Annotated in this window: 51 protein-coding genes (2 of these 51 running past the window's edge); 40 read left to right on the top strand and 11 right to left on the bottom strand. The window is 71.4% G+C overall.

Annotation, left to right across the window (positions count from 1 at the left end; all coding sequences use genetic code 11):
- Positions 1–1,006 carry the 5' portion of a CitMHS family transporter gene (locus tag ACIOSR_RS12605; RefSeq protein ID WP_123571320.1) on the bottom strand. The gene continues 524 nt to the left of window position 1, outside the view, so the window shows 1,006 of its 1,530 coding nt (coding positions 1–1,006); its start codon is at positions 1,004–1,006; the stop codon falls past the left edge of the window.
- 294 nt (positions 1,007–1,300) lie between these two features.
- Here ACIOSR_RS12605 and ACIOSR_RS12600 point away from each other — a divergent pair, with 294 nt between their 5' ends.
- Entirely contained in the window at positions 1,301–3,301 is a 2,001-nt protein-coding gene (locus ACIOSR_RS12600; RefSeq protein ID WP_402752787.1) for an ATP-binding protein, read from the top strand.
- Positions 3,298–4,011 carry a response regulator gene (locus ACIOSR_RS12595; protein WP_402752786.1) on the top strand — a complete coding sequence of 238 codons (714 nt, stop codon included), beginning with the start codon at positions 3,298–3,300 and terminating at the stop codon, positions 4,009–4,011. The genes ACIOSR_RS12600 and ACIOSR_RS12595 overlap by 4 nt, the downstream gene beginning before the upstream one ends.
- Positions 4,012–4,188: 177 nt before the next feature.
- Here the strand turns inward: ACIOSR_RS12595 and ACIOSR_RS12590 are convergent, their stop codons facing one another.
- The 5 genes from ACIOSR_RS12590 to ACIOSR_RS12570 all read right to left on the bottom strand — a co-directional run bounded on the left by ACIOSR_RS12590 (position 4,189) and on the right by ACIOSR_RS12570 (position 7,925).
- Complete coding sequence (locus tag ACIOSR_RS12590) at positions 4,189–4,722, bottom strand: hypothetical protein (RefSeq protein ID WP_402752785.1); 534 nt, start codon at positions 4,720–4,722, stop codon at positions 4,189–4,191.
- 9 nt (positions 4,723–4,731) lie between these two features.
- A complete protein-coding gene (locus ACIOSR_RS12585; RefSeq protein WP_402752784.1) occupies positions 4,732–5,163 on the bottom strand; it encodes a hypothetical protein in 432 nt (143 codons plus the stop codon).
- A 122-nt stretch (positions 5,164–5,285) separates the two neighbouring features.
- Positions 5,286–7,181 carry a WXG100 family type VII secretion target gene (locus ACIOSR_RS12580; RefSeq protein ID WP_402752783.1) on the bottom strand — a complete coding sequence of 632 codons (1,896 nt, stop codon included), beginning with the start codon at positions 7,179–7,181 and terminating at the stop codon, positions 5,286–5,288.
- On the bottom strand, positions 7,178–7,552 hold the full coding sequence (locus tag ACIOSR_RS12575) for a DUF6507 family protein (protein WP_173153529.1): 375 nt from the start codon (positions 7,550–7,552) through the stop codon (positions 7,178–7,180). Before ACIOSR_RS12575 ends, ACIOSR_RS12580 begins: the two co-directional genes overlap by 4 nt.
- Positions 7,553–7,643: 91 nt before the next feature.
- The gene (locus tag ACIOSR_RS12570; protein ID WP_402752782.1) at positions 7,644–7,925 is read right to left on the bottom strand and encodes a hypothetical protein; all 282 of its coding nucleotides are present in this window, start codon (positions 7,923–7,925) and stop codon (positions 7,644–7,646) included.
- A gap of 192 nt (positions 7,926–8,117) precedes the next feature.
- On the opposite strand from ACIOSR_RS12570, the gene ACIOSR_RS12565 reads away from it, so the two are divergent.
- The 12 genes from ACIOSR_RS12565 (at position 8,118) to ACIOSR_RS12510 (ending at position 19,039) form a co-directional block, all read left to right on the top strand.
- The gene (locus ACIOSR_RS12565) at positions 8,118–8,465 is read left to right on the top strand and encodes a flagellar basal body protein (protein ID WP_055975153.1); all 348 of its coding nucleotides are present in this window, start codon (positions 8,118–8,120) and stop codon (positions 8,463–8,465) included.
- Positions 8,462–8,857 carry a flagellar basal body rod protein FlgC gene (locus ACIOSR_RS12560; protein WP_043596823.1) on the top strand — a complete coding sequence of 132 codons (396 nt, stop codon included), beginning with the start codon at positions 8,462–8,464 and terminating at the stop codon, positions 8,855–8,857. The genes ACIOSR_RS12565 and ACIOSR_RS12560 overlap by 4 nt, the downstream gene beginning before the upstream one ends.
- A complete protein-coding gene (fliE, locus tag ACIOSR_RS12555) occupies positions 8,857–9,213 on the top strand; it encodes a flagellar hook-basal body complex protein FliE (protein ID WP_123571316.1) in 357 nt (118 codons plus the stop codon). The genes ACIOSR_RS12560 and fliE overlap by 1 nt, the downstream gene beginning before the upstream one ends.
- Positions 9,213–10,904 (top strand): flagellar basal-body MS-ring/collar protein FliF, encoded by a 1,692-nt coding sequence (gene fliF, locus ACIOSR_RS12550; protein WP_123571315.1) that lies wholly within the window; start codon positions 9,213–9,215, stop codon positions 10,902–10,904. Before fliE ends, fliF begins: the two co-directional genes overlap by 1 nt.
- Entirely contained in the window at positions 10,901–11,956 is a 1,056-nt protein-coding gene (fliG, locus tag ACIOSR_RS12545; protein WP_173153523.1) for a flagellar motor switch protein FliG, read from the top strand. The genes fliF and fliG overlap by 4 nt, the downstream gene beginning before the upstream one ends.
- Before the next feature lie 128 nt (positions 11,957–12,084).
- A complete protein-coding gene (locus tag ACIOSR_RS12540) occupies positions 12,085–12,834 on the top strand; it encodes a hypothetical protein (protein WP_402752781.1) in 750 nt (249 codons plus the stop codon).
- A 62-nt stretch (positions 12,835–12,896) separates the two neighbouring features.
- Positions 12,897–14,255, top strand: a complete 1,359-nt coding sequence (locus ACIOSR_RS12535; protein ID WP_402752801.1) for a FliI/YscN family ATPase — start codon at positions 12,897–12,899, stop codon at positions 14,253–14,255.
- The gene (locus ACIOSR_RS12530; RefSeq protein ID WP_402752780.1) at positions 14,255–14,713 is read left to right on the top strand and encodes a hypothetical protein; all 459 of its coding nucleotides are present in this window, start codon (positions 14,255–14,257) and stop codon (positions 14,711–14,713) included. The genes ACIOSR_RS12535 and ACIOSR_RS12530 overlap by 1 nt, the downstream gene beginning before the upstream one ends.
- Positions 14,710–15,471: a C40 family peptidase gene (locus ACIOSR_RS12525; protein WP_402752779.1), complete on the top strand. Its 762-nt coding sequence runs from the start codon at positions 14,710–14,712 to the stop codon at positions 15,469–15,471. The genes ACIOSR_RS12530 and ACIOSR_RS12525 overlap by 4 nt, the downstream gene beginning before the upstream one ends.
- Positions 15,468–17,243, top strand: a complete 1,776-nt coding sequence (locus tag ACIOSR_RS12520; RefSeq protein WP_402752778.1) for a flagellar hook-length control protein FliK — start codon at positions 15,468–15,470, stop codon at positions 17,241–17,243. Before ACIOSR_RS12525 ends, ACIOSR_RS12520 begins: the two co-directional genes overlap by 4 nt.
- 12 nt (positions 17,244–17,255) lie before the next feature.
- Positions 17,256–17,702, top strand: coding sequence for a flagellar hook assembly protein FlgD (locus ACIOSR_RS12515; RefSeq protein WP_052505459.1), 447 nt, complete (start codon positions 17,256–17,258; stop codon positions 17,700–17,702).
- 167 nt (positions 17,703–17,869) lie between these two features.
- The gene (locus tag ACIOSR_RS12510) at positions 17,870–19,039 is read left to right on the top strand and encodes a flagellar hook protein FlgE (protein ID WP_056043669.1); all 1,170 of its coding nucleotides are present in this window, start codon (positions 17,870–17,872) and stop codon (positions 19,037–19,039) included.
- Between the two features lie 182 nt (positions 19,040–19,221).
- Here the strand turns inward: ACIOSR_RS12510 and ACIOSR_RS12505 are convergent, their stop codons facing one another.
- From ACIOSR_RS12505 to ACIOSR_RS12490, 4 genes are all read right to left on the bottom strand, one after another.
- Complete coding sequence (locus ACIOSR_RS12505) at positions 19,222–20,592, bottom strand: reverse transcriptase family protein (RefSeq protein WP_402752777.1); 1,371 nt, start codon at positions 20,590–20,592, stop codon at positions 19,222–19,224.
- A 485-nt stretch (positions 20,593–21,077) separates the two neighbouring features.
- A complete protein-coding gene (locus ACIOSR_RS12500) occupies positions 21,078–21,350 on the bottom strand; it encodes a DUF4190 domain-containing protein (protein WP_402752776.1) in 273 nt (90 codons plus the stop codon).
- Between the two features lie 113 nt (positions 21,351–21,463).
- On the bottom strand, positions 21,464–22,228 hold the full coding sequence (locus ACIOSR_RS12495) for a YitT family protein (protein WP_402752800.1): 765 nt from the start codon (positions 22,226–22,228) through the stop codon (positions 21,464–21,466).
- A gap of 238 nt (positions 22,229–22,466) precedes the next feature.
- A complete protein-coding gene (locus tag ACIOSR_RS12490; RefSeq protein WP_402752775.1) occupies positions 22,467–23,057 on the bottom strand; it encodes a hypothetical protein in 591 nt (196 codons plus the stop codon).
- Positions 23,058–23,312: 255 nt separating this feature from the next.
- On the opposite strand from ACIOSR_RS12490, the gene ACIOSR_RS12485 reads away from it, so the two are divergent.
- From ACIOSR_RS12485 to csrA, 13 genes are all read left to right on the top strand, one after another.
- Positions 23,313–23,720, top strand: coding sequence for a flagellar FlbD family protein (locus tag ACIOSR_RS12485; protein ID WP_402752774.1), 408 nt, complete (start codon positions 23,313–23,315; stop codon positions 23,718–23,720).
- 2 nt (positions 23,721–23,722) lie between these two features.
- Positions 23,723–24,568: a motility protein A gene (locus tag ACIOSR_RS12480; RefSeq protein ID WP_056043640.1), complete on the top strand. Its 846-nt coding sequence runs from the start codon at positions 23,723–23,725 to the stop codon at positions 24,566–24,568.
- On the top strand, positions 24,565–25,611 hold the full coding sequence (locus ACIOSR_RS12475; protein WP_402752773.1) for a flagellar motor protein MotB: 1,047 nt from the start codon (positions 24,565–24,567) through the stop codon (positions 25,609–25,611). Before ACIOSR_RS12480 ends, ACIOSR_RS12475 begins: the two co-directional genes overlap by 4 nt.
- A 126-nt stretch (positions 25,612–25,737) precedes the next feature.
- Entirely contained in the window at positions 25,738–26,685 is a 948-nt protein-coding gene (locus ACIOSR_RS12470) for a flagellar motor switch protein FliM (RefSeq protein WP_056043639.1), read from the top strand.
- Positions 26,682–27,407, top strand: a complete 726-nt coding sequence (gene fliN, locus ACIOSR_RS12465; RefSeq protein ID WP_173153491.1) for a flagellar motor switch protein FliN — start codon at positions 26,682–26,684, stop codon at positions 27,405–27,407. The genes ACIOSR_RS12470 and fliN overlap by 4 nt, the downstream gene beginning before the upstream one ends.
- Positions 27,408–27,409: 2 nt before the next feature.
- A complete protein-coding gene (locus ACIOSR_RS12460; protein ID WP_402752772.1) occupies positions 27,410–28,021 on the top strand; it encodes a flagellar biosynthetic protein FliO in 612 nt (203 codons plus the stop codon).
- On the top strand, positions 28,018–29,055 hold the full coding sequence (gene fliP, locus ACIOSR_RS12455; protein ID WP_402752771.1) for a flagellar type III secretion system pore protein FliP: 1,038 nt from the start codon (positions 28,018–28,020) through the stop codon (positions 29,053–29,055). The genes ACIOSR_RS12460 and fliP overlap by 4 nt, the downstream gene beginning before the upstream one ends.
- Positions 29,055–29,330 (top strand): flagellar biosynthesis protein FliQ, encoded by a 276-nt coding sequence (fliQ, locus tag ACIOSR_RS12450; protein WP_043596053.1) that lies wholly within the window; start codon positions 29,055–29,057, stop codon positions 29,328–29,330. The genes fliP and fliQ overlap by 1 nt, the downstream gene beginning before the upstream one ends.
- Positions 29,331–29,339: 9 nt before the next feature.
- Positions 29,340–30,092: a flagellar biosynthetic protein FliR gene (locus ACIOSR_RS12445; protein ID WP_255350769.1), complete on the top strand. Its 753-nt coding sequence runs from the start codon at positions 29,340–29,342 to the stop codon at positions 30,090–30,092.
- Between the two features lies 1 nt (position 30,093).
- Positions 30,094–31,368, top strand: a complete 1,275-nt coding sequence (locus ACIOSR_RS12440) for a flagellar biosynthesis protein FlhB (protein ID WP_402752770.1) — start codon at positions 30,094–30,096, stop codon at positions 31,366–31,368.
- Entirely contained in the window at positions 31,365–33,416 is a 2,052-nt protein-coding gene (locus ACIOSR_RS12435) for a flagellar biosynthesis protein FlhA (protein ID WP_056043626.1), read from the top strand. The genes ACIOSR_RS12440 and ACIOSR_RS12435 overlap by 4 nt, the downstream gene beginning before the upstream one ends.
- A 1-nt stretch (position 33,417) precedes the next feature.
- Positions 33,418–34,626 carry a hypothetical protein gene (locus tag ACIOSR_RS12430; RefSeq protein ID WP_402752769.1) on the top strand — a complete coding sequence of 403 codons (1,209 nt, stop codon included), beginning with the start codon at positions 33,418–33,420 and terminating at the stop codon, positions 34,624–34,626.
- Positions 34,627–34,754: 128 nt separating this feature from the next.
- The gene (gene csrA / locus ACIOSR_RS12425; RefSeq protein WP_056043620.1) at positions 34,755–35,003 is read left to right on the top strand and encodes a carbon storage regulator CsrA; all 249 of its coding nucleotides are present in this window, start codon (positions 34,755–34,757) and stop codon (positions 35,001–35,003) included.
- Positions 35,004–35,296: 293 nt separating this feature from the next.
- On the opposite strand, the gene ACIOSR_RS12420 is transcribed toward csrA, so the two are convergent.
- The gene (locus ACIOSR_RS12420) at positions 35,297–36,154 is read right to left on the bottom strand and encodes a spermidine synthase (protein ID WP_123571300.1); all 858 of its coding nucleotides are present in this window, start codon (positions 36,152–36,154) and stop codon (positions 35,297–35,299) included.
- A 320-nt stretch (positions 36,155–36,474) separates the two neighbouring features.
- Between ACIOSR_RS12420 and rpoB the strand changes: the two genes are divergently transcribed.
- From rpoB to ACIOSR_RS12355, 13 genes are all read left to right on the top strand, one after another.
- A complete protein-coding gene (gene rpoB, locus ACIOSR_RS12415) occupies positions 36,475–39,966 on the top strand; it encodes a DNA-directed RNA polymerase subunit beta (protein WP_056043614.1) in 3,492 nt (1,163 codons plus the stop codon).
- A gap of 49 nt (positions 39,967–40,015) precedes the next feature.
- On the top strand, positions 40,016–43,897 hold the full coding sequence (locus tag ACIOSR_RS12410; RefSeq protein ID WP_056043611.1) for a DNA-directed RNA polymerase subunit beta': 3,882 nt from the start codon (positions 40,016–40,018) through the stop codon (positions 43,895–43,897).
- Between the two features lie 195 nt (positions 43,898–44,092).
- On the top strand, positions 44,093–45,295 hold the full coding sequence (locus ACIOSR_RS12405; protein ID WP_402752768.1) for a GNAT family N-acetyltransferase: 1,203 nt from the start codon (positions 44,093–44,095) through the stop codon (positions 45,293–45,295).
- A gap of 165 nt (positions 45,296–45,460) precedes the next feature.
- The gene (locus ACIOSR_RS12400) at positions 45,461–47,122 is read left to right on the top strand and encodes a GspE/PulE family protein (protein ID WP_056043605.1); all 1,662 of its coding nucleotides are present in this window, start codon (positions 45,461–45,463) and stop codon (positions 47,120–47,122) included.
- A 46-nt stretch (positions 47,123–47,168) separates the two neighbouring features.
- Positions 47,169–49,187, top strand: a complete 2,019-nt coding sequence (locus tag ACIOSR_RS12395) for a type IV pilus twitching motility protein PilT (protein WP_402752767.1) — start codon at positions 47,169–47,171, stop codon at positions 49,185–49,187.
- Positions 49,187–50,419, top strand: coding sequence for a type II secretion system F family protein (locus tag ACIOSR_RS12390; RefSeq protein WP_056043602.1), 1,233 nt, complete (start codon positions 49,187–49,189; stop codon positions 50,417–50,419). Before ACIOSR_RS12395 ends, ACIOSR_RS12390 begins: the two co-directional genes overlap by 1 nt.
- A 295-nt stretch (positions 50,420–50,714) precedes the next feature.
- Positions 50,715–51,179 (top strand): type II secretion system protein, encoded by a 465-nt coding sequence (locus ACIOSR_RS12385; protein WP_402752766.1) that lies wholly within the window; start codon positions 50,715–50,717, stop codon positions 51,177–51,179.
- 96 nt (positions 51,180–51,275) lie between these two features.
- On the top strand, positions 51,276–52,661 hold the full coding sequence (locus tag ACIOSR_RS12380) for a prepilin-type N-terminal cleavage/methylation domain-containing protein (RefSeq protein WP_402752765.1): 1,386 nt from the start codon (positions 51,276–51,278) through the stop codon (positions 52,659–52,661).
- On the top strand, positions 52,661–53,341 hold the full coding sequence (locus tag ACIOSR_RS12375; RefSeq protein ID WP_056043596.1) for a type II secretion system protein J: 681 nt from the start codon (positions 52,661–52,663) through the stop codon (positions 53,339–53,341). The genes ACIOSR_RS12380 and ACIOSR_RS12375 overlap by 1 nt, the downstream gene beginning before the upstream one ends.
- Positions 53,342–53,349: 8 nt before the next feature.
- A complete protein-coding gene (locus tag ACIOSR_RS12370) occupies positions 53,350–55,200 on the top strand; it encodes a hypothetical protein (protein WP_402752764.1) in 1,851 nt (616 codons plus the stop codon).
- A complete protein-coding gene (locus ACIOSR_RS12365) occupies positions 55,197–56,030 on the top strand; it encodes a prepilin peptidase (protein ID WP_402752763.1) in 834 nt (277 codons plus the stop codon). Before ACIOSR_RS12370 ends, ACIOSR_RS12365 begins: the two co-directional genes overlap by 4 nt.
- Before the next feature lie 28 nt (positions 56,031–56,058).
- Positions 56,059–57,108: a type IV pilus assembly protein PilM gene (gene pilM / locus ACIOSR_RS12360; protein WP_159827822.1), complete on the top strand. Its 1,050-nt coding sequence runs from the start codon at positions 56,059–56,061 to the stop codon at positions 57,106–57,108.
- A protein-coding gene (locus ACIOSR_RS12355; RefSeq protein ID WP_123571292.1) for a hypothetical protein crosses the window boundary here: on the top strand, positions 57,105–57,671 show its 5' portion. The gene runs 96 nt beyond the window's last position; only the first 567 of its 663 coding nucleotides appear in the window; the start codon lies at positions 57,105–57,107; the stop codon falls past the right edge of the window. The genes pilM and ACIOSR_RS12355 overlap by 4 nt, the downstream gene beginning before the upstream one ends.

The raw sequence follows: 57,671 nt of genomic DNA, 5'->3' as shown, positions 1-57,671 counted from the left end.
CCATGAACACGTAGGCCAGGGGGAAGAGGTCGAGCACGAGCAGCACCATCACCACGACGGTCAGCGCGAAGTTGAACCAGATCAGCCCGGGGCGCAGGGTCTCGCGGGTGGGGTCGAGCATCGTGTCGGCCATCGTGCCGGTCAGGGGCGTGCCGTTCTCGCTGGCGCCGCTGCCGCCGGGGTTGTCGACCGCGCGCTCGCCGGGGGCGTCCGCGCGGCTGCCGTCGGCGCGACCGCCGCGCAGGCCCAGGGCGACCGTGGGGCTGGTGAACATCGAGACCCCGACGCCGGCCTTGCCCGGTCCGCCCCCACGGGCGGCCGTGGCCAGCTCGCGCGACAGGGGGGACATCTTCTCGGCCGCGGCGGCGAGCACCGAGCCGCCGAGCTCGACGGTGCCGAGGCGGCGGCGCTCGCGCAGGCCCATCAGCCAGGCGAAGGCGAACACGATGACCAGGCCGACGATGAGCGACGGCACGAGGGGCACGAAGATGTCGGACGGTGCGACGTTGAGTGCGGCGGCGGCCCGCACCGTCGGCCCGCCCCACGGGACGATGTTGAGCGTGCCGTTGGCGAGGCCGGCCACGCAGGTCAGCACGACCGGGCTCATGCCGAGCTTCAGGTAGATCGGCAGCATGGCGGCGGTCGTCACGATGAAGGTCGTCGACCCGTCGCCGTCGAGCGAGACGGCCCCGGCCAGCAGGGCCGTGCCGAGCACGATCTTCGCGGGGTCGTTGCCGGTGACGCGGAGGATGAACCGTACGAGCGGGTCGAACAGCCCGACGTCGATCATCAGCCCGAAGTACATGATCGCGAACATCAGCAGCGCCGCGGTCGGGGCCAGGTCGCCGATCGCCTCGATCACCATGTCGCCGATGCCGAGGCCGGCCCCTGCGAACAGGCCGAAGATGGTCGGCACCATGATCAGGGCGAGCATCGGCGAGAGCCGCTTGGTCATGATCAGCACCATGAAGGTGGCGATCATCAGATAACCGAGGATGACGAGCATCTGGACTCCTTCGTCCGGTTCGTGTGTCCGGGCACGCTAGCCGCGCCTCCCGAGCCGCGTCGCGCTTGTGCGCATTGGCCGACTATCGCGCGTTGGCACCGTTCTGCGCGTTCTGCTCACGCCCGGCCTGCCCCCCGACCCCGACCCCACCCCGGCTTGGCACCGCGTTTCGTGCACCACACCGTGCCTAGACGAGGTGCGATGCACGGGACGCGGTGCGGCGCGTGCGCGAGGGCTGGGCGGGGCCGCGAGGAGGCGCGGGTCGCGTCGGCCGCGCCGGGTACCCTGGCGGGCGTGACCGACGACAGCTCACCACGGGGACGCCGCACGCCGGCGAGCCGTCGGGCGGGTGCGCGAGGCGGGTCGGTGCAGGGGGCGGCGCCGCGCCTCCGGAAGCGACGTTTCGCGACCGAGGTGCTGTTGCTCCAGCTCGCCGTCGTCACCGCCATCGTGCTGTTGACCAGTGCCGTCTTCGCGACGATCGCCGTCCAGCGCCTGGCGCGGGAGGCCGAGTCGACCGCGCTCGCCGTGGCGCAGAGCGTCGCGAGCGACACCGACGTCCGGGAGCAGGTCGCCCTGCTGAGCGTCGACGGCACCGAGATCGACCAGGAGGCGCTGGCCCGGGGAGCCCTGCAGCGCACCGCGGTCGCGGCCCAGCAGCGCACCGGGGCGCTCTTCGTCGTCGTGACCGACGATCGCGGGGTGCGGCTGGCCCACCCGGACCCCTCCCGCATCGGCGAGCGCGTCAGCACCAGCCCCGACGCCGCCCTGCGAGGGGAGGAGGTCGTCGCCTGGGAGCGCGGCACGCTCGGCGACTCGGCCCGCGCGAAGGTGCCGATCTACGCTCCGGACGTCGCGGTCGGCGCGGCGTCGGTGGCCTCCGGGTCGGCGGCGGACGTCGTCGGCGAGGTCAGCGTCGGGTACGCGCCGACCCGGGTCTACGACACCCTCGTGCAGGACGCCCTGCCCGTCGTCGGGGTGGCCGTGCTCGCCCTCGCGCTCGGCGTCGTCGCGTCGGTGCTGATCCGTCGGCGGCTCGACCGCGCCACCCTCGGGCTGCAGCCCGAGGAGCTGTCGAGCCTCGTGCAGAACCAGCAGGCCGTGCTCGGCGGGGTCGGCGAGGGGGTGCTCGCGGTGTCCGGCGACGGCGTCGTGACGGTGTGCAACGACCAGGCCGCGCGACTGCTGGCGGTCGACGCATCGACCGCCGTGGGGATGCCGCTCGCCGGGCTCGGCCTGCCCGAGGGGCTCGTCGCGCTGCTCGGTCCGAGCGGGCCGCGCGGGCCGCGCGGGCCGCGCGACGCCGTCGACGAGGCGTCGGCCGGCACCTCGGCGGGCACCCCGGCCGACACCACGCTCGTGGTCGGCCACCACGTGCTGCTCGTCGACGTGCGTCCGGTGTCGCGCGACGGGGTCGACCTGGGCCGGGTCGCGGTGGTGCGCGACCGCACGGCCGTCGAGGCCCTGACCCGCCGGCTCGACGCCGTCGGCGCGATGACCACGGCCCTCCGCGCGCAGCGACACGAGTTCGCCAACCGGCTGCACGCCCTGTCGGGGATGCTCGAGCTCGGTCGTGCCGAGCAGGCCCGCGCCTACCTCGCCGACGTCCTCGACCACGGGCCGTTGCGCTACCCGGTGGCCCACGCCGACCGGTTGACCGAGCCGTACCTGCAGGCGTTCCTCGGGGCGAAGGGCGTCGAGGCGGCCGAGCGGGGCGTCCTGCTGAAGCTCGGGCCCGAGACGCTCGTGACGGGGTCGGTCGTCGAGCCCGGCGACGTGACGACCGTCCTCGGCAACCTGGTCGACAACGCGGTCCGGGCGGCCGTCGCCGGACGGGTCACGCCCGCCTGGATCGAGGTCGAGGTGCTCGACGACGACACCGACCTGCACCTGTCGGTGATGGACTCGGGCGACGGCGTCGCCGACGTGGACCAGCTGTTCGACCGTGGGCCGCACGGTGCCGACGACGAGCCCGACCCCGCACGCGTGCACGGCCTGGGGTTCGGGCTGCCGCTCTCCCGGGACATCGCCCGACGCCGCGGCGGCGACGTCTGGCTCGGCTCGCCGGGCGGTGACGGGCACGGCGCCGTGTTCTGCGCGAGGCTCGTGGGCGCGGTCTCGCGCGAGGCGGTGGTGGCGGGCGCGGCGGTGGTGACGGGCGCGTCCGGGCCGACCCGCGCCTCCTCGTCCCATGGCGGCGACGACCCGCGACCGCCCGGCGTCGGCACGTCCGCCGGCAGCACCCCCGCCCCCGGACCGCCCGCCCCCGACACCCCCGAGAGGACCACCCCGTGACGACCGAACTCACCGTGCTCGTGGTCGACGACGACTTCTACGTCGCCGACCTGCACCGCCGTCAGGTCGAGCAGCTGCCCGGCCTGCGGGCGCTGCCGGCCGTCGGCACGGTCGCCGAGGTGCGCCGCGTCCTCGCCGAACGGCACGTCGACCTGCTTCTGCTCGACGTCCACCTGCCCGACGGCAGCGGGCTCGACCTGCTGCGCGAGGTCGACGTCGACGCGTTCGTGCTCAGCGCCGCCTCGGACGCCACGACCGTGCGGCGGGCCCTGCGGCGCGGGGCGCTGGGCTACCTGATCAAACCGTTCGCGTCGGGCACGCTGGTCGACCGGCTGCGCTCCTACCAGCGGTACCGCAACGTGCTCGACGAGCGGACGGCCGTCGACCAGGAGGCGCTCGAACGGGCCCTGCGCATCCTCCATTCCGGCGACGCGGCGAAGGCGGCCTCGCCGTCGCGGTCGGCCACCGAGCAGGCGGTGCTCGAGCAGTTCGGCGCCGAGGCGGATGCAGTCGCCGCGGACCCCGACGCGGACGCCGGTGCCGGGGTCGGGCCGCTCGAACTGTCGGCGGCCGACGTCGCCGCCCGGGTCGGGGTCTCGCGGGCCACGGCGCAGCGGTACCTCGCGGCGCTCGCCGCCGACGGTCTCGTCACGATGAAGCTCAGCTACGGCACCACCGGCCGCCCCGAGCACCGCTACTCGCGCCCCTGACCCGACCCGCGCCTCCCGCTCGTCGCCCGCTCGCTCGTCGGCCTGCACTCCCGCTCGTCGCCGTTACGCACCGCCCACTGAACATCGCACCGCCCACGTCGGCGGTGCGACGTCCAGTCGGCGGTGCGATGCGCCACCCGCTCGTCGGTGTGGGCCGCCGAGGAGGCGCGGGCCGGTTCAGTCGGAGGGACCGGTCTCGACGGTCGGTCCGACCACGCCGAGGAGGACGTAGTTCTGCCCGGGGGACGCACCGTTGTCACCGGCCTGCACGGTCAGCTCGAAGCCGTCGTAGCGGTCCTCGTCCGAAGTCAACGTGACCCAGCGACCTCCCGCGTTCGACGTCTCCCGGTCGAGACCCACCGTCCAGCCGTCCGTGACGCGGGCATCGATCACCGACTCGGCGACGTCGAGCTGGGGTGCGTCCGGCACGAGGTTCACGTACCGCAGCACCCGCCACTCCTGGATGCTGCCGTCGGCGTCGTCCGCGGAGCCGCCGATCGACGCCGCGCCGTCCTCCTGGGCCTCGACGCCCGCCACGAGCGTCGGGTCGACCTGGGCCTGGAGGCCGTCGATCAGTTCCGTGGCGATCGCGCCGGTCTCCTCGAGGGTCCTTCCGTCGTCCACATCGCGAGGGCCCGTCGTGCCGGTGCTGCACGCGGTGAGGAGGGCGATGCCCAGCGCAGCGAGGCAGAGCGCTCGTCGATCACCCATGGGGGCGCCTCACTCTGGGGCGCCGCCGTCGGTCTCGACGACCGGACCGTTCACCTGCACGTCGATGAGGCGGCTGAGGGAACTGTCGGGTCCGCCCTGGAGGGTCACGGTGTAGGGCTCGTCCGCACCCTCACCGGGTCCGGTCACGATCCGCCGTGAGCCGCTCGGCGTGGTGTCGTCCTCGAAGACGGTGAAGCCGTCGGCGACGAGGGCGTCGACCAGCGCTGCCGTCGTCGCGTCCCGTGAGGCACCCGGGACGAGCACGACGGAATGCGCGACGGTCCACTGTCGGATGCTGCTGTCCGGGTCGTTCGGCGTGCCGGCCACACCGGCGTCGCCGTCCTCGAACACCTCGACGCTCTCGACGACGGCCGGGTCGACGAGCGCGACCACCCGGTCGACGAGGTCGTTGGCACGTCGGCCGGTCTCTTCGATGGACATGGTCGGTCCTTCCGTGGGTGTCTCGAGGGCATCGTCGGGTGGTGTCGTGCCGCACGCGGTCAGGGCGAGGACGAGTCCCGTGACCGCCAGGGCTCGCCAGGGCGCAGCCATTCGCCGCCGACTCATCGTTCCTCGAGTTCGTCGACGTGTCGGGGCGGCGACATCTCGCCGCGTTCCACCAAGGGGAGCTCGTCCTCCGGCGTGAAGATGTACCGGTCGCGGACGTCGAGGTCGGCGGGATAGGGCACCACGTCACCACCCGACATCACTCCGAAGACCTGGTCGTAGACCGTCGACGCTCCGTGCTCGCCTCGCGCCCAGACGGAGTGACCGGTGAGGGGGCCGCTGCTGGCGCCCTCCTCGGCGCTCAGCCACCCCGTCTCGAGGCGCGTGACCCCGTCGGCCCCGATCGGGCTCGCTCCGTGGCCCATCGGCACGTCGAAAGGGTCGGCGTTCTGACCCTGGATCAGGCCCACGATCTTGTCGCGCGGTGCCAGAAGGGCGTAGTGGGGTGAATCCTTCGTCTCGGGGAACTCGTCGATGCCCGTGACGTCGTGGCCCAGTCCTGCTCCCGAGACGTAGACGACCCGATCGGACGACATGCCCGCTTTCTCGGCCAGCCCCACGACGGCGCTGCCGTAGCTGTACCCGATGGTGGTGCGGGTGGTGGTCGGCGCGACGGGCAGAGAGTCCACGGCTCTCGCGAGCCGCGGAGCGAGGTCCACGCTGGCGGCCGGGAAAGCGGCCTGGGCGTCTTGGGGGAAATGGCCTCCCTGCCAGGCGAGCACGCCCACGTGCTCACGATCGCGCGAGACGAGTTCCTCGGCCACGTTCGTCGTGTCGGAGAAGGCCGACATCTTGCTGTTCGTCCCCGGCACGTACGTCGCGACGCTCGTGGTCTCGGGAGGTATCGATCCGTCCTCGGCGAGGAACCCCACGTATTCGGCGATCGCCTCCCGGGAGGGGTCGAAGACGATCACCTGGTGGCCTGTCCGCGTCACGACGCCACCCGTCGTCGGGTCGTAGCTCTTCACCGTCTCGGTCAGAAGATCGTCGTAGAGGTCGAGCTCTCGCTTCCAGAGGTCGTACCGTGTCCGTTCCTCGTCGTCGACCTCGGCAGGCTTCGCGGCGATGAGCCGTCGCAGGCGCTCGCTCTCGGACCGCAGGCCGTTGTGGTTCGCCTCGATGCGGCGGTTCCACGGCACCCCGTCGAGGTTGCCGACCAGGAGGGAGGCGCTCGACACCATCAGCGCCTGCGTGGCGGGGTCGACGCCGTTCCACCAGGCCTCGGTGGCCTCGGCCGACGGCGGTGCGTCGATGAGCTGGTGCATGCGCTCCTCGTTGTCGGCGACCCAGGCGTCGAGCTCGTCGCGGTCCATGGCCGCGAGCCGCTCGAGCGTCGTCATCGCCGCGGCGTCGACCTTCGCGTCGAACGTGGTCACCACCGTCTGCCAGGCGCCCGGGCGAGCGATCGCTGCCGCCTGGGCGTCGTCCACCGCGCCCAGCCCGCTGCCCGTGCCTCCGGACACGGCCCCGATCGCGCCGGCGCAGTCGCGTTCGGCGTCGAGGATGGCCGACGTGATGCCGGACGCCGCCCGGCGCAGGGACTGGTCGCGGGCCACGAACTCGGGGTTCGACGTCCACGACTCGGACCCGTTGCCGTCCTCGCCGTGCCAGGTCGCGACCTCGATGCCGAACTCTCCGACGTCGGTGTACAGCCGGTCGCGCAGGACCTCGAGCGGGGCGAGCGCCTCGGCGTAGGCGGTGAGGGCGTCGGCGATCTGCTCGATGGACGTCGCCAGGTCGTCGCCCGCGACGCGCACCGGAGCGACCGCCCCGAACAGCACGCCCTGTTCGGGCGCCTCGTAGACGCCACCGAGACCCTGCCAGTGCGCCTCGACGTCCGCGCCCGCCGACCGCAGCGGCTCGGCGGTCGCCCGCAGGGACGTCGCCGCCGATTCGACGGCGGCGGGGTCGTCGGCCATCGGTTCGACGTCGGCCGTCGTGATGTAGCTCATCGGACCCTCCAGACACCGTGATCGACGCCTGCAGGAGGCGCGCTCCGGTTCCACGCGTCGACGGAGGAGGCGCGGGTGGTCGCGTTCGCCGCCATCTCCTCGTCGCCGTCGAGGTAGGCGGTCGTGGCGTCGCTCGCCCCACCGATCGCCCGGCGGACGGTCGCGGCCATGCGGTCGGCGACGTCCTCGCGCTCGTCCACGGCGGATCGCAGCGCCGCCGAGACGGTCGGTGCGGACACGGTGGCCACGGCCGACGCCGAGGCGACGTCGAACGCCGACCCCGCCGCGGTCAGGGCTTCCCCGTCGGTCGCGACCGAGGCGAGAACCGCCCGTACCCCGTCGACCGAGATGCTCCACGACGTCATCGTCATCCCCCCTGGATGCTCTGTTGTCCGCCCACTGCCCCGAGCGCTGCTCGTTCATCGTGCCACAGAGCCCCGGCGGACGACACCGAGGGGAGCGTCAGTCCACGAACCACCAGAGCGACGCGATCTCGGCGGGCTGCCGCTGGAGGCCGATCCACAGACCGACCGGCCACAGGAGCAGGGGCAGCACGACCCCGACCGCGACCACCGCGACCACGAGGCCGAGGAACACGAGTCCGACCGCGGCACCGACCGACCGGCGACCCAGAGCGGCCTCCGCGGCCGCCTCGTCGTCGTCGTCGTCCACGACGATCTCCTCGTCCGGGTCGGCAGAGTGCTCGTCCCCGAGGCCCAGCAGTCGTCGACCGTCCTCGTCCATGCGCGCGCCTCCGTCCCCCCGGTCCTGGGCGCGACGCTAGCAGCAGGGGCCGCCCGCCCCCAGTACGGGGCAGCCGCCTGCGCACCGCTTACGTCGCCCCGCGCCCCGCCGATAGAGCGCCGTGAGCACGGATCGCTCGCACACCGGCCACGGATCGGCCCCTCGCACTCCATCGACCCCACCGGGACAGGCATGCCACTCGAATCCGTGACGCAAGCGGCGCTGCAGAGCGCCCTCGACGGTCTCTCGCTGCGTCAGAAGACGATCGCCGCGAACATCGCGAACGTCAACACCCCGAACTACACCGCAAAGCGGGTGCAGTTCGAGGAGGCGCTGGGCCGGTCGGTCGCGTCCGGCAGCGGAGCGGTCCAGGCGTCCACGTCGCGCAGCCTCGAGCCGACGCGTCTCGACGGCAACAACGTGAACCTCGACACCGAGACCCTGTCGAACGTCGACACCGTGCTGCGGTACCAGTTCGCCACGCAGGCCATGAACTCCGAGCTGACGGCCGTGCGCGCCGCGTTCCGGACGAACTCGTGACCGCCTTCGACGCGATCGGCATCGCGAGCACCGGCCTGACCGTGCACCGCAAGTGGCTCGACGCCGTGTCGGACAACATCGCCAACGTCAACACCGTCAAGTCGATGGACGACACCGCCTTCCAGGCCCGCTACGTCGAGGTGCAGGAGGGCGCCGGCACGTCCGGCGTCTTCGTCAAGGCCGACCGCTACGGCAGCGAGGCCGGCCGCGTCACGTACCTCCCCGACCACCCGCTGGCCGACGCCGAGGGGTACGTGCGCATGCCCGACATCGACCTCGGCGCCCAGATGGGCGACCTGATCATGGCGCAGCGTGGCTACCAGGCCAACGCCGCCGTGGTCGACCGTGCCAAGACGGCCTACGAGGCCGCACTCCAGATCGGACGTGGCTGATGCCCATCGCAGGAATCCAGGCCCTCGGGGCCGTGCAACAGACCGGCTTCGCCGACGTGGGCTCGCTCATGGGGGCCGGCGGTGCGTCCGACGTGACGGGCGTGGCCGGCGCGACCGGCGCCTCCTCGGCCTCGGGCGCGACCTTCGGCGCGACCATGACCGGAGCCGTCGAGGGGCTGCAGCAGCTGCAGTCCGAGGCGAAGACCCTCGCGGTGAAGGCCGTCACCGGTGACCTGACCGACATCCACGACGCGACCATCGCGGCGACGCGTGCCCAGGTCACGCTCGAGCTGGTCAGCGCCGTCCGCAACAAGGGCGTCGACGCCTTCAACGAGATCATGAGGATGCAGGCCTGATGCCGAACGCCGTCAAGGGCCAGCTCGCCAAGCTCGGTGCCGCCCTCCAGAGCTTCACGGTCGCGCAGCGCACGATCGCCGTCATCCTGGTCGCCGCCCTCGTGCTCGGCGTCGTCGCGCTCGTCAGCTGGCTGGGCAAGCCCACCTACACGCCTCTGTTCAGCGGCATCGACCCGACCGACGCGAGCGCCATCGTCGAACTGCTGCAGACCGACGGCGTGCCGTACGAGCTGACCGCGGGCGGCGGCACGATCCTCGTGCCCGAGAACGTCGTCTACGACGAGCGCCTCAAGGCCGCGGCCGCGGGGCTGCCCGCCGCGAGCTCGGGCGGCGGCTACTCGCTACTCGACACCATGGGCGTCACCTCGTCCGAGTTCCAGCAGAACGTCACCTACAAGCGTGCGATCGAGGGCGAGCTCGCCAACACGATCAAGGCGATGGACGGCGTCAAGAACGCCAGCGTGCAGCTCGCGATCCCCGAGGAGTCGGTGTTCGTCGCCGAGCAGCGCGACCCGACCGCCTCGGTGTTCGTCGAGACCCAGGCCGGTGCGACGCTGGACTCCAAGCAGGTGCAGGCCATCGTCAACCTGACCAGCGCCTCCGTCGACGGCATGAAGGCGACCGACGTCGCCGTCACCGACGCCTCGGGCACGGTGCTCTCGGCCGTCGGCAGCGGAGCGGTCGGAGGCGCGGACGGCGACGCGAGCGACTACGAGTCCAAGGTCCAGGCCTCGGTCCAGGCCATGCTCGACAAGATGGTCGGCCCCGGCAACTCGTCCGTCGTGGTGGCCGCCGACCTCGACCAGAGCTCGGGCACCAAGGTGACCGAGTCGTTCTCGCAGCCGACCTCGGGGCCGATCGCCCTGAACGAGTCGGGCACCACCGAGCAGTACGGCTCCGGGGCGAACGGGGCGAACGGCACCGGTGCGACCGGCGTGCTCGGCCCCGACAACATCGCGGTGCCCAACGGCACGGCGGCCGACGGCACGACCACCGCGGGCACCGGCGCCGACGGGGGCTACACCAACGAGTCGACCACCAAGAACAACGCCGTCGACAAGGTCACCGAGAGCCTCAACGTCCCCGCCGGCGAGGTCAGCCGCCAGACGGTGTCGGTCGCGCTGAACTCGGCCGCGGCCAACGGGGTCAACATGCAGAGCGTCCGCGACCTCGTCGGTGCCGCCGCCGGCATCGACGCCGCCCGCGGCGACACCGTCCAGGTCGCGCAGGTCGACTTCGACACCTCGGCCGCGGACGCCGCCGCCGAGGCGCTCAAGGCCGCCGACGCGGCGAGTGCGAGCGAGGCCATGTGGGGCACCATCCGCACGGTCGGCATCGTCGCGGCCATCGCGATCGCCGCCATCGTGGGGCTCATCGTCTTCGCCCGTCGCAGCCGCCGCCAGGACCGCGAGGACGTCGACCTCGGCGAGCTCTCCCCGCAGAACGGCGCCCAGACCTGGGACGCCACGATGCCGCTGTCGCTCGACGACGCCGTCGCCACCTCGCGCCTGACCCTGCCCGGCATGGGCGAGCCGAAGACCGAGCTGCTCGAGGTCGACGCCCCGACGCCGTCGCCCGAGTTCGTCTCGGCCGAGCGTCGCCGGGCCGAGATCGACGCGATGGCCGAGCGCGACCCGGGCAAGACCGCCGAGCTGCTCCGCGGCCTGATGGACGACCGGCAGCCCGCATGAGCCTCGTCCCCACCACCTTCGGCGCCCCCGCGGTCCCCGGGGTCGGCAAGCCGTTGACCGGCGCCCAGAAGGTCGCGGTCATCCTGATGCAGATGGACCAGGCCCGCGCGGCCGCGGTCATGAAGGAGTTCAGCGAGGTCGAGGCCGAGGAGATCGCGGCCGAGATCGTCCGCCTGCGTCGCGTCGACCCCGCGCTCGCCGAGGCCACCGTGGCCGAGTTCCACGACCTCAGCGTCAGCGGCCGCTACCAGCGCCGCGGCGGCCACGACGTCGCCGTCGGTCTGCTCGAGGCGTCGTTCGGTTCCGAGCGTGCCGCCGGCGTCATGGAACGCATGGCCTCCAACATGGCCGGCAAGTCGTTCGAGTTCCTCGACGAGGCCGAGGCCGGTCAGGTCGTGGCGCTCCTCGACGGCGAGCTGCCGCAGACCATCGCCCTGGTGCTCGCGCACCTCAGGCCCCAGCAGGGTTCCGCCGTCATGTCGGGCCTCGACGTCGAGCTGCGCGCCGACGTGGCCCAGGCCATCGCGACGATGGGCACGGCCACCCCCGAGTCGGTCGGCATCGTCGCGGCCACCCTCAAGGTGCGGGCCGGCGCCGTCGTCGCCCCGCGGGACCAGGTCGAGGTCGTCGGGGGCATCCAGCCGCTGATCGAGATCCTCAACCGCAGCGACGTGGCGACCGAGAAGGCGCTGCTCGAGGGCCTCGACGAGCGCGACCCCGAGCTGGCCGAGGAGGTGCGCTCGCGCATGCTCACCTTCGAGGACATCGTCAAGCTCGAGTCGCGCGACATCCAGCAGGTGCTGCGCGGCATCGACGCGGCGATCCTCGCCACGGCGATGAAGGGCGCGCCGGCGGCGGTCACCGAGGTCATCCGCGGCAACGTCTCCGAGCGCAACCGCGAACTGCTGGACGACGAGCTGCAGTCGATGGGTCCGGTCCGCAAGTCGCAGATCGAGGAGGCGCGGGCGTCGGTCGTGCGCGCCATCCGCGAACTCGAGGCGATGGGCGCGATCACCATGCACCGCTCGGACGACGACGCCCTCGTCGAGTAGCCCGGCCCCCCTTCGGGGCAAGGGCTAACGCCGTCCCGGCCGAGGTCGAGAGTCGCCGGTGAGCACGGATCGCTCACCCACCCCAGGCCACGGATCGGCCGTCACCCCCAATGCCGAACGGCCCTGTGATGCTCGATTCCGTGATGACCCCCGAGGGCGCCGCCCCGGCGTTCGCGCGCGTCAGCTACCCGTCCGTCACGCTGCCGGGGTCCGACGCCGTCACCACGCGACAGGCGCACGACGCCCGCGCCGAGGCCCGGGGGCACGCCGCCGGGTACGCCGCCGGCCTCCGCGCGGCCGAGCTCGAACTCGCTGCCCGCCGGGCCGTCCTCGAGGCCGAGCACTCCGACCTGCTGCACCGCCTCCAGGCCGCGACCGTCTCGGCCGTCGAGGCCCTCGCCTCGTCGGCCCGCGCGCTCGACGCCCGCGTCGCGCCCGTCCTGGACGACGCCGAGGAGGCGCTGGTCGCGACCGCCTTCGAGCTCGCCGAGGCGGTCCTCGGCTACGAACTGCGCGCCTCCGAGTCCGTCGTCGACGACCCGTACGGGGCCGACGCCACCGCCCGGGGCGCCGCCGACACGGTCGACCCCCGCGAAGGACGGACCGCCCGTGCGGCCGTCGCCCGCGCCCTCGCCGTGACCGACCCCGGCGACGTCGTGACGGTCCGCCTCCACCCCGCCGACCTCGCCCAGCTCGACGCGGCGACCCGCGACTCCGTGGCCGCCGAGGTGGCCTTCGTCGCCGACGCGACCCTGGCCCGCGGCGACGCCGAGGCCGAGCGTCGCATCGGCCAGGTCGACGCCCGCCTCGGCACCGCGCTCGACCGGGCACGGACGGCGTTGCTCGGCGACCCGGCGTCGGACGGGGGCGCCTCGTGACCCTCACCGCGCCTCCTGCCATCGTGCCGACGGGTGCCGTCGTCGACGGCGGGCGTCCGCGCGTGCCGGCCGTCCTCGCGTCCCGTCTCGCCGCCGCCCGCGTCGCGGCCCGTCCGCAGCGCGTGGGCCGGGTCAGCTCGGCCGTGGGCCTCGGCCTCACCGTGCAGGGCCTCGACGCGGCCGTCGGCGAGATCGTCGCCGTCGGCGACGCGACCGCGACGTCCGGGGGCACCGCCGCCGGTTCGGACCTCGCCGAGGTCGTCGCGACCACGCCCGACGGCGTGCGCTGCATGCCGCTCGGCCGTCTGACCGGCATCACGACCGGCACGCCCGTCCGGTCGACCGGACGTCCGCTGCTCGTCCCGACCGGCACGGGCCTGTTCGGGCGGGTGCTCGACGGCCTCGGCCGACCGATCGACGGCAAGGGGCCGCTCGTCGGTGCCGACGGGGGTCGCGTCGACCTCGTGCCGCTCGACCACGAGACCCCGTCCGCCATGCACCGCGCGCGCATCGACACGCCCCTGCAGCTCGGCGTGCGCGTGCTCGACACCCTGACCACGGTCGGCAAGGGACAGCGCGTCGGCCTGTTCGCCGGCTCGGGCGTCGGCAAGTCGTCCCTGCTGTCGATGATCGCCCGCGGCTCGGACGCCCAGGTCAGCGTGATCGCCCTGGTCGGCGAGCGCGGCCGCGAGGTGCGGGAGTTCCTCGAGGACGACCTCGGGCCCGAGGGCCTCGCCCGCTCGATCGTCGTCGTCTCGACCAGCGACGAGCCCGCCCTGATGCGCCTCCGGGCCGCCTTCGTCGCGACCCGCATCGCCGAGTCGTTCCGCGACCAGGGCGCCGACGTCGTGCTGATGATGGACTCGCTCACGCGCGTGGCGATGGCCCAGCGCGAGATCGGCCTGTCGGTCGGCGAACCGCCCGCGACCCGCGGCTACCCGCCGTCGACGTTCTCGGTGCTGGCCGGCCTGCTCGAACGAGCGGGGACCGACCGCATCGGCTCGGTCACCGGGCTCTACACGGTGCTGGTCGACGGCGACGACCACAACGAGCCCATCGCCGACGCGGCCCGCAGCATCCTCGACGGGCACGTCGTGCTCGACCGCAAGCTGGCCGTGACCGGGCACTTCCCGTCGGTCGACGCGCTCGGCTCGGTCTCGCGCGTCGCCTCGAAGGTGACCAGCCCGCCCCAGCGCGCCGCCGCGACGACGCTGCGCAAGGTCATGGCCGCCCGCCGGGCCGCGCAGGACCTGCTCGACGTCGGTGCGTACCAGCGCGGCACGAACCCGCTCGTCGACGCGGCGGTCGACCACCAGGGCGCCATCGACGCGTTCCTGCAGCAGGGCATGGACGATCGGGCGGCCTCGGCCGACTCGTGGAACGCCCTGGCCTCGCTCACCTCGCGGTTCGGAGCGATCTGATGGCGCGCCCGTTCTCGCTGCTCGGCCTGCTGCGGCTGCGCCACGCCCAGCAGGACCAGGCCGGTGCCGTCCTCGCCGAGGCCAACGACCGTCTGCGCGAGGCCGCCGACGAGCGCGTGCGCGCCAAGCGCACCCTGGCCGACGAACCGTCCGAGGTCACCGACGCGGCCATGCTGAGCGCACTGGCGGCCTCGCGGGCCTCGTCGCGCGGCATGCTCGCCGAGCTCGACGCCGTCACCCAGCGCCGTCAGGCCGACGCCGACGCCGCCCAGGCCGCCTTCAACGAGGCCCGTCGCGCGGCGATCGGCCTCGAGAAGCTCGAGCACAAGCACGCGGTGGCCGAGGCGGCCGCCGACCTGCGCGACGAGCAGATCGCCCTCGACGAGATCGCCTCGCGCCCCCGACCCGACGGCTCGCCGTCCGGCACCGACCCCGAGAACCCAGGAGGCGCGGCGTGAGTCCCGTGACCGAGGTCCTGTCCCGCATCCAGGACATCCAGGCGACCATTGCCCAGCTGCGCGCCGGCACCACCGGTGCGACGTCCGCGACGGCCACCGCCGCGTCCGCGACGTCGGCCACTGCATTCGCCGACGCGCTCGCCGGCACGTCCGGCACGGGGGCGACGGCGACCAGCGCCTCCGTGGACGCCGTGGCCGGGTCGGTCGCGAGCGGCAGCGGAGCCGACGGCTCGGACGTGGTCGAGTCCGCAAAGAAGTACCTCGGCGTGCCGTACGTGTTCGGCGGCGAGGACCGGACCGGCATGGACTGCTCGGGCCTCGTGCAGACCGTGTTCGGGGACCTCGGCGTCAGCATGCCGCGGGTCGTGCCCGACCAGGCGAAGATGGGCGCCGAGGTGCCCTCGCTCGCCGAGGCGAAGCCCGGCGACCTGCTCGTCCCCAAGGGCGAGGGCCACATCGTGATCTACCTCGGCGACGGCAAGGTGCTGCACGCACCCCGCCCGGGCAAGGACGTCCAGATCGTCGACAACTGGTACAAGGACTCCGACCTCAGCACGATCCGGCGCATCGTCCCGGCCGAGGGCGCGACGGGTGCCGCCTCGGCGTCGTCCGCCTCGTCCGCGTTGTCGGGCCTGTCGGGCCTGTCGGGCTTGTCGGGTCTCTCCGGCGCCGCCGGTGCGTCGGGCGCGTCCTCGTCGGGGACCGACCTGATGACCGCGGCCCTGCAGAAGCTGATGAGCGCGGGGGTGGCCTCGTGACCCTGTCCCGCACCCTACCGTTCGCGCCTCCTGCCCTGTCCGATGCGTCGACGCTCCGCCCTTCCGCGGGGTCGCGGGGCCCGGGGGCCGGCACCGCCCGTGACGCCGACCGCGCGGCCACCGGTTTCGGTGCCGCCATGCGCGACGAGGGCTCCTCGACGCGAGGTGCCGACCGGAACGACCCTGTCGCGTCTCCTCCTGCCCCCACCCCGGCTCCGGCGTCCGCCTCGGCCGTGGCCGGGTCGTCGTCGCTCGACGCCCCGTCCGTCGTCCCATGGCGCTGGCCCCTCGCCGAGGCGACCTCGGCACCGACCGCGCCGGTCGACGAGTCCGACACCGCGACCACCACGACCGAGAAGGCTTCGACGACCGACGGCACCTCCGCCGTGCCGCGTGACGCGGTGGGCGACGTGTCGGTGGCCGGGGGCTCCGTACCGGTCGAGGTCGCGACGTCGGCCGCCCCGGCCGAGACGGTCGCCGCCGCCCTCGCCGCTCTGCTGCGCCCCTCCGCCCTCACCGCTCCGGTGCGCGTCGCGTCGCCGACCACCGATGGCGCCGGGGCCGAGCCGCTCGACCCCGCGCGCGACGGATCGGCGCCCGATTCGTCCGCCGCCGCCGCCGCTCTTGCTCGGACGGCAGCGGCTGTCCTGGCGGCACCGGCGGTGCAGGCATCCGCAGCTCCCGCCGCCGCCCTCGCCGCGACCGCCGTCTCCACCGTGCAGCCCGCGTCCGCTCCTGCCCCGGGGCCCGTCGGCACGTCCGCCACCGCGGCGAGCCCCTCAGCCGCCGTCGCGGGTGTGCCCGTCGCGCCCGGCGAGCCGACGCCGTCCGCACCCGGTGGTGCGGTCCGCGCCGAGTCGGCCGCCGGTCCCGACACGGCCGCCGTCGTCGGCGACTCGGCCCGGAACGGTTCGCCCGTGCGGGCACCCGCCCCCACCCCCGTCCCGGCAGTGGTCGACCGCACCCTCGCGCCGGCCGCCCTCGTGGTGCCCGGCACACCCGGCCCCTCGAGCGCGACGACCGGCACACCGTCCGCATCGTCCGGTCCGTCCGCGACGCCCGCCGCGGCGTCTCCGGCCGGAGCCTCCGCCCCCGCGGCCTCCACGGCGACGCCCGCGGCGTCCACCTCCGCACCCGTCCCGGCTCCCGCGACCACCGACCCGATCGTGTTCGCCGCCCCCGCGGTCGGCGCGACGTTCCCCGTCGCCGCGACCGCCGCCTCCTCGTCCGCGACCCCGTCGCCGGTCGCCACCCCGCCGGCGCCGTTGACCTCGCAGCTCTCCCGGCCCCTGTTCACGCTCGCCGCGGCGGGCCCCGGGGTGCACGTCGTCACGGTCGCCGTCGCCCCCGAGGCGCTCGGCCCGGTCACCGTCCGGGCCCACGTCTCGGCGCACGGCACGCACGTCGAGATGTTCGCCGCGTCGGACGCCGGCCGTGACGCCGTCCGGGCGATCCTCGGCGACCTGCGCCGCGACCTCGCGACGGCCGCCTCCACGACCGCGGGAGGCGCGGGTCACCAGACCAGCGTCGACCTCTCGTCCCAGGACCAGCCGTCCGACGGCCGGGGTGACCGCTCCGGTCAGCTCGGCTCGCCCGGGGCGCAGGCCGGTGCCGACGGAGGCGCCGGGCGACGTGCCCGTGACGCCGCCGAGGCGCGCGGCACCACCGGCCGCGCGCCGCGCGACGGAACCGACCCCCTCGACGCGACGGGCGCGGTCGACCGTGCCCGCGCCTCCTCGTCCCTCTCGACGTCCCTCGACGTCCTGGCCTGAACCGGAGACCCCATGCCCTCGATCGACCAGATATCGGGAACCGTCGACGTCGCGACCCAGATCGCCGCCGCCAACGCCGCGAAGAGCGGCTCGAGCCGTGCGACGGCGAACACGATGGACAGCGAGATGTTCATGAAGCTGCTCGTCACGCAGCTGAAGAACCAGGACCCGTCGACCCCGATGGACACCAACGCCATGATGTCGCAGACCACCCAGCTGGCGATGATGGAGCAGGTCACCGCGCAGACGACGACGGCCAACGAGAACTTCTCGCTGCAGATGCGCATCGCCGCGTCGAACCTGGTCGGCCGCGAGGTCAGCTACACGGGACCCGACGGCGTCGAGGTGAAGGGCACCGCGACGAGCGTGTCGTTCGCCGAGGCCGTCCCCAAGGTCTCGGTCGGTGGGAAGGAGGTCGCGTTGGATCTCATCTCGGGCATCGCCACCACGAAGGCGTGACACGCGTCACCGACGCGCACCCCGCAGCACCACCGGCACCACCCGCACGACCCGCACGACCCGCACGACCCGCACCACCCCTCGAACCACACCGGGAGCAGGACGCGACCGGCACCATCCGCGCAGGACGCGCCTCCAGATCTCTCCCCAGCTGAAAGGCAGCACCCATGCTCCGCTCCCTCTACTCCGGCATCTCGGGCCTCCGCTCGCACCAGACGATGCTCGACGTCACCGGCAACAACATCGCCAACGTCAACACCGCCGGCTTCAAGTCGTCGACCACCCAGTTCCAGGACACGCTGTCGCAGATCACGCAGGGCGCCGGCGGCCCGCAGACCGGCATCGGCGGCACGAACCCCGCCCAGATCGGCCTCGGCGTGCAGGTCGCCGGCATCTCGACGAACTTCGCCCAGGGGTCGGCGCAGGCCACGGGCAAGGCGACCGACCTGATGATCTCGGGCGACGGCTTCTTCGTCACCCGCCTCGGCAACGACACCGTCTACACCCGCTCGGGCGCCTTCGACTTCGACGCCGACGGCCGTCTCGTGTCGTCCGACGGCAAGATCGTGCAGGGCTACTCGGCCACGAACGGCGTCATCAACGACGGAGGCGCGCTCGGCGACATCACGCTGCCCCTGAACGCGGCGGCCCCCGCGACGGCGACCTCGAGCGCCACGGTCGGCGGCAACCTGCCGAGCGAGTCGGCGGTCGGCGACAAGATCGTCCGCGACACCAAGGTGTTCGACGCCAACGGCCTCGAGCGCACCCTGACGCTCACCTTCACCCGCACGACGGCCGGCTGGGACGCCTCCGCGACCGACGGCAACGGAGGCGCCACGGCCTCGCTGGCCTTCGCCGACGGCAAGCAGGCGGGCGCGGCGTCGCTGCGACTCAACGGCGTCACCGTCGACCTGTCGGGCATCACCGGGTTCGCGGCGCTCAACACGACGTCGATCACCGAGCAGAACGGCCGTGCGGCCGGCACGCTGCAGGGCTTCTCGCTGTCGAAGGACGGCACCCTGATGGGCCAGTTCAGCAACGGTTCGACGGTCGGCCTCGGCCGCGTCGTCCTCGCGACCTTCACGAACCCCGGCGGCCTCGAGAAGGAGGGCAACTCGGGCTACCGCGCCACCGCCAACTCGGGTGCCGCGACCGTCGGCGCCCCCGGCTCGCCCGGCATCGGCTCGCTGTCCAGCGGCTCGCTCGAGATGTCGAACGTCGACCTGTCGCAGGAGTTCACCAACCTGATCGTCGCCCAGCGCGGCTTCCAGGCCAACGCCCGCATCATCACCACCTCGGACGAGGTGCTGCAGGAGCTCACCAACCTCAAGCGCTAGTCGGCCGGCGGCAGCCCGCCGCTGGCTGCTGGTCGCCAGCGGCTGGCGGCAGCCCTCCGCACCCTCCGCACCCTCCGCACCGCGTTCCGTGCACCACACCCGATCTCGTCGCGGTGCGGTGCACGGAATGCGGTGCGTTCGTCGTCAGGAGGCGCGGCGCGGGTCAGGAGGCGCGGCGCCGGTCACCGGGGGACGCGCGCGAAGGCGGCGCGCAGCCGGGCCCCGCGCCCGGGGTTCAGCTGCTCGACCCAGCCGATGCGCCCCCACAGCTGGGCGGCGAAGTCCGGGTGCCCGGCCCGGTTCTGCGCCTCGAGCCCGGTGGTGGCGGCGTTGTGCAGCACGGCCCGCAGCCGGTCGTACTCGGAGCGCACCGTGTTCGTGCCCGCGTTGACCACCACGCCGGTGACGACCTGTCGCGTGGCCGCTCCGCGCACCCGGGTCTTCGTCGCGTTCAGCAGGTGTCCCTCGTCGCCGACGATGCGTCCGACGCCCCGCACGAACGCGTCGGCCCGCCCCGCCAGCGTGCCGTCGCCGCTGAACGCCAGGTCGTCGGCGTACCGCGTGTAGGTCGCTCCCGCGGCCCGGGCGTAGCCGGCGAGCCGCGAGTCGAGCCTCCGGACCGCCACGTTCGCGAGGGTCGGCGAGGTCGGGGCTCCCTGGGCGAGGTGGGCGGCCGAGAGCGCGTGCCGCAGGGCGAACCGCTGCTCGGGGCTGCCGCCCGGCGGCATGCGCCGCAGCACGCCCGGCGGCACGGAGGTCGTGCAGAGCCCGGTGAGCACGTGGGCGACGGCGTCCGGCAGGCCCTCGCGGCGCAGCGCGCCGAACACCTGCCCGGCGGTGACCCGGGCGAAGAACGAGGTCAGGTCGAGGGCGATGACGACCTCTCGGCCGACGTGCCGTCGCGCGCCGGTGACGGCGCTGCGCCCCGGGACGAAGCCGTGCGCCGCGTCGTGCAGCGGCACCGCCGCCAGCACCTCGTCGAGCACGACGCGTTGCAGGTCGCGCAGGCGGAACCCGGGCACCTCGAGAAGCCGCGGCGTGCGTCCGGGCCGTGCCCGCCACTCGTACCGGTGGTGCTGCAGCGGACCTCGCTCGATCCGGCGGTTCCACCGGCCGGGGTCGGCGAACCAGTCGAGCTCGCCCACGGTCAGGTGCAGCAGTCGGGCGACGTCGGCCACGGTGCCCAGACGCAGGAGGCGCGGGTCGGCCGAGCGCGCCTCCTGCGTCACGGGCACGTGGTGGACGATGCGCAGGGGCCGTCCGCGCCTCCTGGCCTCGGTCACCGCCTCGGTGAAGGCCGGATCACGGCGGATGAGGGCGGTGAGCGTGCGGGGGTCGTCGTGCGGTGCCCGGGGCAGGGCGCGGACGAGGTCGCGGGCGAGCGGACGCCAGAACCTGGCCGGCCCGTCGACGGCCTCGCCTGCGGCGGCGGCCAGTGCGCCCATGGTCCACTCGGCCGCGAGCAGGGCGTCGGCGAGGGCGGTCGCGACGGCATCGGGACCCGGGTCGGGCTCGCGGGCGCCCACGGCGGACGCGGGGGAGTGGGCGGTCACCCGGTGGTCGTCCGACCGCCGGCCGCGCGGCTCGCGGTCGGGTGCCGCCGGGGCGGGCGCGGAGTCCGTGTCGGGGGTGACCCGCCTGCGTCCGCGACGGGTGCGGTCGGGTGGCTGCGGCGGTGCCTCGGCGACTCGTGCATCGGTGCGGGCCGCGAGCCGCGCGGAGCGCGGTCACCGGCCTGCGGAGCGGTGCCGTGGTCGATCTGCGTGCCCCGGGGTGGCCCCGGAGAGGACGGCACAACGCGTGTGCCCTCCACCTCGCCGAGACACCGTCGCATGCCCACACGCTAACGGCGACCCCCGACGACCGCGATCCCCCGCAGGGCTGACCCCCCCCCCCCCCCCGCAGGGCGGGGCCCCCCGCAGGGCTGAGCCCCGTGCGTGATCGGGCCTACGGGCCCGCGACGCGAAGGAGGCGCGGTGCCTGCTCTGCGGACACCGCGCCTCCTGTGCTCCCCGGCTCGTGCGCCGGGCCGATCGACCTAGTAGGTCGTCGGCATCGAGTTCATGATCGCGGGCAGGATGACCGCGATGTAAATGATGCCGAAGATGATCGACACGATGCTGATGATGACGCCGGCGAGGGCGAGTCCGCGTCCGCGCTCACCCGTCTTCTTGATCTTCGACAGGGCGATCAGGCTGACGACCAGCCCGGCGATGTTGAAGACGAAGGCCAGGATGAACCCGACGATCGCGAGGACGTTGTAGCCCGCGGCGGTGCCGGCGGACTGGGGCATGGCGGTGTTGTTGGACATGGGACTCCTAGATGGTGTGACGTCCGGGGACGTGCAAGAAGAAAGTGACCGCTTCGAGACGAGAATGCCTCAAACAGACCGGTCGTGCACGGAAGTCTGGCAGAAAGGTGTGATCACGTGTGTCCGACGTACCGGCCGGCCTTGTGGTTCATCGCCAGTACGAGGTTCAACACGACGGCGCCGAGGGCCGAGAGCAGCACGATCAACGGCGAGACGACGGTCAACGAGGTCAGCACGATGACCACGTCGAAGCCCATCTGGACGTAGCCGGCGCGCAGCCCGGCGCGTTCTTGCAGTACCAGGGCGAGGATGTTGATCCCGCCCAGGCTGGCCCCGTGCCGGAACAGGATGAGCAGGCCGACGCCGACGAGCAGGTTGCCGGCGAGGGTGCCGTAGATCGGGTTGATCCCGTCGATGTCGAACATCAGCGGGTGCAGGTACGAGAAGGCGGACAGCATGACGACGGTCAGGATCGTCCGCAGGGTGAAGGGCCAGCCCTTCTTCCACACGGCGAGTGCGAAGAACGGCACGTTGACGAGGACGAACAGCACGCCGAAGGTCCAGCCCGTGGCGTAGCTCGTCAGCAGGGCGAGACCGGCCGTGCCGCCCGACACGGCCCCGCTGGTCTTGAGCAGGAAGAGCCCGAACGAGGCGAGGAAGACACCGGTCACGACGCCCATCACGTTCTCGGCGAGCGTGTGTTTGTTGACGTCGACGGTCTCGATCGAGCCGGTCAGGGCCGGGTCGTCGATGCCGTGCCGGGCGGGGGCTGCGGCGTCCGGGGTCGCGGCGTCCGGCAGGCCCGCCGGGGAGGACTCGGGGGCGGGCCCGTCGTCGCTGCCGACGGCGTTCCGCTCGGAGCTCGCGGCGCGGGACATGCTCGCGGTCGGGGTGGGGGAGGAGGTGCGGGTGACGTCGTCGGCGCGGGCGGCGGGGGTGGTGCCGGGGCGCGACTCGTCGAGGGGTTCGTGGGTCACCGGCACATCCTGCCAGCCCCCTGTTTCGCGCACGTGACGCGCCGCGCGCCCGCTTGTCAGCCTGCCGCACCGTCGAGTGGACGTGACGCCGCCGCATGCCGCGGTGTCTCGTCCACACGGCGGTGTCCTTCCGGAGCGATCAGGCCGCGCCGCTCATCACCATGGCGATCGGCACGACGACGGCGATCAGACCGGCGACCGCCACGAGGGCGCAGAGCACCGGACGTCGGGTCATCAGCGGGATGACACCTGGCACGATGGCGGCTGCGTTCTTGCCCGAGAAGACCTGATCGGCCGGCATGATCGTGAGTCGTCCGTGCTGAGCGATCTCGAGCAGTTGTTCTCCAGGCCAGTTGGCCTCGGTGAGGACGAGTCGGCGGCCCTTGCCGTCCCGGACGGCGAGGTATCCGAGGTTCTGCACGCCCTGGTTGAGCATGCAGAGGATGCCCTGGTGGTCGCCGTCCAGGGCGACGGTCGTCGTGCGTCCCCAGCGCCGACGGGTGACCGCCGTGCCCGAGACCGAGAGGGTCGTCGTCCGAAGGTAGATCCCCAGGCCCACGGCCATCACGACCACCCCCGCCACGAGGTAGGGCAGGGCGGAGACGCCCATCCGGTTTATGCACACGAGGAAGGCGAGGGGGACGAGGAACACCCGGCCCTTGGCCTTCGCCCAGAAGTGCGACCACGTCGGTCGGTAGGTGACGGGGGTGCTGAGGGGAGTGGTGGTCATCGATCTTCTCTCCGGTCGGACGAGGCGTGGGGGCTGCCCTGCCGGTCGGAGCGCGTCGCGGCATCCCGTCATCCGACATGAGCAATGTCACCAACCTACCGATCGTCGAGCCTGGCACGGCAGGGCTGTGGACAACCGCGACCCGCACCTAACGCCCCGCCACCCCCGGCCGATAGTCACCCGTAGCCGCTCAGGACGAGCAGCGACACCTGCCCCCACGGACGGAGGCAGGAGACACAGACCTAGGACGGGCCGATGATCGTCGTCACGCGACTCAACGACAGCAGATTCGCTGTCAACCCTGACCTCATCGAGCGCATCCACGAGACGCCCGACACGGTCCTGATCATGGTCGACGGCGCCAAGTACGTCGTGACCGAGCCGATGGCCGAGGTCATCGAGATGATCGCCCGTTACCGGGCCCGCATCGTCTCGCTCGCCTACGACGAGCCGTCCGCCACCGCGCCGACGGCCCAGGCGCTCGGCAACCGCACCTCCACCGGTCCGCAGCTCGGCATCGTCCGAGGCTCGTCGGGTGCAGGAGGCGCGGGTCGCGTCACCGAGTTCCGTCCCGCCGTGCAGGCTCCCGCCGTCCACGCGCCGACCGCGCCGACCGTGCCGGCTGCGCCGGCCGCATCGGCCGACACCACGCAGGGACGCTGACCGTGGATCCCGCAACGATCATCGGCATCGTCCTCGCCCTGGGTGCCCTCTTCGGCATGATCCAGCTCGAGGGCGTCAGCATCGCCGGGCTGCTGTTGCCCGCCCCGATCATCCTCGTCTTCGGCGCCACCATCGGCGTCGGCATCGCCGGCACGACGATCAAGGACGCGATCCTCAGCTTCAAGAAGATCTCCCGCGCCTTCACCGGCAAGGTCGTCCCTCCGCAGTCGGTCATCGACGGCGTCGTGTCGCTCGCCGAGAAGGCCCGCAGCGAGGGCCTGCTCTCGCTCGAGCAGGAGGCCGAGAAGCTCGACGACCCGTTCATGAAGGGCGCCCTGCAGAACATCGCCGACGGCACCGACGGCGAGGAGCTGCGCATCCTGCTCGAGGACGAGATGGAGTCCCGCCTCGCCGCCGACCGCACGGCCAGCAAGTTCTTCATGAGCCTCGGCGGGTACGCCCCGACGGTCGGCATCGTGGGCACGGTCGTCAGCCTCACCCACGTGCTCGAGAACCTCGCCGAGCCCGACGAGCTCGGCCACATGATCGCCGCGGCGTTCGTCGCGACCCTGTGGGGCCTGCTCACGGCGAACTTCCTCTGGCTGCCGCTCGGCGCGCGCCTCAAGAAGCTGGCCGACCTCGACGAGCTGCGCATGACGCTGCTGATGGAGGGGGTGCTGGCGGTCCAGGCCGGAAGCCAGCCGCGCCTCCTCGGCGAACGACTCAAGGCCATGGTGCCGACGCACGCGCTCGACGGCGGCGACGGCAAGGGCGGCAAGGGTGGCAAGGGCGCCAAGGCCAAGGCCGGCGCGAAGACCGGTGGCGACGACCAGGGGCTGGCCGCATGAGCGGGGCGCGCGGCGGTCGCAAGAAGAAGGGGCACGCCGAGGACGAGCACCCCGACGAGCGCTGGATGGCCTCGTACATGGACATGATCACCGTGTTGATGTGCATGTTCATCGTGCTGTTCGCCATGTCGAACGTCGACCAGGACAAGTACATCGCCCTGCGCAACTCGCTCGCGACCGGCTTCGGCCAGACCGACGTGGGCAAGGTCGACACGGCCTCGGGCACCGTCGTGAACGCCGCCGACGTGACGAAAGAGGGCAAGGGCTACTCGTCGGGCGACGAGACCGACCTGAGCAAGGCCGCCGCCTCGGGGGAGGCCCAGACCGCCGAGCAGGCCGCCGCCGCCACGGTCGCGGCCCAGGGCGAACTGGACGACCTCACCGCCATCAAGGCCGCGATCGCCGCGAACCTCGAGGGCTCGGGGCTCAGCTCCGACGTCGAGTTCGCCGTCGACGCCCGGGGCCTGACCGTCCGCCTGATCGGCTCCGAGACCTTCTTCGGCACGAACAGCGCCGACCTCAGCGGCACGGCCGTGAACGTCATGAACGCCATCGGGCCGGTGCTGAAGACCTCGGGTCACGACGTCTCGGTCGAGGGCCACGCCGACCAGCGCAGCTCGACCGCGCCCTTCGCGACCAACTGGGAGCTCTCCTCCGCCCGCGCCACCCAGGTGCTGCGCGACCTCGTCGAGCGGGGCGGCATGGGTGCGGACCACATCCAGTCGGTCGGCTTCGGCTCGTCGCGTCCGCTCAGCACCGGCACGACCGACGCCGACCTCGCGTCGAACCGCCGGGTCGACATCGTCGTCCTGTCGAACCAGTCCGACACGGTGAGCGCGCTGTTGCCGCAGCTCGAGCAGGCCGCCGCCGCCGCAGGAGGCGCGGTGACCGACGGTCGCAACCCCACCGTCCAGCAGGCGGCCGACACCTCGACCACGGCCGAGTCGGGTGACGCGTCGACGGCGGACGCCGCGGCCGAGACGAAGACCGAGACGAAGACCGAGAAGAAGACGGAGAAGAAGGAGGAGTCCTCGGGCCACTGACCTCCGCCGGGCCCCTCCGGCCCGGGAGCGCGACCCCGCGCCGCAGCACGACGACGGCAACCCAGTCCGGGGGGTACGACCGATCCTGGGCTAACGCCCAGGTGGGGCGGGCCGATAGCTCCGTCCGTGACACTCCTCGACGCCCCGACGGGCAGCAGCGCACCGACCTCGACGGTCGGCTCGTCGACGCGCCCGCAGAAGACCGTCGAGGTCTACGACTTCCGCCGTCCGACGACCCTCGCCCGTGAGCACTCGCGCGTCCTCGAGCTCGCCTTCGACACCTTCGCGCGGCAGTGGGGCACCCAGCTCACCGCCAAGGTCCGGGTGCTCTCGCAGGTGACCTGCGACCAGGTGCAGATGCTCACCTACGACGAGTACGCCTCGTCCCTGCCGCCGACCACCGCCATGGTGCTCTGCACCCTCGAGGGCGTCTCGGCGAAGGCCGTCATCCAGTTCCCGTCGTCGGCCGCGCTCACCTGGGTCAGCCACATGCTCGGCGCCGTCAAGCCCGCCACGCTGCCCGAGCGCACCTTCACGCCCATCGAGCAGGCCCTCGTGCGCCGCCTGATGGACGACGCCCTCGACGACCTGCGCTACTCGTTCGGCACCATGCTCGCCGACCCGATCAGCGTCGGCGGGTTCCAGTACAACTCGCAGTTCGCCCAGGCCGCCCAGAAGTCCGACCTGATGATCGTCGCCTCGTTCGAGATCCGAGTCGGCGAGCGCGTCGCGCCCGGCACGGTCGCGATCCCCGCCGACGTCCTGCTGTCGCAGCTGGGCGAGTCCAACCCGACGATCGACGCCGCCGACGCCCGCGACCTGCTCGGCGCCCAGCTGGCCTCGGTGCCGGTCGGCGTCTCGCTGACCTTCGCCCCCGCCGCGGTGCTGCCGAGCGTCGTGCTCGGGCTGGCCGTCGGCGACCTGCTGCCGCTTCCCCACCCGCAGCACCGCCCGCTCGAGATCAGCGTCGACGGCCAGCCCGTCGGCCGTGCCGCCGTCGGAGCCGCCGGCTCCCGTCTGGCCGGCATCGTCGTCTCCACCTCCCTGACCGGCACCGAAGAAGGAACCTCATGACCGGCACGACCATCACCCTGCACACCGCGGCGGTCGAGGCGCTGGTCGCCCAGCTGCCGACGCCCACGCCCCTGCGTGCCGTGGCCGTCGACCCGGCCTCCGCGCACGGCCTCCGCCTCGCGGGCCCGTCCGTCGTGGTCACGTCGTTCGTCGGGTCGGTCTCGGCCGACACCGCGGTCCTGCTGGCCGACATGGACCAGCTCGCCGCCGCGGCGGGCACCGACAACCCGATGGTCTCGGTCTCGGACGTCCTGCGTCCCGCGCTCGAGGCCGCGACGGGCGTGCTCGGCACCGGCGTGCTCGGCGAGAGCCGTCGCGAGTCGGCCGACGCGCTCCTGACCGACCCCGAGACGGTCGTCTTCGAGCTGACCGCCGCGGGTCAGCCCGCCGGCTGGTTCGCCCTGCGCCTCCGCGAGACCGGCACGATCGGCGGCTCGTCGCCCGTGGCGCCGACCGTGGGCACGGTGTCGACCGGCAACCTCGGTCGCATCAACAACGTCGAGATGGCCCTGACGGTCGAGATCGGCCGCACCCGCATGTCGGTCCGCGACGTCCTGGGCCTCGAGCCCGGTGCCGTCATCGAACTCGACCGCTCGGCCGGCGCCCCCGCGGACGTGCTGCTCAACGGTCGCCTGATCGCGCACGGCGAGGTCGTCGTGGTCGACCAGGACTACGCCGTCCGCATCACCAAGATCCTCGACGTCGCCGACGGCATCGCCTGATCGTGGACACCGTCGTCGTCGGCCTGCGGGTCGTCCTCTCGTTGGGCCTCGTCCTCGCCCTGCTCTGGGTGCTGCAGAAGCGCCTGGTGAAGGGCGGTCGTGCGGGCTCCCGCGCCACGTCGCAGGTCTCGGTCGTCGCCCGTCAGGGCGTCGGCGCGAAGGCCAGCGTCGTGGTGGTCGACGTCGAGGGCGAGCGTCTCGTGCTCGGCGTCACCGAGTCGTCCGTGACCGTCCTGGCGGCCGCCGACCGTCCCGTCGACGCCGGCGCCCTGACGCTGGTCCCCGAGCCCGAGGAGTCCGCGACCGAGTCCGTCACGCAGGAGGCGCGGGTCACGTCGATCGCCCCCGTCGCGTTCGCGTCCGTCCTCTCCGCCGAGGGCGCCGCGGCCCGCGACGAGCTGCCCGCCCGCCCGGCCGACGCGACCCCCGTCAACACGACCCCCGTCGAGTTGCTGCGCCCGCGCGGCGCCGCCCGCCGTGCCGCCGTCTCGCGTCCTCGTGACCTCGACGCCCGTCGTCGCGGTCGCACCGCCAAGTCGATCGAGGGTTCGATCCTCGCACCCGACACCTGGCGTCAGGCGGCCGCGGCCCTGCGCAGCGGACGAGCCGGATGACCGGCCGCCGGTCGTCCGCGTCCCCGACCCGCCCCTCCTTCGCGTCCGCCCTGCGTCGCCTCGCCCGCCCGACGCTGCGGGACGGCCTGCACGGGGCCCCCCTCGGCCGCTCCGTGGTGGCCGCACCCGTGCGCTTCGCCGACACGCGCTTCGCCCGGGCCGTCGTCGTCACGCTGCTCGCGCTCGTCGTGGCGTCCGCCCTCGTCATGCTGATCGGTCAGCAGGCGAACGCGGCCCCCGTCTCGCCGACGGCCCCCACCGCTCCCACCGCCCCGGCCACGGACGGCACCGACGCCACCACCGGCACGACCCCCACCGACTTCACCGACACCGACCAGACCACGTCGGACGGCACCGGCTCGGGCGGCCTGAACATCGACATCAACGGCCCCGACGGTGCGCCCAGCCAGGCCGTCGTCACCCTGATCGGCATCACGCTGCTGAGCGTGGCTCCCGCGCTGCTGCTGATGATGACGTCGTTCACGAAGATCTTCGTGGTGCTCGCGATGACGCGGAACGCGCTCGCGCTGCCGTCGATCCCGCCGAACCAGGTGCTCGCGGGGCTCGCCCTGTTCCTGAGCCTGTTCATCATGGCTCCGATCCTGACCCACATCAACACGGACGCCGTGCAGCCCTACCTCGACGGCCGCCTCGACCTGCAGGGCGCGATCGACGCCGGCATCGCGCCGTTGCGGGAGTTCATGCTCGCCCACACCCGCGAAGAGGACCTCGCGCTGATGACCCGGTCGGCGAACCAGCCGAACCCCGACAGCCAGGCCGACGTGCCCATGCTGACGCTCATCCCGTCCTTCATGATCAGCGAGCTGCGCGCCGCGTTCATCATCGGCTTCGTGATCTTCATCCCCTTCCTCGTCATCGACCTCGTCGTCAGCGCCGCGCTCATGTCGATGGGCATGATGATGCTGCCGCCGGTGATGATCTCGCTGCCGTTCAAGATCCTGCTGTTCGTCCTCGTCGACGGCTGGGGCCTCATCATCAAGAGCCTCATCGAGAGTTACCAGGTGGGTGCCTGATGGATTCCAACGCCGTCCTCGACCTCTCGATGCAGGCCCTGATCATCACGGGCAAGCTCGCCGCGCCCGTGCTGATCACCTCGCTCGTCGTCGGTTTCGCGATCTCGCTGCTGCAGTCGATCACGCAGATCCAGGAGGTCACCCTCTCGTTCGTGCCGAAGGCCGTCGCCGTCGGCATCGCGCTCATCGTCACCGGCCACTGGATGATCAGCGAGATGGTGTCGTTCACGACCATGGTGTTCGACCGCATCCCCCAGCTGCTCAGCGGCGGGTAGGGACGCGCCGTGTCGTTCGACCTCAGCTGGCTCGAGGCCACCCTCCTCGCCGCCGTGCGCATGACCGCGTTCCTCGTGATCGCGCCTCCGTTCTCGTACCGGGCCTTCCCGGCGAGGGTGAAGGCCATGCTCGGCATCGGGCTCGCGCTCGCCGTCGCGCCCCGCGTCGCCCCCGGCTACGTGTCCCTCGAGACGGGACCGTTCGTCATGGCCCTCGTGCTCGAGCTCGTCGTCGGCGCCGTGCTGGGCTTCCTGGTGTTCGTCGCCTTCGCCGCGGTGCAGGCGGCCGGCAGCCTGATCGACCTCTTCGGCGGCTTCACGCTCGCCCAGGCGTTCGACCCGCAGTCGATGGTCAACGGCGCGCAGTTCACCCGGTTGTTCCAGATGACCGCGCTCGCCCTGATGTTCGCGACCGGGGGGTACCAGCTGATCATCGGCGGCCTCACGCGGTCGTTCGACGCCGTGCCGCTCGGCCTCGGCATGGACCTCTCGCGTCCGGTCGAGCTGCTGACGACCGGCGTCAGCCAGCTCTTCCTCTCGACCATCCAGATCGCCGGGCCGCTCTGCGTCGTGCTGTTCCTCGCCGACGTCGGCCTCGGACTGCTCTCCCGCGTCGCGCCGGCCCTCAACGCCTACGCGATGGGCTTCCCGCTCAAGATCCTCATGACGGTCATGCTGGCCGGCGGCGTCTTCCTCGCCCTGCCCGGCGTCGTGGCCTCGTTGACCGGCGACGCCGCCGACATGCTGCTGGGGGTGGGCTGACATGGCGGACGACTCCGGCGAGCGCTCCGAGGCCGCGACCGAGAAGCGGATGAAAGAGGTCCACTCGAAGGGCCAGCTGTCCCGGTCGCAGGACCTCAGCGCCTGGGTGGGCGTCGGCGCCGCCGCCGTGATGATCCCCTCGACCATCGAGCGCGCCTCCTCGGCGGGCGTCGACCAGATGTTCTCGATCCGCCAGGCCATCACGCACCCCGACTCGGCGACCGTGGTCACCGAGCTGATGCAGGGCGCGGGTTCGATGGGGGCCACGATCGGGCCCATGCTGGCCGTCGTCGGCGTGGCCGTGCTCGCGACCGCGATCGTGCAGGGCGGCGTGCACATCAAGCGCATGACCGGCAACTACGAGCAGTTCAACCTGCTCAACGGCCTCAAGAACACCTTCGGCACGCAGGCGCTCTGGAACGGCGCGAAGGCGTTGATCAAGACGACCGTCGTCGGCCTCGTGCTCTGGTTCGCGATCCAGGGTCTGATGCCCGTGCTCATGAGCGGCGGCGGCCTCAGCGTCTCGGCCGTGCTCGAGGAGGCCAAGGCCGGCACCGGCATCCTGATCAGGGCCGCGATCGCGGCGGGCCTGCTGCTCGCCTTCGCCGACGTGTTCGTCGTCATGCGCCGCAACCGCAAGAAGACCCGCATGACCAAGAAAGAGGTCAAGGACGAGAACAAGTCGAGCGACGGCGACCCCCTGGTCAAGTCGCAGCGGCGTTCCCGTCAGCTCGCGATGAGCCGCAACCGCATGATCGGGGCCATCGCCGACGCCGACGTCGTCATGGTGAACCCGACCGACTACGCCGTGGCGGTCAAGTACGAACCCGGCAAGTCGGCTCCGCGCGTCGTCGCGAAGGGCGCCGGCACGGTCGCCGCCCGCATCCGCGAGCAGGCCACCGCCGACGGCGTCCCGCTCGTCGTCGACGTCCCGCTGACCCGAGCCCTCCACGCCGCCTGCGGCCTGGGCGAGGAGATCCCCGTCGACCTCTACACGCCGGTCGCCCGGGTGCTCACCTTCGTCATGGCGCTCAAGGCCCGCGGCACGCTGAAGGGGACGCACACGCCGCCCCGCGTCACCACGGCCGACGAGGTGGCCGGCGTCCTGGCTCCCGAGTCGCTGGAGGCCGACGCCGTGCCCCGCCGCCTCCGCATCGCCCGCGAGGCCGCGACCGGCGCGACCGGCACGACCGGCGCGACCTCCGCACCGTCCCGCACCGCGCCTCCTGCGCTCTCCCGCTCCGTCCGCCCCGCCACCCCTGGAGGCACCCGATGAAGTCCACCCTGCCCAAGCTCGCCGTCCCGGTCGGCATCGTCGGCATCGTGCTGCTGCTCGTCGTGCCGGTGCCCGCGCCGATGCTCGACGTGCTGATCATCCTCAACATCCTGTTGGCGCTGGTGATCCTGCTGACGACGCTGTTCGTCAAGAAGCCGCTCGACTTCTCGGTCTTCCCGTCGCTGCTGCTCGTGGCGACGCTGTTCCGCCTCGGGCTCAACGTGGCCTCGACGCGCCTCGTGCTCGGCGACGGCTTCGCCGGCGACGTCATCGCCGCGTTCGGGCACGTCGCCGTGAGCGGCTCGATCATCATCGGCTCGGTGATCTTCCTGATCCTCGTCGTGATCCAGTTCGTGGTCGTGACCAAGGGTGCCGAGCGCGTCGCCGAGGTGGGCGCCCGGTTCACCCTCGACGCCATGCCGGGCAAGCAGATGGCCATCGACGCCGACCTCAACGCGGGCCTCATCACCGACGAGGTCGCCAAGCAGCGTCGCGCCGACGTCAGCGCCGAGGCCGACTTCTACGGCGCCATGGACGGTGCGTCGAAGTTCGTCAAGGGTGACGCCATCGCCGGCATCATCATCATCATCATCAACCTGGTGGGCGGCATCGCGATCGGCGCGCTGCAGAACGGCATGGCCATCGGCGACGCCCTCTCGCACTACGGACTGCTCACCATCGGCGACGGCCTGACCACGCAGATCCCCGCCCTGCTGATGGCCGTCTCGACCGGCATGATCGTCACCCGCTCGGGCGCCGACACCGAGATGGGCGCGCAGGCCGCGTCGCAGCTCGGCCAGTCGCGCATCGCGCTCGCCGTGGCCGGGACCGCCGCCATCGGCATGGGCTTCATCCCCGGCATGCCGATCGTCGCGTTCCTGCTGATCGGTGGGGCACTGCTGCTCGTCGCCTACCGGCTCGGCGTGGCCGCCAAGGCCGAGGAGGCGCGCGCGGCCCTCGCAGAGCAGCAGGCGGCGGTCGTCGCCCCCACCGACACGACCGACGACCTGCTCGAGCAGATGCGGGTGCACGCGCTCGAGATCCTGCTCGCGCCCGACCTCGTCGACATGGTCGGGGGAGCGTCGGACGACCTGCTCGGCCGGGTCAAGGCCCTGCGTCGCAAGATCGCTGTCGACCTCGGCATCGTCGTGCCGCCCGTCCGCACCCGGGACAGCGTCGACCTGCCGCCGGCCACCTACTCGATCCGCATCGCGGGCGTCGAGGCCGGTCGCGGTCAGGCGCCGGCCCGCTCCGTGCTGGCCCTCGGCGACGCGCTCGACGGCCTGCCCGGCACCGCCACGGTCGAGCCGGTCTTCGGCCTCGCCGGCAAGTGGGTGCCCGCCGAGATGCGCCACAGCGCCGAGATGACCGGCGCCACGGTGATCGACCGCGTCTCGGTGCTCGTCACGCACCTGTCGTCGATCATCGCCGACAACGCCGCCCGACTGCTGACCCGCGAGGACGTCCGCGTGCTGACCGAGGGCGTCAAGCAGGTCAACGCCCCGGCCGTCGACGACCTCGTGCCGAACATGCTGTCGCTCGCCGAGCTGCAGCGCGTCCTCCAGGGGCTGCTGTCGGAGCGCATCCCGATCAACGACCTCGCGCGGATCTGCGAGGGGCTGACGCTGCGGGCGAAGGTGTCGACCGACCCGGAGGGACTCGTCGAGGCGGCCCGCGCCTCCTTGGGCCCCGCGCTCACGGCGCAGTACCTCGACGGTCGCGTGCTGCGGGTCATCATGATCGACCCGACCCTCGAGCAGTCGATGCTCGAGGGGCTGCGACCGAGCGACCAGGGGACGCAGATCCTGCTCGACGGGCACCGGGTCGAGCAGGTGCTCGGGTCGCTGCGCGAGGCCGTGCAATCGGTCGAGGCGCAGGGTCTCAGCGCGGTGCTGGTCTGCGCTCCGGCGTTGCGACCGGCCATCCACCGGCTCGTGTCGGCGCAGCAGAACGGCCTGCCGGTGCTGTCGTACCAGGAGGCCACCGCCGCCGGCTCGACCATCGAGACCGTCGGCGTCGTCCGCGCGACCGACTCGATCGTGGCCTGAGATGCCGACCACGATCGTCATGACCGGCGAGACGCTCGACGGGCTGCGCCGCGAGGTGCGGGCGACCCACGGGGCCTCGGCGCGCATCGTCGCGGCGCAGAAAGTGACCGTCGGGGGAGTCGGCGGCTTCTTCGCCCGCAAGCACTACGAGGTCACCGTCGAGGTGCCCGACCCCGCGATCGACCTGCCCGTCGCCCGGGTGCGCATCACGACGCCGGTGCCGGCCGAGCGTGCGGGCATCGCGGCGTTGCTGGCGTCGGCCGACGAGGCCGAGGACGCCCTGCAGGCGGGGGCTCCGGCAGCCCGGGCCGCGTGGTCGGCGTCGCTGGCCGCGGGGGACGCGGCCGCGACGGCGGCGACGCCCGCGCGCGACGGCTTCGACGACGTGCTGACCGGTTCGGCCGTGCCCGTGAGCCCGCGTCGGGCCGCCCGCGCCGCGGCGGCCGCGGCGACGGGTCCCGGCGGGGCCTCGGCCTCGCCGTCGAGCGCAGGAGGCGCGGTGCCGGTCGCGTCCCCGGCCGACGTCTCGACGCGCACCGACGCGTTCGCCTCGATCATGGACGATCTCACCTTCAACGGCATCGCTCCCGCCGCCGGTGCCGCCGCCGGCCTCGGAGCCGGTGTCGCGGCGACGGGCCAGGGCCCCACCGCCGTCGCCGACGGTGACGCCGCCGACCCCGACGCGCCGCACGGGGCCGCTCCCCGTCGGACGGCGGCGTCGCTCGCGGCCGCTGCCGACGCCCTCGCCGCGCAGGCCCGGGCCGTGGCCTCCCCGGGCGTGCCGCCCGCCCCCGACGTGTCGCGCGGGGCAGGCGACCTCGTCGTGGTCGTCGGCCGCCCCGGCGACGCCTTCCGCGTTGCCGCCCAGATGGCCTCGACGTTCGGGCTGCGCTCCGTGGACGTGTCGGATCGCCGGAGCGGCATCCTGGCCCGGGCCACCGGCGTGCACGAGAACTCGGCCGTCGTGACGGCACTCGCCTGGGACGCGGCCGCTCCCGCCGCCCTCGAGGCGATCGCCGCCGACCAGGTCTGGGTCGCGGTCGACGTCGGGCGCAAGCACGACGACACGGCCCGCTGGGTCGAGGCCGTCCGAGCGGTCGCGCCCGTGGTCGCGGCCGCCGTGGTCGGCGAGGACGACACGGCGACCCCTGGCACGGTGCACCTGCTCGGGGTGCCGGTGGGCTGGCGCGAAGGAGGCGCGACCCGCTGAGTCGCGCCTCCTCCGGTGGTCGTCCTCCCGCGGTCGCGCCTCGGGGCCGGTGTCGTCCTGCGACACCCGACCCGCGCCTCCTGCCTGTCGTCGTGGCCGGTGCGCCCCGCGCTCGGTAAGCTGGTCCGATGCTGGTGCTGACACGCAAGGTCGGAGAACGCATCGTGATCGGCGACGACATCGTCATCACGGTGCTCGACTCCCGTGGCGACGGCGTGCGCATCGGGATCGACGCACCGCGCGGGGTCAAGATCCAGCGCGAAGAGGTCATCAAGGCCGTGACCGAGGCCAACGTTGAGGCGTCGAAGGCTCCCGACGACGCCGAGGCTCGCCTGCGTGCCGCCCTCGGCGCCCCCGCACCTCGCGCCGACCAGTAGTCCCGCCGCCCGGCCCCCTCCGCAACTGGCCCGGGCCGCTCTGGCCTCGTGCCGCGGCGCGCTCGTGCCGCCCCGCCGCCGTGCCCTCACGCCGCCACGAGATGGACACAGCGCCACCTTTTCGCCTGGCGTCGTGTCCACATCGTGGCGGGATGCCGGAGAGAACCGCAGCCTCTGACGGTTCTGAGTAGTCGCGGCACTGTGGCTCGTGTTCCTCTCACCTGTCGCGCCCCTCGCCTCGGCCGCCGTCGTGGGCGCCACGGGGGCGGCCCACCGGCTGGAGCGGGGCGTCGTCAGCGCGCCCCGAACACGCTCCGTGACGGCTCGGGCGAGGGCACGGCCGTCGCGTCGGTGACGACGGGCGCCCCGGCGACGAAGTCGCGCAGCTCACGGCCGTGGACGACCTTGGCCGGCAGCGGGTCCGACGAGTAGAGCCGGGGCATGCGGTCGGTCGGCAGCGGCGACGGCGAACCGATCAGCACGACGTTGCCGAAGCGACGGCCCTTGAGCGTCGCGGGGTCGGCCACGGCGACGACGTGCTCGAACACGGTCGCGAGGGTCGACGCCTGGCCGCGGGCGAAGGCCAGCCCCGCGCCGTCGGCCGAGTTGACGATCAGCATGCCGGTCGGCGACAGGAACTCGGCCGCCGCCGTGTAGAACTCGAGCGACGTGACGTGGGCGGGGATCTGCGAACCGCCGAAGACGTCGACGATCAGCAGGTCGACCGTGCCGCGCAGTCCGGCGGGCAGCTTCACCATTACCTCGCGGGCGTCGCCGTAGCGCACCCGGATCGAGGCCCCCCGCGGCAGCGGCAGGGTCTCGCGCACCAGGGCCACGAGGTCGGCCTCGAGCTCGATCACCTGCTGGCGCGAACCCGGTCGGGTGGCCTCGACGTAGCGGGGCAGGGTCAGGGCGCCGGCGCCGAGGTGCAGTGCGGTGACCGGCCCCTCGGGCAGCAGGTCGACGGCGTGCCCGATGCGCCGGACGTACTCGAAGGCCAGGTGCGTCGGATCGTCGAGGTCGACGTGCGACTGGGGCGTGCCGTCGACGACGAGGGTGTACGAACCGGGGCGGTGCCGGTCCTCGTCCACGCGGGCGAGACCTGCCCCGATCGAGATCTCGACGGGCGGGTCGTCGTGCTGTGCGGCCATGCCCCAAGCCTCCCATCCCGGGGACGAGGAGGCGCGCGCGGCCCTCGATCCCGTGGAATGCCTGTGCATGCGCCCGGGTTATACCGAAGCTCGGGCGAAAGGTCAACGACAGGGCTTGCCAGGCGTGTCCGGGGCGACCTAGTATGGACCTTTGCGCTCCCCGTGCGTCCTGTCGTCATATTGCGGTCGACAACGTCTCGAGACACCCACCCCCGAATATGACGGCGGGGTGGATGGTGTCCGCCGGGTAGGGCCGTTCACTCACTCACCACATACTGTCCGACAGTGATGACCCGACGGGGTCCACGGAGGTTACTTCCTTGGCTGCTGCGAACAACGCATCCACCAACTCACCCAAGAACGGTCGCAACGCATCGCGGCTCTCGTTCGCCAAGATCACCGACACGCTGACGGTCCCCGACCTGCTGGCACTCCAGACCGAGAGCTTCGACTGGCTCGTCGGCAACGACATCTGGAAGGACCGCCTCGCCGAGGCGACCGAGCAGGGTCGCACCGACCTGGCCCTCCACTCGGGCCTGGAAGAGATCTTCGAAGAGATCTCGCCGATCGAAGACCTCGGCGAGACCATGCAGCTCTCGTTCACGGCCCCCGAGCTCGAAGAGCCCAAGTACACGATCGACGAGTGCAAAGAGCGTGGCAAGACCTACGCCGCGCCGCTCTACGTGAACGCCGAGTTCATGAACCACCTCACCGGTGAGATCAAGACCCAGACGGTCTTCATGGGCGACTTCCCGCTCATGACCGAGCGTGGCACGTTCATCATCAACGGCACCGAGCGTGTCGTCGTCTCGCAGCTCGTCCGCAGCCCGGGCGTCTACTTCGAGCGCGCCTCCGACAAGACCAGCGACAAGGACATCTACTCGGCTCGCGTCATCCCGAGCCGTGGTGCCTGGCTCGAGTTCGAGATCGACAAGCGCGACCAGGTCGGCGTGCGCATCGACCGCAAGCGCAAGCAGAGCGTGACCGTCTTCCTCAAGGCCCTCGGCCTCACGAGCGAAGAGATCATGGAGGAGTTCAAGGGCTTCGCCTCGATCGAGGCCACCCTCGAGAAGGACGCCATCCTCACCAAGGAAGAGGCGCTCAAGGACATCTACCGCAAGCTCCGTCCGGGCGAGCAGGTCGCTGCCGAGGCCGCGCGTGCGCTCCTCGACAACTTCTACTTCAACCACAAGCGCTACGACCTGGCCAAGGTGGGTCGCTACAAGATCAACCGCAAGCTCGGCATCGACGCGCCCCTGGGCGACTCGGTCCTGACCGTCGACGACATCGTCGCGACGATCAAGTACCTCGTGTCGCTGCACGCCGAAGAGAAGTCGATGAACGGCACGCGCGACGGCGAGCCCGTCCAGCTGCGCCTCGACGTCGACGACATCGACCACTTCGGCAACCGTCGCATCCGCGCGGTCGGCGAGCTGATCCAGAACCAGGTCCGCACCGGTCTGTCGCGCATGGAGCGCGTCGTCCGTGAGCGCATGACCACGCAGGACATCGAGGCGATCACGCCGCAGACCCTGATCAACGTGCGCCCCGTCGTCGCCGCGATCAAGGAGTTCTTCGGCACCTCGCAGCTCTCGCAGTTCATGGACCAGAACAACCCGCTCTCGGGACTGACGCACAAGCGTCGTCTGAGCGCGCTCGGCCCCGGCGGTCTGTCGCGTGAGCGCGCCGGCGTCGAGGTCCGCGACGTCCACCCCTCGCACTACGGCCGCATGTGCCCGATCGAGACCCCTGAAGGCCCGAACATCGGCCTGATCGGCTCGCTCGCGTCCTTCGCGCGCATCAACTCGTTCGGCTTCATCGAGACGCCCTACCGTCGCGTGGAGAAGGGCAACGTCACCACGACGATCGACTACCTCACCGCCTCCGAAGAGGACGACTACGTCGTCGCCCAGGCGAACGCGCCCCTCGACGACAAGTTCGACTTCGTCGACGACAAGGTGCTCGTCCGCAAGAAGGGCGGCGAGGTCGAGCTCGTCGACAAGGCCGAGGTCGACTACATGGACGTCTCGCCGCGCCAGATGGTGTCGGTGGCCACGTCGCTGATCCCGTTCCTCGAGCACGACGACGCGAACCGCGCCCTGATGGGTGCGAACATGCAGCGTCAGGCCGTCCCGCTCGTCCGCAGCGAGAGCCCCCTCGTCGGCACCGGCATGGAGGGCTACACCGCGATCGACGCCGGTGACGTCGTCACCGCCGACGCCGCGGGCGTGGTCTCCGAGGTGTCGGCCGACGTCGTCACCGTCCAGCTCGACGACGGCGGCACGCAGGACTACTACCTGCGCAAGTTCGACCGCTCGAACCAAGGCGCCAGCTACAACCACCGCGTGATCGTCGACGCCGGCCAGCGCGTCGAGGTCGGCGAGGTCATCGCCGACGGTCCCGCGACCGAGAACGGCGAGCTCGCACTCGGCAAGAACCTGCTCGTCGCGTTCATGCCCTGGGAGGGCTACAACTACGAGGACGCGATGATCCTGTCGCAGAACCTCATCAAGGACGACACGCTCTCGTCGATCCACATCGAAGAGTACGAAGTCGACGCCCGCGACACGAAGCTCGGCAAGGAGGAGATCACCCGTGATCTCCCCAACGTCAGCCCCGACCTGCTGGCCGACCTCGACGAGCGCGGCATCATCCGCATCGGTGCCGAGGTGCGCCCCGGCGACATCCTCGTCGGCAAGGTCACGCCCAAGGGCGAGACCGAGCTCAGCGCCGAAGAGCGCCTGCTGCGCGCGATCTTCAACGAGAAGAGCCGTGAGGTCCGCGACACGTCCCTGAAGGTGCCCCACGGCGAGCAGGGAACGGTCATCGGCGTCAAGGTCTTCGACTCGCAGGACGGCGACGACGAGCTCGGCTCGGGCGTCAACCAGCGCGTCGTCGTCTTCATCGCCCAGAAGCGCAAGATCACGGCGGGCGACAAGCTCGCCGGTCGTCACGGCAACAAGGGCGTCATCTCGACGATCCTGCCGGTCGAGGACATGCCGTTCCTCGCGGACGGCACGCCGGTCGACATCATCCTCAACCCGCTGGGCGTCCCCGGTCGGATGAACTTCGGCCAGGTGCTCGAGATCCACCTCGGGTGGATCGCGGCGCAGGGCTGGAACGTCGAGGGCGTCCAGGAGTGGGCGAAGAACCTGCCCGAAGAGGCGCTCAGCGCCGCTCCCGGCACGAAGGTCGCCACCCCGGTGTTCGACGGTGCCGCCGAGCGCGAGATCGAGGGTTTGCTCGACTCGACCCTGCCGACCCGCGACGGTGAGCGTCTGATCGGCTCGTCCGGCAAGGCGCGCCTGTTCGACGGTCGCTCAGGTGAGCCGTTCCCGAACCCGATCTCGGTCGGTTACATGTACATCCTGAAGCTGCACCACCTCGTCGACGACAAGATCCACGCGCGTTCGACGGGCCCGTACTCGATGATCACGCAGCAGCCGCTGGGTGGTAAGGCACAGTTCGGTGGCCAGCGCTTCGGTGAGATGGAGGTCTGGGCCCTCGAGGCCTACGGCGCCGCGTACGCGCTGCAAGAGCTCCTGACCATCAAGTCGGACGACATCCTCGGCCGCGTGAAGGTGTACGAAGCCATCGTCAAGGGCGAGAACATCCAGGAGCCCGGCATCCCCGAGAGCTTCAAGGTCCTCATCAAAGAGATGCAGTCGCTCTGCCTGAACGTCGAGGTCCTCTCGGCCGACGGACAGACGGTCAGCCTGCGCGACACGGACGACGAGGTCTTCCGTGCCGCCGAAGAGCTCGGCATCAACATCTCCTCCCGCTTCGAATCGTCGAACGTCGACGAGATCTAAGCCCCCTTCCCACAACGACACGTCGATACATCTGACAAGGGATTAAATTTTGATCGAAGCAACAACTTTCGATGAGCTGCGGATCGGCCTCGCCACTGCCGAGAACATCCGTGCCTGGTCGCACGGTGAGGTCAAGAAGCCTGAGACCATCAACTACCGCACGCTGAAGCCCGAGAAGGACGGCCTCTTCGGAGAGCAGATCTTCGGGCCGTCGCGTGACTGGGAGTGCGCGTGCGGCAAGTACAAGCGCGTCCGCTTCAAGGGCATCGTCTGCGAGCGCTGCGGCGTCGAGGTCACGAAGTCGTCCGTGCGTCGTGAGCGCATGGGCCACATCGAGCTCGCCGCTCCCGTCACGCACATCTGGTACTTCAAGGGCGTCCCCTCGCGCTTGGGCTACCTGCTCGACATGGCCCCGAAGGACCTCGAGAAGGTCATCTACTTCGCGGCCTACATGGTCATCTCGATCGACGAAGAGGGCCGTCACGCCGACATGCCCGGGCTCGAGAACGAGCTCCGCCTCGAGATCAAGCAGCTCGAGTCGCAGCGCGACACGCGCATCGCCGACCGCCTCCAGAAGCTCGAGGACGACCTGGCCGTCCTCGAGGAAGAAGGCGCGAAGAGCGACCAGAAGCGTCGTGCGAAGGACGGCGCCGAGAAAGAGATGTCGCAGACGCGCAAGTCGTTCGACGAGGACATCAACCGCCTCGAGCGCGTCTGGGAGGACTTCCGCAACCTCAAGGTCGGCGACCTCAAGCCCGAGGACGCCGTCTTCCACGAGCTGCAGGACCGCTTCGGCATCTACTTCGAGGCCCACATGGGCGCCGAGGCGATCAAGAAGCGCCTCGAGGGCTTCGACCTCACCACCGAGGCCGAGAACCTCCACCTGCAGATCTCCGAGGGCAAGGGTCAGAAGAAGATCCGCGCCATCAAGCGCCTGCGCGTCGTGAGCTCGTTCCTGGCCACCGGCAACTCGCCGGCCGCCATGGTCCTCGACGTCGTCCCGGTCATCCCGCCCGAGCTGCGCCCGATGGTGCAGCTGGACGGTGGCCGTTTCGCGACCAGCGACCTGAACGACCTCTACCGTCGCGTGATCAACCGCAACAACCGCCTCCGTCGCCTGCTCGACCTCGGTGCTCCCGAGATCATCGTGAACAACGAGAAGCGCATGCTGCAAGAGGCCGTCGACGCCCTGTTCGACAACGGTCGTCGCGGTCGTCCCGTCACGGGTACCGGCAACCGCGCCCTGAAGTCCCTGAGCGACATGCTCAAGGGAAAGCAGGGTCGCTTCCGCCAGAACCTGCTCGGCAAGCGCGTCGACTACTCGGGTCGTTCGGTCATCATCGTCGGCCCGACGCTGAAGCTGCACCAGTGCGGTCTGCCGAAGCAGATGGCCCTCGAGCTGTTCAAGCCGTTCGTCATCAAGCGCCTGATCGACCTGAGCCACGCTCAGAACATCAAGTCGGCCAAGCGCATGGTCGAGCGTTCGCGCCCGCAGGTCTGGGACGTCCTCGAAGAGATCATCCGCGAGCGCCCCGTGCTGCTGAACCGTGCGCCCACGCTGCACCGTCTCGGCATCCAGGCGTTCGAGCCCCAGCTGGTCGAGGGCAAGGCCATCCAGCTTCACCCGCTCGTCTGCGCGGCGTTCAACGCCGACTTCGACGGTGACCAGATGGCCGTGCACCTGCCGCTGTCCGTCGAGGCCCAGGCCGAGGCGCGCATCCTGATGCTCGCGTCGAACAACATCCTGAAGCCGTCCGACGGCCGTCCGGTGACCCTGCCCGCACAGGACATGATCATCGGTCTGCACTACCTCACGACGGTCACCGAGGGTGCCGAGGGTGAAGGCCGTGCCTTCTCGTCGGTCGCCGAGGCGATCCTCGCGAAGGACCAGGGCACGCTCGACCTCAACGCGATGGTCAAGATCCGCATGAACGGCGTGCACTTCGCCGAGGGCGAGGCTCCCGAGGGCTACGAGGTCGGGCAGGACATCCTGCTCGAGACGACCCTCGGTCGCGCGCTCTTCAACGAGAACCTGCCGGCGGACTACCCGTTCGTCCAGCAGGTGACCGACAAGGGCATGCTCTCGACGATCGTCAACGACCTCGCCGAGCGCTACCCGAAGGTCGCCGTCGCGGCGGCACTCGACAACATCAAGGACGCGGGCTTCTACTGGGCCTCGCGTTCGGGTGTCACCGTCGCGCTGTCCGACGTGCTCACGCCTCCGCGCAAGCCCGAGATCGTCGCGGGTTACGAGAAGCAGGCCGCCGCCGTGCAGTCCGAGTTCGACAAGGGCTTGATCTCGGACGCCGAGCGTCGCGCCGACCTGATCAAGATCTGGACGGAGGCCACGAACGAGGTCGCCGCCGAGATGCGTGCGAACTTCCCGATCGACAACACCATCAACCGCATGGTGACGTCGGGTGCTCGTGGTAACTGGCTGCAGGTGCGCAACATCGCCGGCATGCGAGGCCTGGTGAACAACCCGAAGGGTGACATCATCCCGCGCCCGATCATCTCCTCGTACCGCGAGGGTCTGTCGGTGGCCGAGTACTTCATCGCGACGCACGGTGCCCGCAAGGGTCTGGCCGACACGGCCCTCCGTACGGCCGACTCGGGGTACCTGACCCGTCGTCTCGTCGACGTGTCGCAGGACGTCATCATCCGTGAGGACGACTGCGGAACCTCGCGCGGCCTCGAGATGCCGATCGCCGCACCCGACGCCAACGGCGTCATGGTGCGCGACGCGACCGTCGAGAATACCGTGTTCGCACGGTCGCTCGCGGCTGCCGCGGTGGACGCCAAGGGCACGGTGCTGGCCGAGGCCGGCGCCGACGTCGGAGACGTGCTGATCGACGAGCTCGTGGCGGCCGGTGTCGAGACCATCAAGGTCCGCTCCGTCCTCACCTGTGAGGCCGCCGTCGGTGTCTGCGCCCAGTGCTACGGCCGTTCGCTGGCCACCGGCAACCTGGTCGACATCGGTGAGGCCGTCGGCATCATCGCGGCCCAGTCGATCGGTGAGCCCGGCACGCAGCTGACCATGCGTACCTTCCACACCGGTGGTTCGGCCTCGGCCGACGACATCACGCAGGGTCTGCCCCGCGTGACCGAGCTGTTCGAGGCACGTACCCCCAAGGGTGCGTCCCCGATCGCCGACTCGGCCGGTCGCATCACGATCGAGGACACCGACAAGGCTCGCCGCGTCATCCTGCAGCCCGACAACGGCGACGAAGAAGTGATCTACCCCGTGCTCAAGCGTTCGACCCTCCTCGTCGAGGACGGTCAGCACGTCGAGCTCGGTGAGCAGATCATCGCCGGTGCGGTGGACCCGAAAGAGGTCCTGCGCGTCAAGGGCGTCCGTGCGGTGCAGCAGCACCTCGTGGGTGGCGTCCAGGACGTCTACCGCTCGCAGGGCGTGCCGATCCACGACAAGCACATCGAGGTCATCGTCCGTCAGATGCTCCGCAAGGTCACGGTCGTCGACCACGCCGACACCGACCTGCTGCCCGGTGAGCTCGTCGACCGGTCGAAGTACAACGAGATCAACCGTGCGGCACTGACCGAGGGCAAGCGGACCGCGTCCGCTCGTCAAGAGGTCATGGGCATCACGAAGGCCTCGCTGGCGACCGAGTCGTGGCTGTCCGCCGCGTCCTTCCAGGAGACGACCCGCGTCCTGACGCAGGCCGCCATGGAAGGCAAGAGCGACCCGCTGGTCGGTCTGAAGGAGAACGTCATCATCGGAAAGCTCATCCCCGCGGGCACCGGCCTGTCGCGTTACCGCGACGTGTCGGTCGAGGCGACGGAAGAAGCGAAGGCGGAGCGGTACCCCAACCGCGTCTTCACCGACGACGCGTCGTTCAACGAAGCCGACCTGAGCTTCGTGGACTTCGACTCCTTCTCGTCGGACGACTTCACCCCCGGCACCTACAACTGAGAATCCCGTCAGGAGGCGCGGTGAGGGTCTGACCCCCACCGCGCCTCCTGAGGGCCTCACCTCGAAGGGCCCCGGCTCGCACTCCGTGCGGACCGGGGCCTTTCGTCGTCCCTCCCGGTCGGGGCGGTGACGCGAGCGGGAGGTTCCCCCGCCGGGCTGAGGCGACGGGGGAAGCCGACCCGGCAGGATGGAGGGATGCCTGACGACCAGCCCGCCGAGACCGCCACCCTGACGAGCGGCGTCGCCGCCACGGCTGCTGCCGCCACGGCCGACACCGCCGTCGGAGCACCGGCCACGGCGCCCCCGGTCGTCGTCGCCCGAGGCGAGGCCGCCGAGGGGGTCCGCATCGGCACGGCCGACCGCCCCGTCCGCGAGCGGGTGACGGCACCCGACGTCGTGGCGTCACCGGAGCCCGTCGCCGGTGTCACCTGGCGACCGCTCACCCTCGACGACCTCGTGCCCCTGCACGCGCTCTGTGCCCGCATGGGGTCGGTCGACCACCCCGACCGCGGCCATGCGCTCGAGGTCGTGCGCGACGACCTCACGTCGCCCGGCATCGACCTCGTGCGGGACAGCATCGTCGGGGTGGACGCCGACGGCCGCTTCGTCGCCTGGGGCCTCAGCCACCTCGGCCCGACGCGGGTCAGCCTCGTGCGGGTGGGGGTCCCCGGCGGCGTCGACCCCGGCCGACGCGGCGAGGGTCTCGGTCGCCGCCTCCTGGACTGGCAGCGGGTCCGGGGCGAGCAGCACCTGGCCACCTGTGACGAGGTGCTGCCGGCCGGTCTCGTGACCGACGTCGAGGAGGACGCCCTCGCCACGCGGGCGGCGTTCCGTCGGGCGGGGTTCGACGAGTCGCGGTGGTGGACCGAGCTGCGGCGCGACCTGACGGAACCGATCGAGCGCGTCGCGCTCGACCCGGCCGTCCGCCTGGTCACGATGACCGACGAGTGGGTCGAGGCGACGCGCCAGGCCCGCAACGACGCCTTCCGTGACCACTGGGGCAGCCAGCCGACGAGCGAGGAGCGGTGGGGGCGGATGGTCGGTGCCGGCACGTTCCGGCAGGACCTCTCGCTGCTGGCCGTCGCCCGTCCCCTCGACGACCCCGAGGCCGCCGAGCAGGTCGTCGCGTTCGTGCTGAGCGACGTCGACCCCGAGGACTGGGCGGCCCTGGGGCGGCGGTGCGCCTACGTCGAGTACGTCGGCGTCCGGCGCTCCTGGCGGGGACGGCACCTCGCGCAGTCCTTGCTCGCGTCGACGCTGGAGGCGCACGTCGCCGAGGGGCTCGAGGTCACCGTGCTCGACGTCGACTCCGTGAGCCCGACGGGCGCCCTGGGGCTCTACGACCGGGCCGGGTTCGTCGCCGCGAGGCGCTCCGCCACGGTGGTCCGCGCCTACTGAGTCCGACCGGGGGGCGACCGGCGCACCCCTTCGAGGGGCACCCGCTCTGGGACGTGCCGCCGACGGCGTCGCCGCCGTAGCGTGAGGCAAGCTCGGACCCGACCCCGAGCGTCGAACGGCCTCGTCGTCCTACCCCCGAGGCCCTGTACTTCCGAGGAGGTACGCGTGGCTTCCATGACCGAGATCCTGATCTTGCACGGGCTGTTGCCGATCGAGCAGCTCGACGTGATCCCGCGCGGCCCTGCCGAGGAAGAGGCGTCCATCCGCGACCTCCTCTCGCGAGGCGTCGTCACCGAGATGCAGGTGGCGAGGGCCCGGGCCACCGCCGCCGACCTCGACTTCGTCGAGCTGATCGACTACCCGGTCGACCGTTCGGCCGTGACGATGGTGCCCGCGGCCGTGTGCCGACGGCACAAGGTCCTGCCGATCGGCGTGCGCGACGGTGCGTTGATCCTCGCCATGGAGGACCCGGGCGACGTCTTCGCGATCGACGACGTCCGCGCCGGCCTGCGCATGGGCGTCGACCCCGTCGTCGCCGAGAAGAACGACCTGCGAGCCGCCATCGACCGGTACCTGCGTGCCGACGACGAGCTGAACGACTTGACGTCGACCCTCGAAGAGGAGAGGGCCCACGAGACGGCGGCCGACATCACGGACGGCCCCGACGACGACGTGCCGATCGTCCGGTTCGTCAACCTGCTCGTCAGCCAGGCGATCACCGACCACGCCTCCGACATCCACATCGAGCCGTCCGAGACCGACGTGCGCATCCGGTACCGCATCGACGGCGTGCTGCACGAGATGCAGCCGGCGCCCAAGGCGATCCAGAACGGCGTGATCTCGCGCCTCAAGATCATGAGCGAGATCGACATCGCCGAGCGCCGCAAGCCGCAGGACGGCCGCATGTCGGTCCGCCACGGCGGCCGGCAGATCGACCTGCGGGTGGCGACGCTGCCGACCGTCTGGGGCGAGAAGGTCGTGATGCGCATCCTCGACAACTCGAACACCTCGATGAGCCTGCGCGACCTCAACCTGCTCGAGCGCAACTTCGACGTCTACGCCGAGTCGTACTCGAAGCCCTACGGCATGATCCTCGTCACCGGCCCCACGGGTTCCGGCAAGTCGACGACGCTGTACACGACGCTGAACGCCGTCGCCCGTCCCGAGATCAACGTCATCACGGTCGAGGACCCGGTCGAGTACCGGATGAAAGGCATCAACCAGGTGCAGGTCAACCCCAAGGCCGGCCTGACCTTCGCGAGTGCGCTCCGCAGCATCCTGCGGTCCGACCCCGACGTCGTCCTGCTCGGCGAGATCCGCGACCACGAGACGGCGCAGATCGCGATCGAGGCGTCGCTGACCGGCCACCTCGTGTTGAGCACGTTGCACACGAACGACGCCCCGAGCGCGATCACCCGACTCACCGAGATGGGCATCGAGCCCTTCCTCGTCGGGTCGGCCATCGACTGCGTCGTCGCCCAGCGCCTCGCGCGCCGGCTCTGCGACCGGTGCAAGACGCCCACGGCCTACTCCCCGTTGCAGCTGGCCCACCTGAAGTTCCGGGTCGAGCCCGACGAGAACCCCACGGTGTACCAGCCGGTGGGCTGCCAGCAGTGCTCGAACACGGGCTACCGCGGCCGCATCGCGCTGCACGAGGTGATGAGCGTCTCCGAGGACATCGAGCGGCTCGCGGTGAGCCGCGCGTCCAGCGCCGAGATCGGCCGGGTCGCCCGCGAGCAAGGCATGTTGAGCCTGCGTCAGGACGGTTGGGAGAAGGCCAAGCTCGGCCTCACCAGCGTCGAAGAGATCCTGCGGGTCGTCGCGTGACGCCCGCCTCCGGCCGAGCCCGGACCGACCACGAGGAGCCCCTCTCATGAGCGCTTCGATCTACGACATCCCCGACGACGCAGCCGCCGAGGACGCCGCCCTCGCGGGGTGGACGCCGGGCCGTCCGGGCAACGAGGTCCGGTCCGCCACCGCGACCGCGACCGGCTCCGCGACCGCGACCGCGTCGTCGACGGCTCCGGCCGACGCGTCGCCGTTCCCGTCCGCTCCCGTGTCGCCCGGTGGCGCCGCGACGGGCCCCGTCTACAGCCTCGACGGAGGCCAGGACCCGGTCATGGGCTGGACGCCCACGCGTGCCCCCTCGAGTCGTCGCGCCGCGCGGCTGGCCGAGGCGCTGGTCGACAAGGCCGCGCTCGCCGACCAGGAGGCCCTGCTCGTCCCCGACACCGGCCCCTCGCCCGTGCTGCCCCGATCGGCCGTGGCCCCGTCGTCGGTCTCCGCGCCCTCCTCCGTGGCCCCGTCGCCCGCGGCAGCCGCCCCGGCACCGCTCAGCCCGCCCCCCGCCGGCCACGTGCTCCCGTCGACGCCGCGACCCGGCTGGGTCGACCCGCGTTTCGAGGAGCCGATCCGCGCCTCCAGGGCTCAGGTGTCCCCCCTGCAGGAGGCGCGGGCCGGCTCCGCGACGGACCTCCCCGCCCCCGCCCTCGCGGACACGGCCGCGGTCGGCACCACGGCCAGCACGACGGCCGCGTCCGCGTCGCTCGCGTCGTCCTCGCCGTTCGCCGCCGAGGGCGTCGTCCTGCCGAGCCCTGCCGGCGCCTCGGCCGGCCCGACCGCGACGGCCCCCTGGGACGCTCCGGCTCCGCAGCACGTCGCCGCCGACGCGCCGACTGCCGTCCTCGCGACGGCCGAGGACGCGGCCGACTTCCACGGCATCGAGCTGCACCGCCACCCGCGCGACCACGCGCACGCCGGGCTCGTCTCGGCGCTGATCCAGGTCGTGCTGCAGAACGCCTCCGACCTGCACGTCACCACCGACGCCATGCCCACGATCCGCGTCGACGGCGACCTCCGACCCGCCCTCTCCGGCGGTACGGTCTGGGACGCGGCCATCGTCCGCACGGCGCTGGAGAGCCTGCTCACGCCCGAGCAGCAGCAGCGCTTCGACGAGGAGCTCGAGCTCGACTTCGCCTACTCGCTCTCGGACGAGTCGCGTTTCCGCGTGAACTTCTACCAGCAGCGCGGCTCGTTGGGGGCGGCTTTCCGGTTGATCCCCACCGAGATCAAGCAGCTCGGCGACCTGGGCGTGCCCGAGTCGGTGTCGACCTTCGCCAAGCTCCCGCGCGGTCTCGTGCTCGTCACGGGCCCCACGGGTTCGGGCAAGTCGACGACCCTCGCGGCGCTGATCGACCTCGTCAACCGCACGCGGGCCGACCACATCGTGACGGTCGAGGACCCGATCGAGTTCATGCACCAGCACAAGAAGTCGCTCGTGAACCAGCGAGAGGTCGGGCACGACACCCACAGCTTCGCGGCGGCGCTCAAGCACGTGCTGCGGCAGGACCCCGACGTCATCCTCATCGGCGAGCTCCGCGACCTCGAGACCATCTCGGTCGCGCTGACCGCCGCCGAGACCGGCCACCTCGTCTTCGCGACGCTGCACACGCAGAGCGCGGCGCAGACCATCGACCGCGTCATCGACGTGTTCCCGCCGTACCAGCAGGACCAGGTGCGCACGCAGCTCGCCTCGACGCTGCAGGGCGTCGTCTGCCAGACGCTGCTGCCCAAGGCCAGCGGCCGCGGCCGGGTCGTGGCGACCGAGATCATGATGATGACCCCGGCGATCGGCAACCTCGTGCGGGAGGGCAAGACGTACCAGATCGCCTCGTCGATGCAGGCGGGCCGGGACCTCGGCATGCACACGATGGACCAGAAGCTCGCCGACCTGGTGAACACCGGCGTCGTGACGCACAAGGCCGCGATGGAGAAGGTGCACGACCGTGAAGGGTTCGACCGCCTCGTGACGCGAGTGATCAACAAGTCCGAGAGCCAGGGGCTCGACAGCGGCATCGACTTCGGCGACTCGTTCTCGGGCGGGGCCGCCTGATGGCCGGGGCAGTCGCCTACGCCTACAAGGGGCGTGACGGGGCCGGCAAGGTCGTCAAGGGCAAGGTCGACGCGTCGAGCGAGGGCGCGGTCATCACCCGCCTCCGCACGATGGGCGTGCAGCCGATCTCGATCAGCGAGGCGGGTGCCGGCACCGGCCTGCAGCGCGAGGTGTCGATCCCCGGGCTCGGCGACCGTGCGGTCAAGATGAAGGACATCGCGGTCATGTCGCGCCAGATGGCGACCATGATCGGTTCGGGGCTGTCGCTGCTGCGCACCCTGACGATCCTCGCCGACCAGGTCGACAACAAGCGGCTGGCCAAGATCATGGCCGAGGTGCGCGACGACGTCGAGACCGGCGTCTCGTTCTCCGACGCGGTCGGCAAGCACGACAAGGACTTCCCTCCGCTGATGATCAACATGATCAAGGCGGGCGAGACCGGCGGGTTCCTCGACAAGGCGCTCGAGTCGACGGCCGAGAACTTCGAGAAGGAGGTGGCGCTGCGGTCGACGATCAAGTCGGCCATGACCTACCCCGTCGTCGTGCTCGTCATGTCGCTCGTCGCGGTCGTCATCATGCTGCTGTTCATCGTCCCGATCTTCCAGGACATGTTCACCAACCTCGGCGGTCAGCTGCCGTTGCCGACGATGATGCTCGTCTACGCGTCGCGGGCGATGCCGTACGTCGTGCCGGCCGGCATCGTCGTGGGGATCGCGTTCTCGATCTGGTGGCGGACGAACAAGAACTCGGTCAAGGTGCGGGCGTTCCTCGACCCGCTGAAGCTGAAGCTGCCCGTCTTCGGTGCACTGTTCCGGAAGATCGCGATCGCGCGGTTCAGCCGCAACTTCTCGAACATGATCGGCGCCGGCGTGCCCATCCTCACGGCCCTGCGCATCGTGGGCGAGGTGTCGGGCAACTACGTGCTCGAGGAGGCGCTGGTCAAGGTGGCCGAGTCGGTGCGGCAGGGCGAGTCCATCGCCGGCCCGCTGACCGAGTCGGGCGTCTTCCCGTCGATGGTCACGCAGATGATCTCGGTCGGCGAGGACTCGGGTTCGCTGCAGACGATGCTCGAGAAGGTCGCGGACTTCTACGACCAAGAGGTCAAGTCGACGACCGAGTCGCTGACGGCCCTGATCGAGCCCCTCCTGATCGCCTTCCTCGGCGTCGTCGTCGGCGGCATGATCGTGGCGCTGTACCTGCCCATCTTCCAGATCACCTCGCTGATCAAGTAACGCACCAGGCACCCCCGCAGGAGGCGCGGGCCGGCTCACGAGGCCGGCTCGCGCCTCCTTCTCGTCCCGGACGTCCGGCGACCGTGCGGTCTACCCCGCAAACGGGTGCTGACCAGCGATTTCCGGCCTTTCGGGGGATACCCGAACTGGGGCCGTGTCGCAGGCCAAAACCCCCCTTCCAAGGGATTCTGGGGCACTTTCCCAGGTGGCACCATCGATCTCGGCGGGAGCTCAGTGACCGCCTCACCCCCTCACCGGGCATCACTCCCGCACCCGATCGAACAGGACCAGCGACATGTACTTCACCCTCATGGGCAAGCTCAGCGCCCGCCGCCAGAACCTCACCGAAGACAAGGACAAGGGCTTCACCCTGATCGAGCTCCTCGTCGTCGTCATCATCATCGGCATCCTCGCCGCGATCGCCATCCCGGTGTACCTCGGCGTGCAGAACAACGCCAAGGACTCCGGTGTGAAGAGCGACGTCACCAACGTCAAGACCGCCATCATCAGCGTCCAGACGAACACGGGCACCTTGCCCGCCGCCGCGGCGTACAGCGCCACCTCGGCGTTGACCGCCGACCTGAAGGCCGCCGGCGCCTCGATGGGTTCCGACACCAGCGCGATCGCCTACCAGGTGACGGCTGACAAGAAGGGCTTCTGCATTCAGGGGACCAGCTCGACGGGCAACACCTTCGCGTCCTCCGAGAACTCGGGTGTCGCGGCTGGTACCTGCAAGGACGGCGCCTTCGTCGCCAAGTAAGACCCCGAAGCGGGCCGATGGCGCTCGTCGCTGCCGGCCCGCTTCGCGACATCCGTCGAACCGTTCCACCCCTGACCCGACCGGGAGGTGACCACCATGTTCCAGAAGCTCAGCCAGCGCCTCCGTCCGTCCGACGACGTCGACCGCGACGCGGGCCTGACCCTCGTCGAGGTGATGGTCGCCATGATGGTCTTCGCGATCATCTCGGTCGGTGTCGCCTACTCCATCACCAACGCACTCGTCCTGACCCGCGAGTCGCGGGCGCGGGCGATCGCCACCAACCTCGCCGCGCAGCAGGTCGACCTGGTGCGGGCCACCCAGAACGTCTTCACCGTCGACGACAAGCAGATCGACAACACGGTCTCGGGCATCGACTTCCGTCTGTCGCAGACGGTGCGCTGGGTCGACTCGACTTCGACCGTCACCGACTGCGGCACCGGTACCGGAACCCTGCAGTACAAAGCCGTCACCATCAGCGTCAGCTACTCCGGCCAACGGTCGATCACCGCACCCGTGACGACCGAGACCGTGCTCGCCCCGAGCGACCGCATCAACGACCCGGCCCTCGGCACGATCGTCGTCAAGGTCACCGGCGTCGGCGGCACCGGCAACCCGGGCGTCGCCGTCGCCATCGCGCCGGCGGCCGTGCCGAACGGCGCCTCGGCGCCCACGACCCCGGCCGTCACGAACACCCAGGGCTGCACGTACGCGCTCAAGGTGAAGCCGGGCAACTACTCCGTCGGCGTCGTCGAGTCGGGCAACCTCGACATCAAGCAGGTCGCCGCCCCGAAGACCACGCCCGTCGTCGTCAAGGCCGGCACCTCGTCGTCGGTCAGCTTCACCTACGACACGGCCGCCACGTACACGCTCAAGTACGCCTCGAACTACAGCAGCAGCGTCCTGTTGCCGACCGACCTCGAGACCACGTTCGTCAGCACCCTCGGCGGGGTCCAGACGGTCAAGTCCGCCGCGAACCCCGCGACCCTCTTCCCCGTGGCCTACACCGTCATGGCCGGGGGCTACGTCGCCCCGATCAAGGACGACAAGGGCGTCGTCACGAACACGCCGTGCGTCGACGTCGACCCGTCGGCCTGGGCCGCGACCCCCGGAAACGGTGCCGGCCAGCCGCTCACGGCAGTCGCCGCGCCACCCGGCGGCACCGCCACGGTCGACGTCCCGATGGGTGTCGTGCGCCTGCCGCAGATGAACGGCACGGCCACGGTCGTCGCCACCTCGGTCGGCACCAAGGCCAACGGTGACCCGGGCTGCAACACGAACAAGGCCTACACCTTCACCGTCAGTGGCCAGAAAGACGTCGCGCTGCCGTTCGGCACCTGGAAGTTCTCCGTCGTCGTGCTCGACCTCCTCGGCGTCGTGACGGCGCAGAGCCCGGTCACCCTCGACGCCGACGCGATCCGCACCCGCGGCACGATCGACAAGTCGACCGGTGCGGCCACCCTCGACCCCCGACCGGCCGGCTGATGACCATCGCCCTCGCCCGCCGCCTGCGCCGGCTCGTCGACCAGCCCGAACGGGGCATCTCGCTCGCCGAGATGCTCGTCGCCATGGCGCTCTTCGCCGTCCTCATGGCCCTCACCGGGGGCTTCGTCGTCACGGCGTACCGTGCCTCGGCCTCGAGCCGCACGATCGACGCCGCCACCCGTACGGCCACGGTCGGCATGACCGAGGTCACCCGCACCGTCCGGGCCGCGACGAACAACCCGGTCTCGACCTCGAACATCGCCGACGCCGCGTTCGTCACGGCGACCGACCAGAGCCTTAAGATCTACGCCTACGTCAACCTCGCGTCGTCCGAGGAGAAGCCCGTGACCGTCGAGTTCAAGGTCGTCGACGGCAAGCTCGTCGAGACCACCTGGGCGTCGTACGACCTCGGCGGCGGCTACTGGGGGTTCCAGACCACCCCGAGCTCGGTCCGTACGATCGCCTCGCCCGTCGTGGGCACGGCGCAGGGTGCACCCGCGCTGTTCCGCTACGTCGACTCGGGGGGCTCGACGATCCCGCTGACCGCGGGAGCCGTGCCGATCGGCCTGGTCCGGGGCATCTCGGCCGTGCAGGTCTCGCTGCAGGTCGGCTCGTCCGCCGATCTGTCGAAGTCCACCGTCCTGACCAACACGGTCGGCCTGCCCAACCTGACGTCGTAGGAGTTGAGATGATCACGCTGCTGCACGCCCGGCTCGGTCGCCGCTGGGCCCGCGCTCGCCAGGACGGCGAACGGGGCGTCGCCCTCATCACCGTCATCGGATTGGGGGCAGTCCTGCTGCTCCTGAGCGCCACGATGGTCTCGGTCGCGATCAGTGGCGCGACAGCGTCGCGCACCGACTCCGACTTCAACGCCGCGATCGCCGCCGCCTACGCCGGCGTCGAGGACTACCAGAGCAAACTCGCCAACGACAACACGTACCCGCAGTACGGCGTCAAGGGAACCGAGTTCAGCAAGACGAGCACCTTCACGGGCGCGGCCGGCAACCCGGCCTTCGGCGTGGGTACGGCGGGCACCTGGATGCCCGTGGCGGGCAGCCCCACGTCGTCGTACCGGTACGAGGTCGACAACTCGGCCTACTCGAAGTCCGGCATCCTGCGCCTGCGCGCCACGGGCAAGGTGGGCATGACGACGCGTACCGTCGTGGCCGGCCTGAAGCAGAAGGGCTTCATCGACTTTCTGTACTTCACCGACTACGAGCTGTTCGACCCTCAGCTGTCGAACACCTCGTGCACCCCGGCCTACGAGTGGGCGGTCACCGACCGTCCCGCCTGCACGACCCTGCAGTTCGGTTCGGCCGACGTCATCGACGGCCCCCTCCACAGCAACGACACCCTGCTGATCTGCGGCGCCACCTTCAACGGAGTGGTCACGAGCGCCAATCCCGACAGTCCCCGGTACAGCACCCCGTCGGGCTGTGGCACACCCAAGTTCGTCAACCCGAACTACCCTCTCTTCGCCAAGCGCGTCGACATGCCCGCGACCAACCAGAGCCTGCGCCAAGAAGTGCGGTCCGACCTCACGAGCTCGACCGTGCCCCGCCCGGGCTGCCTCTTCACCGGTCCGACGACCATCACGTTCAACTCGGGCGGCACGATGAGCGTCTACTCGCCGTACACCGTGGCGACCAACGTCAGCGGCGAGCCCGCCACGGGTGGTTCCGTCGCGTCCGGCTGCGGCACGCCGGGCTTCAGCAGCTCAGGAGGCACGCTCGGCAGCCCGGGCGGCCAGACCATGCCCGTGATCGCCAACAACCTGATCTTCGTCCAGGACGTCCCCTCGTTGACTTCCGACCCGAACTTCCCGAAGAAGGCACCCACGAGCTTCTCGTGCACCGGTGCCGATGGGACGACCCCGGGCAACGGCGTCGGATTCCCGGTCGTCGGCGAGACGCCCCCGGTGACCTCGGGCGACACGATCTCGTACGGTTGCACCAAGGGTGACGTCTTCGTCAAGGGTGCGCTCAAGGGCAACGTCACGGTCGCCGCGGCGAACTACGTGTACATCACGGGCAACCTCACCTACGTCGACCAGGCAGCAGACATGCTCGGTCTCGTCGGGCAGAACGCCGTCTTCGTGCACAACCCGGTCAAGACGACGACCACGACCGAGACCTACAACGCCACCTGCCGCAACGGCTTCTTCGTCTACACCTGCACCCAGACCCGCGACGTGACGACCTCGACCCTGCTCGACCGCAGCAAGACCGACCGCACCGTCAGCGCTGCCATCCTGTCGGTCGCGCACACCTTCACCGTGCAGAACTACAACCTCGACAACGGTTACCCCAAGGGCAAGTTGATCATCAACGGGGCCATCGCCCAGAAGTTCCGCGGGCCGGTCGCGACGACGTCGGGCGGTGCCATCGTCACGGGCTACACGAAGGCCTACAAGTACGACACCCGCATGGAGTTCATGGCCCCGCCGAAGTTCCTGTCGCCGGTGTCGACCAGCTACGGCATCAGCCAGCTCGTCGAGAGCAAGACCGCCTTCACCGCCGCGGGGGTCGAGATCAAGTGATCGCCCTCGTCTTCCCCCTGTCGCTCACCGCGGCGCTCGGCCTCGCCATCGGATCGTTCCTCAACGTCGTCGTGTACCGCGTACCCGCGGGCATCTCGGTCGCGCGACCCGCGAGCGCCTGCCCGGGCTGCAGCACGCCGATCCGTCGACGCGACAACGTTCCCGTGGTCAGCTGGCTCGCCCTCGGCGGGAAGTGCCGTGACTGCCGCACGTCCATCTCGGCCCGGTACCCGATCGTCGAGCTGGCCACCGGCCTGTTCTTCGTGCTCGTCGCCGCCCGCCTGTGGCCGCTCGTCGGCGTGCCGACCGAGGCGCTGCCGCTCGTGGCGCGCCTCCTGTCCCTCGTCGCCTTCCTCTGGCTGGCCGGCGTGAGCGTCGCGCTCGCCGTCATCGACCTCGAACACCACCGGCTGCCGGACGCGATCGTCCTGCCGTCCTACGCGGTCGGGGGCGTCCTCCTGGCGGCGTCGAGCATCCTCGTGGGGGACTGGCCGGCGCTCGTCCGCGCCGCCATCGGCCTGGCCTCCCTCTTCGCCTTCTACCTGATCGCCGCCCTGTCGTACCCGGGTGGCATGGGCTTCGGCGACGTCAAGCTCGCCGGCGTGCTCGGCCTGTACCTCGCCTGGCTCGGCTGGGGCGAGTTCGCCGTGGGCGCCTTCGCGGCGTTCCTGCTCGGCGGCCTGTTCGCCGTCGTCCTCCTGGTCACCCGACGCGTCGAACGCACCGGTGGCATCCCCTTCGGCCCCTGGATGCTCGCGGGCGCCTGGGTCGGCGTCTTCGCCGGCGGCACCGTCGCCACGGCGTACCTCACCCTCCTCGGCCTGGCATGACCGGGCGAGCTGACAGAGAGCAGAACTGATGGGCAAGAACATCGTGGGCATCGACATCGGCAGCCGCTTCGTGCGGGCGGTCGAGGTCGCCGACGTCGACAAGGCCAAGCCGACCATCGTCCGGTTCAGCGAGGTGTCCCTGCCCGACGGTGCGGCGAGCCGCGGAGAGGTGATCGAGTCGCAGACCATGGCCGGCACGCTCAAGCAGCTGTGGTCGGCCGGGGGCTTCAAGAGCAAGCGCGTCGTGCTGGGCATGGGCAACCAGCGGGTGCTCGCGCGCGACATGACCGTGCCCAAGGCGTCGCACAAGCGCATCCGCGAGATGCTGCCGTTCCAGGTGCAGGACATGCTGCCCGTCCCGGTCGCCGACGCCCTCCTCGACTTCTACCCGTACGCCGAGGGGCTCGGCGAGAACGGTCCCGTCGTCCACGGGCTGCTGATCGCGGCGGTGAAGGACGCCGTCCTCGGCAACGTCCAGGCGAGCAAGCTCGCCGGCCTGACCACGCTGGGGGTCGACCTGATCCCGTTCTCGAACACGCGCCTCCTCGTCACCCGCCCGCGCATCGCGGGCACGGTCGCGCTCGTCGAGATCGGTCACAGCACGACCTCGGTGATCATGATCGCCGACGGCGTCCCGCAGTTCGTCCGCATCATCCCCTCGGGAGGCGACGACGTCACGCAGGCCGTCGCGACGAAGCTCGAGGTCTCGACCCAGGTCGCCGAGGGCATCAAGTTCGGCCGTGGCCTCGCCACCACCGTCACGACGCCCGACGAGCAGGCCGCGTCGTCCGCCATCTTCGAGTCCGTCAACGAGTTGCTCGGCAGCCTGCGCAACACGATCCAGTACTACGTCAACACCCGTCCGACCGAGACCGTCGCGGGCATCATGATCGCCGGCGGGGGAGCGGCCCTGCCGGGCCTGCCCGAGGCGCTCAGCGAGGTCACCCGCCTGCCGGTGGCCCTCGCCGACCCGTTCGCGACGGTGGGCTTCGCGAAGAACCTCGACGAGGCCGCCCTGCGGTCGCGGTCGACCGACCTGACCGTGGCCCTCGGCCTGGCCCTGGGGAGCGCAGCATGAGAACCCGTGGCAAAGACACCGGCATCACCGTGGGAGGCGCGCCCCGCGTCGACCTGCTGCCTCCCGAGGTCCGCGCGGAGCGTCGCGCCGCCGCCCTGACCCGTCGGGTCTGGGCCGGCGTCGTCGTGGTCGCCGTCGTGGTCGGGATCGGATCGGGTGCGGCGTTCCTCGAGCGGATGAACGCCGAGGACGACCTCATGGTCGCCCAGGGTGAGACGCAGACCCTGCTGATGGAGCAGGGCGCCTTCGCCGACGTCCGCTCGACGCAGGCGCAGGTGAGCCTGGCCGCCGCGGCCCAGACCGTCGGCGGAAGCACGGACATCGATTGGCCGGCCTACCTCGAGAAGGTGCAGGCCACCCTGCCCGTGGGCGTCACCATCGTCGGCGTCTCGCTCGACCAGGCCTCGCCGCTCGTGCAGTACGCCCAGCCGACGGCTCCGCTCCAGGGCTCCCGCGTCGCCACCCTCACCTTCCAGGCGACCAGCCCGACGCTGCCGTCGGTGCCCGACTGGCTCAACGGCCTCGCCACCCTGCCGGGCTTCGCCGACGCCCAACCCGGTTCG

This window comes from Frigoribacterium sp. NPDC087798 (assembly GCF_044742985.1).
In the GTDB taxonomy this organism is placed as follows: Bacteria; Actinomycetota; Actinomycetes; order Actinomycetales; family Microbacteriaceae; genus Frigoribacterium.
The sequence above is the reverse complement of the archived record's forward strand: the minus strand, read 5'-3'. Positions and strand labels throughout refer to the sequence as shown.

Bases quoted from the DNA above. Each gene is read 5' to 3' on its own strand.
- ACIOSR_RS12375 (WP_056043596.1), top strand. From the start codon at position 52,661: ATGACCATCGCCCTCGCCCGCCGCCTGCGCCGGCTCGTCGACCAGCCC.
- ACIOSR_RS12490 (WP_402752775.1), bottom strand. From the start codon at position 23,057: ATGACCACCACTCCCCTCAGCACCCCCGTCACCTACCGACCGACGTGG.
- ACIOSR_RS12405 (WP_402752768.1), top strand. From the start codon at position 44,093: ATGCCTGACGACCAGCCCGCCGAGACCGCCACCCTGACGAGCGGCGTC.
- ACIOSR_RS12390 (WP_056043602.1), top strand. From the start codon at position 49,187: ATGGCCGGGGCAGTCGCCTACGCCTACAAGGGGCGTGACGGGGCCGGC.
- ACIOSR_RS12590 (WP_402752785.1), bottom strand. From the start codon at position 4,722: ATGGGTGATCGACGAGCGCTCTGCCTCGCTGCGCTGGGCATCGCCCTC.
- ACIOSR_RS12580 (WP_402752783.1), bottom strand. From the start codon at position 7,181: ATGAGCTACATCACGACGGCCGACGTCGAACCGATGGCCGACGACCCC.
- ACIOSR_RS12385 (WP_402752766.1), top strand. From the start codon at position 50,715: ATGTACTTCACCCTCATGGGCAAGCTCAGCGCCCGCCGCCAGAACCTC.
- ACIOSR_RS12585 (WP_402752784.1), bottom strand. From the start codon at position 5,163: ATGTCCATCGAAGAGACCGGCCGACGTGCCAACGACCTCGTCGACCGG.
- ACIOSR_RS12420 (WP_123571300.1), bottom strand. From the start codon at position 36,154: ATGGCCGCACAGCACGACGACCCGCCCGTCGAGATCTCGATCGGGGCA.
- ACIOSR_RS12380 (WP_402752765.1), top strand. From the start codon at position 51,276: ATGTTCCAGAAGCTCAGCCAGCGCCTCCGTCCGTCCGACGACGTCGAC.
- fliN (WP_173153491.1), top strand. From the start codon at position 26,682: ATGACCGGCACGACCATCACCCTGCACACCGCGGCGGTCGAGGCGCTG.
- fliQ (WP_043596053.1), top strand. From the start codon at position 29,055: ATGGATTCCAACGCCGTCCTCGACCTCTCGATGCAGGCCCTGATCATC.
- ACIOSR_RS12475 (WP_402752773.1), top strand. From the start codon at position 24,565: ATGAGCGGGGCGCGCGGCGGTCGCAAGAAGAAGGGGCACGCCGAGGAC.
- ACIOSR_RS12515 (WP_052505459.1), top strand. From the start codon at position 17,256: ATGCCCTCGATCGACCAGATATCGGGAACCGTCGACGTCGCGACCCAG.
- ACIOSR_RS12485 (WP_402752774.1), top strand. From the start codon at position 23,313: ATGATCGTCGTCACGCGACTCAACGACAGCAGATTCGCTGTCAACCCT.
- fliE (WP_123571316.1), top strand. From the start codon at position 8,857: ATGCCCATCGCAGGAATCCAGGCCCTCGGGGCCGTGCAACAGACCGGC.
- ACIOSR_RS12500 (WP_402752776.1), bottom strand. From the start codon at position 21,350: ATGTCCAACAACACCGCCATGCCCCAGTCCGCCGGCACCGCCGCGGGC.
- csrA (WP_056043620.1), top strand. From the start codon at position 34,755: ATGCTGGTGCTGACACGCAAGGTCGGAGAACGCATCGTGATCGGCGAC.
- ACIOSR_RS12435 (WP_056043626.1), top strand. From the start codon at position 31,365: ATGAAGTCCACCCTGCCCAAGCTCGCCGTCCCGGTCGGCATCGTCGGC.
- ACIOSR_RS12495 (WP_402752800.1), bottom strand. From the start codon at position 22,228: ATGTCCCGCGCCGCGAGCTCCGAGCGGAACGCCGTCGGCAGCGACGAC.
- ACIOSR_RS12395 (WP_402752767.1), top strand. From the start codon at position 47,169: ATGAGCGCTTCGATCTACGACATCCCCGACGACGCAGCCGCCGAGGAC.
- ACIOSR_RS12570 (WP_402752782.1), bottom strand. From the start codon at position 7,925: ATGGACGAGGACGGTCGACGACTGCTGGGCCTCGGGGACGAGCACTCT.
- ACIOSR_RS12440 (WP_402752770.1), top strand. From the start codon at position 30,094: ATGGCGGACGACTCCGGCGAGCGCTCCGAGGCCGCGACCGAGAAGCGG.
- pilM (WP_159827822.1), top strand. From the start codon at position 56,059: ATGGGCAAGAACATCGTGGGCATCGACATCGGCAGCCGCTTCGTGCGG.
- fliF (WP_123571315.1), top strand. From the start codon at position 9,213: ATGCCGAACGCCGTCAAGGGCCAGCTCGCCAAGCTCGGTGCCGCCCTC.
- ACIOSR_RS12575 (WP_173153529.1), bottom strand. From the start codon at position 7,552: ATGACGATGACGTCGTGGAGCATCTCGGTCGACGGGGTACGGGCGGTT.
- ACIOSR_RS12530 (WP_402752780.1), top strand. From the start codon at position 14,255: ATGGCGCGCCCGTTCTCGCTGCTCGGCCTGCTGCGGCTGCGCCACGCC.
- fliG (WP_173153523.1), top strand. From the start codon at position 10,901: ATGAGCCTCGTCCCCACCACCTTCGGCGCCCCCGCGGTCCCCGGGGTC.
- ACIOSR_RS12370 (WP_402752764.1), top strand. From the start codon at position 53,350: ATGATCACGCTGCTGCACGCCCGGCTCGGTCGCCGCTGGGCCCGCGCT.
- ACIOSR_RS12430 (WP_402752769.1), top strand. From the start codon at position 33,418: ATGCCGACCACGATCGTCATGACCGGCGAGACGCTCGACGGGCTGCGC.
- ACIOSR_RS12510 (WP_056043669.1), top strand. From the start codon at position 17,870: ATGCTCCGCTCCCTCTACTCCGGCATCTCGGGCCTCCGCTCGCACCAG.
- ACIOSR_RS12540 (WP_402752781.1), top strand. From the start codon at position 12,085: ATGCTCGATTCCGTGATGACCCCCGAGGGCGCCGCCCCGGCGTTCGCG.
- ACIOSR_RS12565 (WP_055975153.1), top strand. From the start codon at position 8,118: ATGCCACTCGAATCCGTGACGCAAGCGGCGCTGCAGAGCGCCCTCGAC.
- fliP (WP_402752771.1), top strand. From the start codon at position 28,018: ATGACCGGCCGCCGGTCGTCCGCGTCCCCGACCCGCCCCTCCTTCGCG.